The sequence below is a fragment of the Gluconacetobacter sacchari genome (genome assembly GCF_014174255.1).
GTDB lineage: Bacteria > Pseudomonadota > Alphaproteobacteria > Acetobacterales > Acetobacteraceae > Gluconacetobacter > Gluconacetobacter sacchari.
This window is the reverse complement of the sequence record NZ_JABEQJ010000025.1, coordinates 1-57671: the sequence shown is the minus strand read 5'-3', so window position 1 is coordinate 57671 and position 57671 is coordinate 1. Positions and strand designations below refer to the sequence as shown.

48 protein-coding genes and 2 pseudogenes are annotated in these 57671 nt (G+C 60.5%); 34 read left to right on the top strand and 16 right to left on the bottom strand.

Features of this window, described 5'->3' with window-relative positions:
* Positions 1–61: 61 nt before the first annotated feature.
* Together HLH48_RS16780 and nirB are read right to left on the bottom strand one after the other, a co-directional pair.
* Complete coding sequence (locus HLH48_RS16780) at positions 62–451, bottom strand: tautomerase family protein (RefSeq protein ID WP_182998630.1); 390 nt, start codon at positions 449–451, stop codon at positions 62–64.
* A gap of 147 nt (positions 452–598) precedes the next feature.
* Complete coding sequence (nirB, locus tag HLH48_RS16775) at positions 599–3505, bottom strand: nitrite reductase large subunit NirB (RefSeq protein WP_272502287.1); 2907 nt, start codon at positions 3503–3505, stop codon at positions 599–601.
* Positions 3506–3811: 306 nt separating this feature from the next.
* Between nirB and HLH48_RS16770 the strand changes: the two genes are divergently transcribed.
* The gene (locus HLH48_RS16770; RefSeq protein ID WP_182998629.1) at positions 3812–4888 is read left to right on the top strand and encodes an NAD(P)H-dependent flavin oxidoreductase; all 1077 of its coding nucleotides are present in this window, start codon (positions 3812–3814) and stop codon (positions 4886–4888) included.
* 64 nt (positions 4889–4952) lie between these two features.
* Here the strand turns inward: HLH48_RS16770 and HLH48_RS16765 are convergent, their stop codons facing one another.
* Positions 4953–5858, bottom strand: a complete 906-nt coding sequence (locus HLH48_RS16765; RefSeq protein ID WP_264812258.1) for a LysR family transcriptional regulator — start codon at positions 5856–5858, stop codon at positions 4953–4955.
* 208 nt (positions 5859–6066) lie between these two features.
* On the opposite strand from HLH48_RS16765, the gene HLH48_RS16760 reads away from it, so the two are divergent.
* From HLH48_RS16760 to acuI, 6 genes are all read left to right on the top strand, one after another.
* Complete coding sequence (locus tag HLH48_RS16760; protein WP_182998628.1) at positions 6067–6342, top strand: DUF485 domain-containing protein; 276 nt, start codon at positions 6067–6069, stop codon at positions 6340–6342.
* Between the two features lie 94 nt (positions 6343–6436).
* Positions 6437–7954, top strand: coding sequence for a sodium:solute symporter family transporter (locus tag HLH48_RS16755; protein ID WP_182998627.1), 1518 nt, complete (start codon positions 6437–6439; stop codon positions 7952–7954).
* A gap of 62 nt (positions 7955–8016) precedes the next feature.
* Positions 8017–9615, top strand: coding sequence for a carbohydrate porin (locus tag HLH48_RS16750; RefSeq protein ID WP_182998626.1), 1599 nt, complete (start codon positions 8017–8019; stop codon positions 9613–9615).
* A 67-nt stretch (positions 9616–9682) separates the two neighbouring features.
* Positions 9683–11116: a CoA transferase gene (locus HLH48_RS16745; RefSeq protein WP_220795172.1), complete on the top strand. Its 1434-nt coding sequence runs from the start codon at positions 9683–9685 to the stop codon at positions 11114–11116.
* Positions 11117–11208: 92 nt separating this feature from the next.
* Complete coding sequence (acuR, locus tag HLH48_RS16740) at positions 11209–11826, top strand: acrylate utilization transcriptional regulator AcuR (protein WP_182998625.1); 618 nt, start codon at positions 11209–11211, stop codon at positions 11824–11826.
* Between the two features lie 81 nt (positions 11827–11907).
* Positions 11908–12891: an acrylyl-CoA reductase (NADPH) gene (gene acuI, locus HLH48_RS16735; RefSeq protein WP_182998624.1), complete on the top strand. Its 984-nt coding sequence runs from the start codon at positions 11908–11910 to the stop codon at positions 12889–12891.
* 56 nt (positions 12892–12947) lie between these two features.
* Here the strand turns inward: acuI and HLH48_RS16730 are convergent, their stop codons facing one another.
* The 3 genes from HLH48_RS16730 to hmpA are packed head-to-tail and all read right to left on the bottom strand — an operon-like array spanning position 12948 to position 15231.
* Complete coding sequence (locus HLH48_RS16730; protein WP_220795171.1) at positions 12948–13640, bottom strand: HPP family protein; 693 nt, start codon at positions 13638–13640, stop codon at positions 12948–12950.
* Positions 13641–13660: 20 nt separating this feature from the next.
* Positions 13661–14029 carry a DUF488 domain-containing protein gene (locus HLH48_RS16725; RefSeq protein ID WP_182998623.1) on the bottom strand — a complete coding sequence of 123 codons (369 nt, stop codon included), beginning with the start codon at positions 14027–14029 and terminating at the stop codon, positions 13661–13663.
* Positions 14026–15231: an NO-inducible flavohemoprotein gene (hmpA, locus tag HLH48_RS16720; RefSeq protein ID WP_182998622.1), complete on the bottom strand. Its 1206-nt coding sequence runs from the start codon at positions 15229–15231 to the stop codon at positions 14026–14028. Before hmpA ends, HLH48_RS16725 begins: the two co-directional genes overlap by 4 nt.
* 80 nt (positions 15232–15311) lie before the next feature.
* Between hmpA and HLH48_RS16715 the strand changes: the two genes are divergently transcribed.
* Positions 15312–15761 carry an Rrf2 family transcriptional regulator gene (locus HLH48_RS16715; protein WP_182998621.1) on the top strand — a complete coding sequence of 150 codons (450 nt, stop codon included), beginning with the start codon at positions 15312–15314 and terminating at the stop codon, positions 15759–15761.
* Between the two features lie 247 nt (positions 15762–16008).
* Here HLH48_RS16715 and HLH48_RS16710 read toward each other — a convergent pair whose 3' ends face one another.
* The 5 genes from HLH48_RS16710 to HLH48_RS16690 form a co-directional block, all read right to left on the bottom strand.
* Complete coding sequence (locus tag HLH48_RS16710) at positions 16009–16815, bottom strand: IclR family transcriptional regulator domain-containing protein (protein ID WP_264812257.1); 807 nt, start codon at positions 16813–16815, stop codon at positions 16009–16011.
* A 132-nt stretch (positions 16816–16947) separates the two neighbouring features.
* Positions 16948–17823 (bottom strand): NAD(P)-dependent oxidoreductase, encoded by an 876-nt coding sequence (locus HLH48_RS16705; RefSeq protein WP_182998619.1) that lies wholly within the window; start codon positions 17821–17823, stop codon positions 16948–16950.
* Between the two features lie 105 nt (positions 17824–17928).
* Complete coding sequence (locus HLH48_RS16700) at positions 17929–20289, bottom strand: TonB-dependent receptor plug domain-containing protein (protein WP_246387421.1); 2361 nt, start codon at positions 20287–20289, stop codon at positions 17929–17931.
* Positions 20290–20673: 384 nt separating this feature from the next.
* Positions 20674–22104 carry a glutamine synthetase family protein gene (locus HLH48_RS16695; RefSeq protein WP_182998617.1) on the bottom strand — a complete coding sequence of 477 codons (1431 nt, stop codon included), beginning with the start codon at positions 22102–22104 and terminating at the stop codon, positions 20674–20676.
* A gap of 12 nt (positions 22105–22116) precedes the next feature.
* A complete protein-coding gene (locus HLH48_RS16690; RefSeq protein ID WP_182998653.1) occupies positions 22117–23439 on the bottom strand; it encodes an aromatic ring-hydroxylating dioxygenase subunit alpha in 1323 nt (440 codons plus the stop codon).
* A gap of 192 nt (positions 23440–23631) precedes the next feature.
* On the opposite strand from HLH48_RS16690, the gene HLH48_RS16685 reads away from it, so the two are divergent.
* Complete coding sequence (locus tag HLH48_RS16685) at positions 23632–23955, top strand: 2Fe-2S iron-sulfur cluster-binding protein (protein ID WP_182998616.1); 324 nt, start codon at positions 23632–23634, stop codon at positions 23953–23955.
* Entirely contained in the window at positions 23955–25190 is a 1236-nt protein-coding gene (locus HLH48_RS16680; protein ID WP_182998615.1) for an NAD(P)/FAD-dependent oxidoreductase, read from the top strand. Before HLH48_RS16685 ends, HLH48_RS16680 begins: the two co-directional genes overlap by 1 nt.
* A gap of 37 nt (positions 25191–25227) precedes the next feature.
* Here the strand turns inward: HLH48_RS16680 and HLH48_RS16675 are convergent, their stop codons facing one another.
* A complete protein-coding gene (locus HLH48_RS16675) occupies positions 25228–26838 on the bottom strand; it encodes a hydantoinase B/oxoprolinase family protein (protein WP_220795170.1) in 1611 nt (536 codons plus the stop codon).
* Positions 26831–28846 carry a hydantoinase/oxoprolinase family protein gene (locus HLH48_RS16670; RefSeq protein WP_182998614.1) on the bottom strand — a complete coding sequence of 672 codons (2016 nt, stop codon included), beginning with the start codon at positions 28844–28846 and terminating at the stop codon, positions 26831–26833. The genes HLH48_RS16675 and HLH48_RS16670 overlap by 8 nt, the downstream gene beginning before the upstream one ends.
* A 79-nt stretch (positions 28847–28925) precedes the next feature.
* Here HLH48_RS16670 and HLH48_RS16665 point away from each other — a divergent pair, with 79 nt between their 5' ends.
* The 6 genes from HLH48_RS16665 to HLH48_RS16640 all read left to right on the top strand — a co-directional run bounded on the left by HLH48_RS16665 (position 28926) and on the right by HLH48_RS16640 (position 34848).
* Entirely contained in the window at positions 28926–29888 is a 963-nt protein-coding gene (locus HLH48_RS16665) for a LysR family transcriptional regulator (RefSeq protein ID WP_182998613.1), read from the top strand.
* Positions 29889–30097: 209 nt separating this feature from the next.
* Entirely contained in the window at positions 30098–31360 is a 1263-nt protein-coding gene (locus HLH48_RS16660) for an NAD(P)/FAD-dependent oxidoreductase (RefSeq protein WP_182998612.1), read from the top strand.
* Between the two features lie 79 nt (positions 31361–31439).
* A complete protein-coding gene (locus HLH48_RS16655) occupies positions 31440–32438 on the top strand; it encodes a Bug family tripartite tricarboxylate transporter substrate binding protein (protein WP_220795169.1) in 999 nt (332 codons plus the stop codon).
* Entirely contained in the window at positions 32396–32839 is a 444-nt protein-coding gene (locus HLH48_RS16650) for a RidA family protein (protein WP_182998611.1), read from the top strand. Before HLH48_RS16655 ends, HLH48_RS16650 begins: the two co-directional genes overlap by 43 nt.
* The gene (locus HLH48_RS16645; RefSeq protein ID WP_220795168.1) at positions 32836–33321 is read left to right on the top strand and encodes a tripartite tricarboxylate transporter TctB family protein; all 486 of its coding nucleotides are present in this window, start codon (positions 32836–32838) and stop codon (positions 33319–33321) included. Before HLH48_RS16650 ends, HLH48_RS16645 begins: the two co-directional genes overlap by 4 nt.
* An 18-nt stretch (positions 33322–33339) precedes the next feature.
* Positions 33340–34848: a tripartite tricarboxylate transporter permease gene (locus HLH48_RS16640; RefSeq protein WP_182998610.1), complete on the top strand. Its 1509-nt coding sequence runs from the start codon at positions 33340–33342 to the stop codon at positions 34846–34848.
* Positions 34849–34979: 131 nt separating this feature from the next.
* Here the strand turns inward: HLH48_RS16640 and HLH48_RS16635 are convergent.
* Positions 34980–35796, bottom strand: a pseudogene (locus HLH48_RS16635) (IS5 family transposase).
* Between the two features lie 131 nt (positions 35797–35927).
* Here HLH48_RS16635 and HLH48_RS16630 point away from each other — a divergent pair.
* Positions 35928–36680: pseudogene (locus tag HLH48_RS16630) on the top strand (IS5 family transposase).
* A gap of 84 nt (positions 36681–36764) precedes the next feature.
* Here HLH48_RS16630 and HLH48_RS16625 read toward each other — a convergent pair.
* Together HLH48_RS16625 and HLH48_RS16620 are read right to left on the bottom strand one after the other, a co-directional pair.
* A complete protein-coding gene (locus tag HLH48_RS16625) occupies positions 36765–38873 on the bottom strand; it encodes a TonB-dependent receptor (RefSeq protein ID WP_182998649.1) in 2109 nt (702 codons plus the stop codon).
* Between the two features lie 448 nt (positions 38874–39321).
* On the bottom strand, positions 39322–39975 hold the full coding sequence (locus HLH48_RS16620) for a GntR family transcriptional regulator (protein ID WP_182998608.1): 654 nt from the start codon (positions 39973–39975) through the stop codon (positions 39322–39324).
* Positions 39976–40146: 171 nt separating this feature from the next.
* On the opposite strand from HLH48_RS16620, the gene HLH48_RS16615 reads away from it, so the two are divergent.
* The 17 genes from HLH48_RS16615 to HLH48_RS16535 all read left to right on the top strand — a co-directional run bounded on the left by HLH48_RS16615 (position 40147) and on the right by HLH48_RS16535 (position 57525).
* A complete protein-coding gene (locus HLH48_RS16615) occupies positions 40147–40545 on the top strand; it encodes a VOC family protein (RefSeq protein ID WP_182998607.1) in 399 nt (132 codons plus the stop codon).
* On the top strand, positions 40542–41510 hold the full coding sequence (locus tag HLH48_RS16610) for a thiamine pyrophosphate-dependent dehydrogenase E1 component subunit alpha (RefSeq protein ID WP_182998606.1): 969 nt from the start codon (positions 40542–40544) through the stop codon (positions 41508–41510). Before HLH48_RS16615 ends, HLH48_RS16610 begins: the two co-directional genes overlap by 4 nt.
* A 3-nt stretch (positions 41511–41513) precedes the next feature.
* A complete protein-coding gene (locus HLH48_RS16605) occupies positions 41514–42551 on the top strand; it encodes an alpha-ketoacid dehydrogenase subunit beta (RefSeq protein ID WP_182998605.1) in 1038 nt (345 codons plus the stop codon).
* Position 42552: 1 nt separating this feature from the next.
* The gene (locus HLH48_RS16600) at positions 42553–43296 is read left to right on the top strand and encodes an SDR family NAD(P)-dependent oxidoreductase (RefSeq protein ID WP_182998604.1); all 744 of its coding nucleotides are present in this window, start codon (positions 42553–42555) and stop codon (positions 43294–43296) included.
* A gap of 11 nt (positions 43297–43307) precedes the next feature.
* Positions 43308–45086 (top strand): gamma-glutamyltransferase family protein, encoded by a 1779-nt coding sequence (locus HLH48_RS16595; protein WP_182998603.1) that lies wholly within the window; start codon positions 43308–43310, stop codon positions 45084–45086.
* A 1-nt stretch (position 45087) separates the two neighbouring features.
* Positions 45088–45270 carry a hypothetical protein gene (locus tag HLH48_RS16590; RefSeq protein WP_182998602.1) on the top strand — a complete coding sequence of 61 codons (183 nt, stop codon included), beginning with the start codon at positions 45088–45090 and terminating at the stop codon, positions 45268–45270.
* Positions 45267–46568 (top strand): amidase family protein, encoded by a 1302-nt coding sequence (locus HLH48_RS16585; RefSeq protein ID WP_182998601.1) that lies wholly within the window; start codon positions 45267–45269, stop codon positions 46566–46568. Before HLH48_RS16590 ends, HLH48_RS16585 begins: the two co-directional genes overlap by 4 nt.
* 4 nt (positions 46569–46572) lie before the next feature.
* Positions 46573–46965 (top strand): oxalurate catabolism protein HpxZ, encoded by a 393-nt coding sequence (hpxZ, locus tag HLH48_RS16580; protein ID WP_182998600.1) that lies wholly within the window; start codon positions 46573–46575, stop codon positions 46963–46965.
* A gap of 30 nt (positions 46966–46995) precedes the next feature.
* Positions 46996–48603: an ABC transporter substrate-binding protein gene (locus HLH48_RS16575; protein ID WP_182998599.1), complete on the top strand. Its 1608-nt coding sequence runs from the start codon at positions 46996–46998 to the stop codon at positions 48601–48603.
* On the top strand, positions 48596–49405 hold the full coding sequence (locus HLH48_RS16570) for an ABC transporter permease (protein WP_182998598.1): 810 nt from the start codon (positions 48596–48598) through the stop codon (positions 49403–49405). The genes HLH48_RS16575 and HLH48_RS16570 overlap by 8 nt, the downstream gene beginning before the upstream one ends.
* Positions 49402–50415, top strand: a complete 1014-nt coding sequence (locus HLH48_RS16565) for an ABC transporter permease (protein ID WP_182998597.1) — start codon at positions 49402–49404, stop codon at positions 50413–50415. Before HLH48_RS16570 ends, HLH48_RS16565 begins: the two co-directional genes overlap by 4 nt.
* The gene (locus HLH48_RS16560; protein ID WP_182998596.1) at positions 50412–51398 is read left to right on the top strand and encodes an ABC transporter ATP-binding protein; all 987 of its coding nucleotides are present in this window, start codon (positions 50412–50414) and stop codon (positions 51396–51398) included. The genes HLH48_RS16565 and HLH48_RS16560 overlap by 4 nt, the downstream gene beginning before the upstream one ends.
* Entirely contained in the window at positions 51391–52362 is a 972-nt protein-coding gene (locus HLH48_RS16555; RefSeq protein WP_182998595.1) for an oligopeptide/dipeptide ABC transporter ATP-binding protein, read from the top strand. Before HLH48_RS16560 ends, HLH48_RS16555 begins: the two co-directional genes overlap by 8 nt.
* A 12-nt stretch (positions 52363–52374) precedes the next feature.
* Positions 52375–53109 (top strand): amidohydrolase family protein, encoded by a 735-nt coding sequence (locus HLH48_RS16550; protein ID WP_182998594.1) that lies wholly within the window; start codon positions 52375–52377, stop codon positions 53107–53109.
* Positions 53110–53258: 149 nt separating this feature from the next.
* On the top strand, positions 53259–54542 hold the full coding sequence (locus HLH48_RS16545) for an amidohydrolase family protein (RefSeq protein WP_182998593.1): 1284 nt from the start codon (positions 53259–53261) through the stop codon (positions 54540–54542).
* Positions 54539–55261, top strand: a complete 723-nt coding sequence (locus HLH48_RS16540; protein ID WP_182998592.1) for an MBL fold metallo-hydrolase — start codon at positions 54539–54541, stop codon at positions 55259–55261. Before HLH48_RS16545 ends, HLH48_RS16540 begins: the two co-directional genes overlap by 4 nt.
* 803 nt (positions 55262–56064) lie before the next feature.
* Positions 56065–57525 (top strand): NACHT domain-containing protein, encoded by a 1461-nt coding sequence (locus tag HLH48_RS16535; RefSeq protein ID WP_182998591.1) that lies wholly within the window; start codon positions 56065–56067, stop codon positions 57523–57525.
* The last annotated feature ends 146 nt before the right edge of the window (positions 57526–57671 follow it).

The window sequence follows — 57671 nt, the reverse complement described above, 5'->3', positions numbered from 1 at the left end:
TTATGTAGAATATTTATTTTTTTGTTGGGCTTCTTCAAAAGAAGCGCTTCCGTAATTCTTTTTATAAATCACCGACGAGAAATTGTGCTCGTCCTAATCCGAAGCTCCAGTCGGAATCGTTATTTTCGATGCAGGATACCATGATGTCTTCTGGCTTGATCCCGCAGTGTCGTCCAAGACCTTCGACCAGAAGCACATAGAAGCGTTCTTTCATCTCTTGGGGCCGTGGGCGAGTGGTCACATGAATGAGCACCCGCTTATCCGAACGAACGAATCCCAAACCGGTGTCTTCCATGATTAGAAGCCGCGATTCGTGCTCATTCAAGATTTGATAACGATCTCGCACGGGTACCTTGAAAGCATCGACCATTGCATCATGGATCGTCTGGAGAAGAATCGTCGTCTGTTCTTCGCTCCGGCCTTTGACGACGTGGATGTTGAGAAACGGCATAATCTAGGAATCCATGGATGTTTTAGAGGAAAAAGACGAGAAGGTCGCTCATGTCGATTAACGTCCATGATCGGCACTCTGTCGGTACGACGTTTGGCGGGGCGCCGGGACAAGCGTTGATCGTGCGGCTCTCGTGCGGCGCCATGCTCAGGCCGGGATCAGGTTCTGGGATGCCTGACATGCGCGGGTTCGAATTTCTACCTTGCCGTCCTTCAGCCGCGCGTCCCATACGCGCAGCACCTTGCTTGGGTCCTCCAGGCACACGCCGTCTTCCAGCCGGAAATGCTGTTTGTACAGCGGTGAGGCGACGACGAGACGGCCCTTCAGGTCACCCATGATGCCGCGCCCGATGACATTGGCGTTCGAAAACGGATCATGGTTGTCGAGGGCGAAAACCCGTGCCCCCGCGTCGCCTTCGGCCGGCAGGTAGAACAGTGCCACCTGCGCGCCGTCATGCCAGGCGACGACGCCCGAGCGCGCGACCAGGTCGCCCTGGTCGCACAGCGCCTGCCAGTCCGCCGGACCTGCCGCCGGCGTCGGTGTCGGCCGGTTGTCGGCCGGGCGGGTCTGCTCGCGTTCCGGCACCGTGGCGATGCCGGGATCGGGGCGGGCATCGTTGACGAAGGTGCGGAAGCGCTTCAGCTTCTCCTGGTCGGTCAGCGCGTCGCGCCATTCGCAGTGATAGCTGTCGACCACCGTCTGCATCTGCGCCTCCAGTTCAGCGCCGATGCCTAAGCTGTCATTGATGATGACATCGCGCAGGTATTCCAGGCCGCCTTCCAGGTTCTCGCGCCAGACCGAGGTGCGCTGCAAACGGTCGGCGGTGCGGATGTAGAACATCAGGAACCGGTCGATATATTTCAGAAGGGTTTCGGAATCGATGTCGGTGGCGAACAGTTCGGCGTGGCGCGGGCGCATGCCACCATTGCCGCAGACATACAGGTTCCAGCCATTCTCGGTGGCGATGACGCCGACATCCTTGCTCTGCGCCTCGGCGCATTCGCGGGTGCAGCCCGACACGGCGAATTTCAGCTTGTGCGGTGCGCGCAGGCCCTTGTAGCGGTTCTCTAGGTCCAGCGCCTGCGCCACGCTGTCCTGCACGCCGTAGCGACACCATGTGGAGCCGACGCAGGATTTCACGGTGCGGGTCGATTTGCCGTAGGCCTGTCCGGTTTCGAACCCTGCCGCGATCAATTCGGACCAGATATCGGGCAACTGGTGCAACTGCGCGCCGAACAGGTCGATCCGTTGGCCACCGGTGATCTTGGTATACAGCGCATATTTCTTCGCGACCTGGCCCAGCGCGATCAGCTTGTCGGGCACGATCTCGCCGCCCGCCACGCGGGGCACCACCGAATAGGTGCCGTTCTTCTGCATGTTGGCCATGAACATGTCGTTCGTGTCCTGCAGCGGGATATAGCGCGGGTCGGTGATCGGCTTGTTCCAGGCCGAGGCCAGGACTGACGCGACCGTCGGCTTGCAGATGTCGCAGCCCAGGCCGCCATTGCCATGGCGGGCCATCAGGTCCTCGAAGGTGCGGATGTCCTGCACGCGCACCAGCGCATACAATTCCTGCCGTGTGTGCGAAAAATGCTCGCACAGGCTTTTGTCAACCGCGATGCCGCGCGCGGCCAGTTCGGTTTCGAACACGCTTTTCAGCAGCGCGGTACAGCCGCCGCAGCCGGTGCTGGCCCTGGTTTCGGCCTTCAGCGCGCCCAGGTCGGTGCAGCCGCCCTCGATCGCGGCGCAGACCGCGCCCTTGGTAACGTTGTGGCAGGAGCAGATCGTGGCGGTGTCGGGCAGGGCGTCCGCGCCCAGCAGGTCCGCCTCCTCGCCACGCGGCAGGATCAGCGCCGCCGGGTCGGCGGGCGGCTTGATCGCGTTCTGCACATACTGAAGGATGGTGTCGTAATAGGCATTGTCGCCGACCAGCACCGCGCCGGTGACGCGGCTGCCGTCGGCCGACAGCACCAGGCGGCGGTAGGACCCCTCGGCCTCGCCGATGAAACGGTAGCTGGTACTGCCCGGCTCGGCGCCGTGCGCGTCGCCGATCGAGCCGACATCGACGCCCAGCAGCTTCAGCTTGGTGGACATGTCGGCCCCGGTGAAGGCCGCGTCCTCGCCCGCGATGACGGCGGCGGCCGTCCGCGCCATGGTGTAGCCCGGGGCGACCAGGCCAAAGATCGCATCGTTCCATGCGGCGCACTCGCCGATCGCGAAAATGTCGCGGTCCGACGTGCGGCAATGATCGTCGACCGCGATGCCGCCGCGCGTGCCCACCGCCAGCCCGGCAGCGCGGCCGATCCGGTCATTGGGGCGGATGCCGGCGGAGAACACCACCAGGTCGGTTTCCAGATGGGTGCCGTCGGCGAAGTTCAGGCGATGGCGACGGGTTTCGCCCGGCAGGATCTCGCGTGTCGCATGGCCGGTCAGCACGCTGATGCCCAGGGATTCGATGCGTCGGCGCAGGGCGGCTCCGCCGTCCTGGTCCAGTTGCACCGGCATCAGGCGAGGGGCGAATTCCACCACGGCGGTCTGCAGGCCCAGCGATCGCAGCGCGTTCGCCGCCTCCAGCCCCAGCAGGCCGCCGCCGATGACCACGCCGTGCGCAGCGCCATCCGATGCCGCGCGGATGGCGTCCAGATCGTCCAGCGTGCGATAAACCAAGCCTGCCGTGCCGTCATTGCCTGGGATCGGCGGCACGAACGGATAGGACCCAGTGGCCAGGATCAGCGTTTGGTACGCGAAAATGCCCTTCGACGTCTCGATGGTGCGCGCCGTGCGGTCGATCGCCAGCACGGATGTGTCCAGATGCAACTCCAGGCCGTGCGCGTCGTGGAAACCTTCCTTGTGCAGGCGCAGCGCCAGCGCGTCCTGTCCGGTCATGTATTCCGACAGATGCACGCGGTCATAGGCGGGATGCCGTTCCGCGCCGAAGATGTGGATCTGGTGGCTGTCATGCAGTCCGTGGCTGACAAGCTGCTCGGCGCAGTAATGGCCGACCATGCCGTTGCCAATGATGACGATGGAGTTCTTGTTCATAGTCACGGACATGGCGATACAGCCTCATTTTTGGCGGGACATATGCGGCATGACCGCTCGGCTTCATACGTGTGCTGCAGTGCCCGAGACCCCCCCGAGGGATCGAAACACGCCTTCACGTATCCGAAGGCTGCGGGAACATCGGCAGGGGGTAATATCTTCCACCCATTCAGCATGTTTTGACAGTATATGCGATTGCAGCTCCGGATCTGAAGTCTGATCTACAGATGTTCAACATCTCAAAAAATGATGGGGTTGTCCGCTGATAATAGCTTATTCTGATTGCAAAGGTGAATTTCGACGATCCGGGAGTATGTCATGGCGGAAACACAGGGGAGGGCGTTCCTGACGGCGGTCGGCATTCGGTTGCCCATTTTCCAGGCGCCGATGGCTGGTGTTTCCTCGCCGGCACTGGCGGCTGCCGTGTCGGAGGCCGGGGGATTGGGGGCCCTGGGATTGGGGGCATCGAATGTTGACGCGGCAGCACGCATGATCGCCGAGTTGAAGGAGCGAACGAAATATCCTTTTAATCTGAACGTCTTCTGTCACAAGTCATCGGCGCTCTCTCCAGAGATTGAAGTAAAGTGGATCGAACGCTTCCGGGAGCATTTTACAGCGGAGGGCGGTGTGCCGCCCTCCGCACTGCGAGAGATTTATCGAAGCTTCGTCGTCGATGAGGAGATCTCAGGGCTTTTGCTTGCTGCCCGGCCCAGGGTCGTCAGCTTTCATTTCGGCTTGCCCGGTGCGGATACCATTCAGGCTCTGCGTACTGCCGGGGTCCTATTGCTGTGCTCGGTGACGAATCTCTCGGAGGCGCAAACTGCCGTGGCGGCTGGTGTGCACGCTGTGATCGCGCAGGGATACGAAGCCGGCGGTCATCGAGGGATATTTGATCCGTCAGAACCTGATGACCTGCTGAGTACGGCCGCGCTGACACAGATGCTCGTCAGGCACGTCAAGGTTCCGGTCATCGCGGCGGGAGGAATCATGGATGGGGCTGGAATCGTGGCGGCCATGAAACTGGGCGCCGCAGCCGCTCAATTGGGGACGGCCTTTGTCGCCTGTGATGAATCCCTTGCCGACGACGCCTACCGCGCCGCGCTCACCGGCAGTGCAGGATATCACACGGTGATGACATCGATCATTTCCGGTCGCCCCGCGCGCTGTCTGGCGAACCGATATACCGAGTTGAGTCGCGACATTCTCGTTGATGAGGTGCCGGCGTATCCTGTTGCGTACGATCTTGCGAAGGCCCTGAATGCTGCGGCAAAAGTGAACGGTCGGGCAGATTATGGCGCCCAATGGGCAGGGCAGGGGGCACCATTGGCCCGCCGCATGCCGGCGGGTGATTTAGTACGTGTTCTCGCCAAGGAACTTGAACTGGCAGCCGGTTGAGAACGCCGCCGTCACCACGGCGTGGTGACGCAGAGGCACCGACCGTCACAGGATGACGATAGAATCAGGCGACCTGGCAAAAATCCCGGCCGTTCGACAGCATCTGGCTTGCTTCCTGAACGTGATCGATAAACTTGGAGAGGGCATTCGGCACGTAAGCGCTGGCGCGTCGAATGAAAACTGTTTCCACCGACGCCTCGCTGGGAGGAAGAGTGTGCGTTGAGAGTGTCCATCGTGCGGCGATCATGGACAGCATCGATCGGGGCACGACCGTTACACCCAATCCGGCGGCCACACAGCTAAAGATCGCTTCGAATGTTCCGAACTCGCTGATTCTTGCGATAGAAACGCCTTTGTTCGTCAAAATCTCCTCCAGTTTTCGACGATAAGAGCACCCCAGGCGCAGCACGAAGATGGACACTTCTCCCAAGGCGACGATTTGCGCTAGGTCGTCGAGATCTGGGTCGGCCAGAAGTACGAGTTCTTCATCATAGACCCGTTCGGTGCGTAGGCGGGGATGGGCGATCGGGCCGCAGACGAATGCACCGTCAAGTTCCTGTTCAAGAACTTGTCGTGTTAATTCCATCGTCGTGCCTGTGCGGAGTGCCAGATCCACTTGAGGGAAGGCTTTTGCATACCCGCTGAGCAGGCTTGGAAGATGGATCGCGGTGGTGGTCTCCATCGCGCCGATGGTCAGCTTGCCTTGAGGGGTGCTGTCGTCGCGTACGATCGTTGGTAAGCTCCCCAGGAGATTGTTAATCTGCTCGACGACAGGAACCAGCTTGCTCCCTGCCGATGTAAGCTCCACCCCTCGCGTGTGCCGCTTGAATAGTTGGACGCCCAGTTGGGCTTCCAGGCGCTGAATGCGCGATGTGACGTTTGATTGCACGGTATTGAGGCGTTCGGCGGCCTTCCCAATTCCGCCCGCCTCAAAAACAGCCATAAAGAACTGCAAATCGCCGCTATTCACGCCATCTCTCCTGAAGATGTCTAACATCTGAACATTAGGCTGTTTGCGTGTCAAGCGATCTCATATGGTGACGCTAAAGAGGAAGCAGTTAGAGCCTCCCTTGGATCAAACATTCCGAATAAGGATCGTTCCGATAAGCGAATGGAAGAGGTGCCTCATTCGAATCATTGCATCGGCTTTGTCATACGGAAAGGAGAAGGGAGTTCAGATGAAGAGAAGCGATATCTCACCACGCGGTTCAACGATGATTTGGAATGTGCAGAATATCAGTGCAGTATTCTCGATTGTTTTTTTGTATATTTATTCATTTTATGTCGGAGCGTTTTCTTTTTGTCCCGAAATTCTGACTGCTTCGTTCATGAAAGGGTCTCTTTTCAATGGAGCGCTCCTGATGGGGGTGATCATTCCCGTCATCGGCATTGTTCTGACCGGAAGTTACGTTGTGTTGGCCGACAGAATGGATTGCGAGGATCATTCACGCTGAACAGGCCGTTTCAACGCGTAGCTATGTAAATATTGCAGCTCAACGGCATCGAGGCGGGAAGTGCGTCGATGTTCCTTGTGAGAAGGGGCCGGTAATGAACGCTATGAGTTTATCTTTTGTGGCTATATTCGTTTGTATTACGGGTGTTATTACGTTTCTGGCTGCCCAGAAGACAAAAGATAGTCATTCGTTTTATACGGGGGCGAAGCGGATTACGTCTTTCCAAAATGGAATGGCCATTGCCGGCGATGCCTTGTCAGCGGGGGCTTTTCTGGGATTGACGAGCCTTGTCTATAACAAGGGATATGACGGTTTCGTATACGCAATTGGCTATACAACCGGAATGCCTTTGGTTCTCTTTTTGTTTGCCGAAAAAATAAGGCGTCTGGGTAAATACACATTTACGGATGTCGTGCATGCGAGGCTCGGTGGATCAGCGGTTCGCATATTTGGAGGCATCGCCACGCTTGTCATCGTTCTGTTCTACTTGACGGCCCAACTGGTCGGTGCCGGACAACTCGTGGGTTTGCTTTTTGGGATGAAGTATTGCGATGGCGTAATACTTGTTGCGCTCCTGATGGTTGCCTATGTCAATTTTGGCGGAATGCAGGCGACGACATGGGTCCAGATCATCAAGGCGGCCGTCATGCTGTTTGGCGGATCGGTCATGACCTTTCTTGTCCTCGATGCATTCGATTTCAACATGTCGGCTCTCCTACATGCCGCAGTTGCGCAAAGAAGCGCGGGGACCGCCCTTCTTGCGCCGGTGACATTGCCGCATGCTGCTGCCTCCTCCGTCTCGCTGGGTCTAACCCTCATGCTGGGAACGGCGGGGTTACCGCACGTGCTGATGAAGTTTTTCACCGTGTCCGACGTCAGAAAGGCGAGGTGGTCGGTCTTTTGGGCAACGGGGTTGATGAACTATTTTTACGTCATTACCGGCGTACTCGGTTTCGGAGCCATGGCGCTTCTGTCGCACGACACGCGATATCTTGATGAGCATGGTGCAGTAAAGGGAGGAGGGAACATGGTTGCGCTCCACCTGGCCCACGCGTTGGGCGGCGATCTTCTGTTGGGTTTCATGTCGGCTATCGCCTTCGCGACAATTCTTGCCGTGGTTTCCGGTCTGACATTATCGGGTGCAGCCGCCGTCAGCCATGATCTGTATGGAGCTGTTCGAAGCGAACGCAATGACGGACCTTCCGAATTTCTGGTCTCGCGTATTGCGACGGTCCTTATCGGCCTGATCGCGATGTGTCTGGCATTCATGTTCAGAACCCAGAACGTCGCGTACATGATCAGTCTTGCATTTTCGATTGCGTGCTCTTCCACGTTTCCGATCCTCTTTCTTTCCATCTACTGGAAGCGCCTGAGCATCGCAGGTGCGGTGTGGGGCGGCACGGCCGGGCTGGCGTCGGCTGTTGCAATGACCATTATGGGACCATCGATCTGGGTCGCGGTTCTTGGACATAAAGAACCTCTTATCGCATTGGATCCTCCCACGTTGCTCTCCATGACTCTGGCCTTCTTGGTGTCCGTTGTTTGTTCCCTGTCCTCGACATCTCGAACAACCGGGAAAGAAACGATCAAGATAATTTCCCAAGTCCCATAGATATCTAATAATATTCATAAGTATTGGTATTTTTTCTCATGCAATAAAGGCGGAAAGTGGAAATGCTGAGCAGCCTTTGGAAGCGCCAGCACGCTCTGCGTGCGGGAACGGCCTTGATGTGCCTTTTATTGACTCCGGTTCAATACGGCTGGGCGAATGACGGAGACACGGCAGGCGGTTATAGAAGACTTCTTCCCCACGTCACAGATATCGTCGTCCATGGTAAGGTCGAGGAAAAGCAGAGAGTGGCGCACGATGCCAGACATGTTCCAACGGAGCCGTCTGTTCCAATGCTGGTGCCTTCGATCAATGGTGTCGGCGGTGCTCCATCCACTCCATCATCGTCTCAATCCCTGGGGCAGCAACCATACCTGTTTTCACTTCATAGCCGGGCTGTGGCCACCGCCGGTCGATGGATGGAGCAGTATGGGGTCTATCTGACCGGCTGGAATGTGTCCCAGGTCGATGTCGCTCCCTCGGGGGGGACTAATGCCGGCTCCTTTTTTAACAACAACGCCGGTATCGGCACCGATCTCGATTTGCAGAAAATTCTGGGAATTCAGGGCGCACAGTTCCACTTCTTCGCGGTTGATACAGCCGGCGAAGCCCATGCGGGAGAATTTACTGGCTCGACGTGGGCCTATCTGTCGTGGTTGGGGGCGCATGATGGCTTTCAGGTCCGAGAATTTTCGTGGGACCAAGCGCTTCTTCATAATAAGGTCTATATTCTGGCTGGTCGCGGGAATCCGAAGGGCGGGGAATTCGAAGGGTCGGAACTCTATTGCCTGTTTTCCGCGGTTCTCTGTTCGGCACCTGCGGCTTTGACGGTCAATGGCGCGCTGCCGAGTACCACGATTTCAACCTGGGAATTCCGGATTCTGGTGAAACCTACGGCGCATACATACATCAAGGGAGGGATTTGGGAAATCGAGCCGTCGCTCAAGGCGACAAATCATAATTCATGGCCCGGACCGGATTGGGGATTCGACAGGGCAAAAGGTGAATATTTTCCGGTTGAGGTAGGATACAGAACGAATTTTTCAAATGATCTGTATCCACGGGCCTACGATATCGGTTTCACGTACGATACGTCCGTTTATAATGACCCACTTTACAATACGCGGGGTCTTCCCCGTGCGGTTTATGGGGGCACGGCTCAACCCAGGCGTGGACGGACGCAGCTCTATATTCAGGCTCAACAGATGCTGTGGAAACCTGAGAAAAAAGGCACGCGTGGTACCATTCTCTTTGGCGCGGCTAATTTTCAACTGTCGGGAGATCCGCCGGTAAAGCGGGGGTTTGTTGGAGGTGTGGTCGACTGGGGGCCTTTCTCGCCCCGTCCTCGCGATTATCTGGGCGTTGCCGTGCAGGCGTTCCAGTGGAACGATCGGTTGACTCAGGCCATGAATGACACCTATCGCAAGCAGGGCAGTCACCAGAAATGGACGAATTACGAGACAATGCTGGAAGTGGACTATGGTTTCAACGTTGCTCCCGGCATCATGGTCGCACCGTATTTTGAATATATCTGGCATCCAGATCTTCTTGGATACACAACCCTTCCGTCTCACGTAGGGTTCGCATTACAGACCGGGCTGTCGCTTTTCATGCAACTCGCGCCAGCTTTCGATCTTCCTGCTTTGCACCGGATCCGAAACTGAATTGGATAAAAAGCGCGTATGAATGAAAATTTCTCGACATATTCCAAAGGGTAAGCAGGAAATAACGATGCAGACGACAGTTTATGAGGCACTCACCGAATTGATGGCCATTCGTGGTGGGGTGGCCCCCGCACCAGGTGAGGTGGCAATTCATGGACAGGATCCGATTTTCGAGACGCCTTATCGGGTCGGAGAGACAATGGCGCAGATTTTCGCCGCCTGCGGTGTAGCGGCAAACGATCTGTGGAAGATGAAGACTGGTCGTCGTCAATCGATCGACATTTCAGTGAGTGCTGCGGCTTCGACGGTGAAAAGCGGCGGGTGTACTTCTCGCCGTGAAGACGACGGGGCTTATACCGTCATCCCGGGTTCCGACGCCATGAAGCATATGGTCTCGCTGACGCAACCATGGCCGACGGCTGACGGAAAATGGTTCCTGCCGCACACGAACCTGCCGCATCTCGAACGCCGCATACTTGATCTTCTGAAATGTGAAAGTACGCCGGAATCAATCAGTTCGGCAATCAGGAAGTGGAATGCTTTGGAACTGGAGGATGCGATCGCGGAGGCGAAGGCTTGCGGGGGTATGGTGCGTACCGCCGAAGAGTGGCTTGCCCATCCTCAGGGCGCCTATCTCGCCGAACGACCGGTCGTCGAACTCACGAAGGTTGGCGAAAACGTGCCACAAGCACTCAGGCCGGGCGATATGCCCTTGTCGGGCGTTCGGGTTCTCGATCTGACCCGTATTCTTGCAGGCCCGACATGCGGTCTGAGCCTGACTGAATTCGGGGCTGACGATTTGATGGTGACGGCCCCACATCTTCCGCAAGTTCCGGAATTTGTCAGAGATACCAGCCACGGCAAAAGAAGTTGTTTTCTGGATTTCACCAATCATAACGACGCGGCGCGTCTCGTTGAACTGGTCAGGGAGGCAGATATCCTTATTGATGGCTACAGGCCTGCACGCCTTGCCGCCCACGGGTTTGGCTGGGAAGATCTCAAGCGGATGCGGCCGGGTCTCATCCATGTTTCGGTCAATTGTTTCGGATCGGGCGGTCCGTTTGGGGGCCGTGCCGGCTGGGATCAGGTCGCGCAGGCGGTCACGGGGATGTGTCATACGCAAGGTTTGGCGACCGGGGCGGGACAACCGCAATTGACGCCGGTCTATATGTGCGATTACGCGGCGGGTCGCCTTGGAAGTTTTGGCGCCATGCTGGCGTTGGCCCGACGGGCTCGTGAGGGTGGAAGTTATCGCGTTCAGGTATCCTTGTGTCAGTCCGCCATGCTCTTTCAGAGGCAGGGTTTCGTCACATCATACGATAAAGCGCCGGGCGGGATGTCCGACGCGGAAGTCCGTGAATATCAAGTCGACGAGAACGGGACATGCTATGGCGATCTGCGCTGCCTTGGACCCGTGCTGCAAATGTCCGAAACCCCATGTCGATGGTCTCGTGTGACTCCGCAATTGGGATCGGACACGGCGACCTGGCTGCCGCGCTGAAAAGGCGTGGCCCCTCAAGCATGTGTCACGAGACGGTGAGATCGGTTCATGACGGCTTGACCTTTTTATAGACGGTCGGTCTATTGACTGCGATGAACAACTCGATCTTATCGCCCCGCCGGGGGCGGCCCCCAGGCAATCCGGATGGCATGGCACAGGTCCGCGACATGCTTATCCGGACCGGGGTCCAATTCCTGACCGAGAGAGGCTTTGTCGCCACTGGCCTGGACAGCTTGTTGAAGGCTGCTTGCGTTCCAAAAGGGTCCTTTTACTATTATTTCGACAGTAAGGAAGATTTCGGACTGAAAATAATCGAGGCATACGCCCGATATTTTAACGCAAAGCTGGATCGTTGCCTGAATGATCGGAATCTTTCGTCGAGGGACCGAATAAGGAACTTCATGGAGGATGCCAAATCGGGGATGATCCGGTACGATTTCCGGCGCGGCTGTCTGATCGGCAATCTTGGGCAGGAGTTGAACGCGCTACCGGGGCCTTTCCGGGGGGCACTCAATGAGGTCATGCGACAATGGGAGGCTCGCATGGCATCGTGCTTGACGGACGATTACGACGCGGACACGGCGCAAAAGCTTGCCGTCTTTTTCTGGATCGGATGGGAGGGCGCTGTCCTGCGGGCACGTCTGGAAGGTAGCGCCCAGCCTCTGGACATCTTCGGGGACGGTTTTCTGGCACTGCTGGAAAGAGCGTAAACGCTGGCATGCCGGAGGACGGTCCATGAGTGCCTTCGTTATTTTGTAGACAATCGGTCTATATTGTGGGGAGAAAATGCCATGTTCAAGGCGGTCATGATTGAAAAAACGACAGACGGTGCCCAGTCTGTTTCCGTCGGGGATGTTGCTGATAATCAGCTTCCCGAAGGCGATGTAACGGTTCGGGTGGAATGGTCGACTTTGAATTACAAGGATGCGCTGGCCATTACTGGACGCGGTCCGATCGTACGCTCCTTCCCGATGGTCCCCGGGATAGATTTCGCGGGTGTCGTGGAATCATCGCAACGGGAAGACATCAAGCCGGGCACTCGGGTCATTCTCAACGGGTGGGGTGTTGGCGAAAAGCATTGGGGCGGTCTGGCCGAAAAGGCGAGGGTGTCCGGCGACTGGCTGGTCCCGCTTCCCGATCGGTTGACGACCAGGCAGGCCATGGAGATCGGCACGGCGGGCTACACGGCGATGTTGTGCGTGCAGGCCCTGCAACGTCAGGAAGTGATGCCCGATAAGGGGCCCATTTTGGTCACCGGGGCTGCCGGTGGGGTAGGCAGTGTCGCGATCATGCTGTTGGGTAGGCTCGGTTACCATGTCGTGGCTGTTACCGGTCGTCCCGAGGAGGATGCCTATCTGATCGGTCTCGGTGCGAAGGAAGTGCTTCCACGGCAGGCATTTTCCGCTCCTGGGAAGCCTCTGGACAAGGCAAGATGGGCCGGGGCGGTTGACGTGGCCGGAGGCGTGGTTTTAGCCAATGTCTGTGCGTCCATGGCGTATGGTGGTGTCGTGACGGCCTGCGGTCTTGCCGCGGATATGTCGTTTCCTTCGACCGTCGCGCCGTTCATTTTGCGAGGTGTGACGCTGGTCGGGATCGATAGCGTCATGTGTCCGAAGGACAAGCGGCTTGCCGCGTGGACCCGCCTGGCGGAGCTGATCGACCCGTCGAAATTGGAGGCAATGACGTCCGAGATTGCGTTGGACGATGCCGTGAACGCGGCGACTTCGCTTCTGGATGGAAAGATACGTGGTCGTGTCGTGGTGCGGGTTTCTTAATGGCCACGCGTCGCAATGCATGTTAACGGCTGCATGATACTCGATCCGGGGGCTTATCAGTAGTTCGTCGATCTGCTCATGGCATTTTGTTCAGCAAGGGTCAGCAACCGTTGAAGATCATCCGGGGCGATGTCGAAGGCGTCGCCCACGGTTGCCAGCGCGGCATCGATATCGTCCATCTCTACGCCGCCCGGCGGCGACGCGGCCGGCCGGGCGGGTGCCATGTGCGGATAGGCCCGTCCGGTCATCCTGTGGAACAGCAGCCCGGTCGCGACCAGGATCACGGAATTCAGCGCGACGGGCAGGAAGGGAAACAGCAGCGCGGCCGACAGGCCGGCGGATGAGGGATGGGCCAGAACGGCCGTCAGGGCCACGGCCCCGCCGGGCGGGTGCAGCGAACGGGTGGTGATCATGACGACGATGGCCAGCGCGACGGACACGGCGGCCGCGATCGCCACGTCCGGCACCAGGACCGACACCGCCACGCCGACCAGGGCGGAGAGCGTGTTGCCGCCCACGATCGACCAGGGTTGGGCCAAGGGACTGGCGGGCACGGCGAACAGCAGCACCGCCGACGCCCCGACGGGGGCGACGATCAGCGGAAAGGTGGATCGCGCCACCAGGCCGCTCAGCAGCGCGGCCAGGACGATGCCGACGAACGCTCCGGCGGCGGCCAGCAGTTCCATCCGGGTCGCGCGCCCGGCCGGTATGGACAGGCGTCCGGTCAGGGTGCCGAATTGCCTGATCATGGCGTGTCCTCGCGGGGCGTTCAGCGTCGGTGGTGATCGTCCAGCCAGGCCGCCAGCACCACGGCCTCGTTATGCCGCGTGTCCCGCGCGCCGTAGAGCAGGGTGACCGGCCCCTGTTCGACCAGCGCCACGATCCGGACGACGGCGGCCTGGTTGGCGGACAGTTCCGCCTGATAGCGTTCCTGGAACCCGGCCCATTTTTCCGGGTCGTGGCCGAACCATTCGCGCAGCGCGGCGGACGGTGCGATTTCCTTCAGCCACAGCGTCAGGTGCGCGCGTTCCTTGCTGACGCCGCGCGGCCACAGGCGATCGACCAGCACCCGCGCGCCGTCGTCGGGTTCAGGCGGGTCATAGACCCGCCTGAACTGGATGGGGGCCGCCCGCGTCACGTCACCAAGTCCGCATCGCTGGCCGAACCGAAGAATTCGTAGCGGATCTGCGCCTTCGGCAGGCCGGATTCCTTCAGCACACCCACCATGTCGCGCATGAAGCCGTCGGGACCGCAGATGTAATAGGTGGCGCCCGCATCGACCCGATCCTTCAGCCAGTCCGGCGTGATCCGCCCCGCATGCCGCGTCAGGGACCCGTCGGCGTCGGCCGGCGCCTGCCGGCTGTAGAACACTTCGCCCTGGATCCGTCCGGCCTGCGCCAGGCCGCAGACATAATCGCCGAAGGCTTCGGTCGCGGCCGAATGGGTGGCATGGATATAGCGGACATCGGTCGACGCCTGCGCGTCCGTCAGCGCGCCCAGCAGCGAGATCATGGGCGTCAGTCCGACCCCCGCGCTCAGCAGCACCACCGATTCCGGCGCCGGATCGGCCAGCGTGAAATCGCCCGTGGGCGCGGAAACCTGCAGCACCGTGCCGGGCTGCACGCTGTCATGCAGCCATTCCGACACAGCCCCGCCGGGCATGCGCCGGACGCTGATGCGATAGCCGTCGCCACCGGGGGCCGAGGAAATGCTGTAGTTGCGGCGTTGCGTGCCGTGGCCCGGAATGTCCAGCCGGAAGCTGAGATACTGGCCGGGCTGGTGGCGCATGACCGGCTTGCCGTCGACGGGCACCAGCTCGAACGAGGTCACAGTTTCGCTCTCGCGCACGCATTCGCGCACGGCAAAGGCGCGCCAGCCGGTCCAGCCGCCGGGGGCGGCCTCGTGCGCCTGGTAGATCTGCCCCTCGCGCCCGATCAGGATATCGGCCAGGAACCAGTACGCCTTGCCCCAGGCGTCGAGGATCTCGGGGGTGGCGGCGTCGCCGAGGACATGCGCGATGGCACCCAGGAGGGCGTCCGCGACGAAGGGATAATGCTCCGGCAAGATATTCAGCCCGACATGCTTTTCGGCAATCCGCTCGACCATGCCGCCTAGGGCGCCCAGATTGTCGATATTGCGGGCATAGGCCAGTACGGCCAACGCCAGGGCCTTCGGCTGCTCGCCGTCCTTCTGGTGCGACATGTTGAACAGGTCGCGAATCTCGGGCGTTGCCAGAAGACGCTTGTACATCTCCTGCGTGATGGTGAGTCCGTGCGCTTCCAGCGCCGGAACGCAGGCTTTGACGATTGCGCGGGTCGCGTCGTCCAGGGGAGCAGCCATGACAATGCCTCATAAGGTGTATATTGTAGATACCTTTTATCGCGCTGGAAAAAGATGTCAATCATATATATCTATTTGCAATGCGTCTGACCCTGCACACCGACTATGCCCTGAGGACCCTGATCTATCTGGGTATCCGCACCGATCGCCTCGTCTCGATCCGCGAGATTGCGCAGGCGTACGGGATTTCGGAGAACCACCTGGTCAAGATCATCCATCGCCTGGGCCTCGGCGGCTTCATCAGCACGCAGCGGGGACGAAACGGCGGATTGCGGCTGGCGCGCCCGGCGGCCGAGATCCGGATCGGCGACGTCGTCCGCTACACGGAAGAGGATATGGGGCTGGTGGCCTGCATGCAGTCGGACCAGCCGGGTGGCCAGGACTGCATCCTGGCCAGGGCTTGCCGGCTGCGCGGCGTCCTGGGCGAGGCGCTGGGGTCTTTCATGGGGGTGCTGGACCGCTACACGCTGGCGGACATGATCGGCGACAATGAACGCTCGGGCCTTGGTGAGTTGCGGAACTTCGACTAGCACTTGGATTTGCATTGCTATATCGCGACATTTAACGAATGTGGAAATCGGCGCTTGCGTGTCCCCGCAACCAGCCGACATAAAGAAAACCCTACGAAACCAATAGGTTCGTGGGGTTTTTCTTTGGGCAAATGGGGGGTGAAAATAAACTCAAACGAAATCAACGGCGTAATTTCGCAGGTTCAAAGCGGGTCGGTCTAACCCGCAACCAATTGCGATACGCACCGAGTGGATTCCGTATGATCCACTATAGCAATTGCTCTTGCAGGTCCGCGACTTCTGCCAGTAAACGTGGCAGGGAGGTGTCCCTCATTTCCTGGCAGCTCGCATGCTCGACACGTAATCCGACATTGAGGGCGGCGATCAACCTATCATCTCGTCTTCGGACGGGCACCGCGATCGACCGGAAGCCGATTTCGGCTTCCTGGTCGACCAGGGCGTAGCCGTCGGATTCGGCCTGACCCCAGAGTTGCCGCAGCTTGTCCTTATCCGTAACCGTGTACGGTGTGATTGCCCGGGCATCCAAAGCGGCCAGGAAGGCTTCGCGCTCTGCTGAACTCCGGCCTGCGAGCAGGATCCGGCCAACGGCGGTGCAGAAGGCAGGAAGCCGCAAGCCGATCCCTTCCATCGTACCGTGCGCGTGAACGCGCCGTGGCGAGGCATAGGCAATCATGACCGCTTCCTCGGCGTCCAATACAGCGACCGAGCACGTCACCCCGAGTTCGCGGGCCAGCCGTTCACAAACCGGCTGAAAGATCGTCGATACCGGATCTGCCCCCAGATAGGAGGACGCCAGTCGTAGGATGGTCGGTCGTAAGGAAAAAAGTCGCCCCTCTTCCTCCATGTAGCCCAGATGAACCAAAGTCAGAAGTGTACGGCGCACGGTGGCCTTGGGCAGATCGACCTCCCGGGCGATGGCGCTGAGCGTCATCGCCCGGGAGTCCGGGCCGAAAATGGTCATGATGGCCAATCCTCGGGCCAAGGCCTCGGAAAAATCACGCCCTACCGGATTGTCGCTCCGCAGTCCGGCATCACGCTCGCGTATTTTTGGCATGTCCCTTTACCCCGCGTTGCTTACGGAACGCGCTGTGATCACACATTCCCATTGTTCCGTCATCTGCACGACAGGTACGGTTTCCGTCAAAGGGGGGAGACACGTCCGGGTCCCGGCGAGCGGCTGCGCCGTTTACAGGTGCGTCTGCGCCAGGTTTTCAGCAACCTTCAGACTGGCGGAATAGTCGTCGTCTGCGTGATCTCGCCGCGTCAAGGACAGGAGTTGTGCGGCCGCTGCCATAAGGGGAACTGACAACGCGTGCCCAGCGGCAGCAGTCAGGAGCAGCCCGATATCCTTATGCATCAACCGCGTTGGAAACTGGGAGGAAATATCGCCGGCAAAGACGTTCTTCAACTTGCGCTTATGATGGGGTGAAACCACCGGGACCGCTGACAGGGCTTCGAGCAGCGTCGCGTGATCAAGTCCCGATGCCAGACCGTAGGTCACAGACTCGGCCAGGGCGACCATGCCGGCCGCCATGATGCCATTGATAACCAATTTCAGCTTCGATCCTGATCCCGACGGTCCGGCATGGATCGTCAAGCGCCCGATGATATCGAAAATCGGCTGCGCCCTGCGGACACCTTCCTCCGGGCCGCCCACGAGGATGACGAGTTCGCCTGCATCGGCTTCCGGTGTGCTGCCCGATATTGGCGCGTCCAGCGCGGTCAGATCTAGAGCCGACGCCGCCTGGTCCAACGCCACGGAGGCTTCCGGCGAATTGGAACTGGCGTTGATAAGCAACCCGCCGGACCTCATGCCCCCTAGAAGTCCATCCTGCCCGTACAGCGCGGCGTTTAGCGCGCGGTCGTCCGGAACACAGACAATAACGATATCCGCTTGTTCGCCGACCTGACGCGCGGAACCGACAATGCAGTCACCATCCGAGCCGCCCCGACCGGAAGGCGTATACACCACGGCGCCATATCCCGCCACACGCAAATTGCGCGCCATACGGCTGGCCATCGCGCCAAAACCTACGAAACCAATTGTCTTTTCACGTTCCATCGTCTGTCCTTCATTATGCGTGTAACAAGTTCCTGGACATGAACAAGGGCGCGTCCCGATATGTCGGGGCCGCCGCTCGTCCACCACGCCGTCCTGGCTGCATCGTCAGAGGGTCAGGTTTACCTGGAAATAGTAATAACCGCCGTTGAATCCGATCTGCTGAACATCATAATCGTAACGCTCTGCCCCAAGATAGCGGAAGCCAGGCGGCAGAAGGCTCTGCTTGGCGTTGCCGATATTGTTGCCGCCCAGCGCGACACGCCACCGGGGATCGATCTGATAGGCGATGAGAAGATTGGTGGCGAAGCGAGGTTTGTTGACGAAGCGCTGAAAATTGGTAACCGAATTTGCATAGGGCCCGGTGTAATAGGTCAGCTCCGATGTCGCGTGGCCGTAGCGGATCTCATGCACGATGAAATCCCATTTCCCAAAATGCCAGTCCCCGCCGAAAATGACCTTGTTGCGTGGTGTGTAGGTGGAAATGTAGCCGATCTGCTGCGCGTTCAGCAGCGGACGACCGAGGGCGTCCAGGTCGTTCCGGCGCACCTGTGTGTTGTTGAAGTTCGCCTCCACGTCCCAAAGGATATGGCCGTATCTTCCGAGATTGGTCCGATACGATGCGGTAATGTCCATTCCCCGCGTGCGGGTGCTAGCCGCGTTGGAAAAATAGCTGGCGCTGACAGCCTTCGGATTGGCGTCGGCCTGAATCCCTACGCCCTGCATCATGAGCGCATCGATCGCCGTCTGACCGTTGAAGGAGCCGCCCAGCATTATCCGGTCACGCAGATCGATCTGGTACGCATCCAGAGTGATGTGTAGGTTCCGAATCGGATTCAGCACGAAGCCGGCGCTGAAACTGGTGGAGCGCTCGGGCTTGAGCGGGCGCGAGCCGAGGGCTTTTGCCGCGACCGAGTTGACCGGCAGGATGCCGCTGGCCCCCGTTGGGGAAGCCGACACGCTGGACCAGTTCTCTTCTGCCAAGGTCGGGGCACGGAAGCCGTTGCTGATTGTTCCGCGTAGGCCGAAATACTGATTGAAATCGTAACGAGAGGAAACCTTCCCGGTTTCCGTGTCGCCGGCGTCGGTATAATGTTCGAAACGACCGGCCAAGTCGATCTGCCATTTTGGAAGAAGCTGTGTCGACAGATCGATATAGCCCGCTGTAACGTCACGGCCGCTATCGGATGCGTTCAGGCTATTGAGGCCGTGCATACCCGCCGGACCGGAACCGTACCACGACCCGAACTGCCCTGCGCCGATATGATAGGTGTCATAGCGGTATTGCGCACCCAAGGCGAAATTCAGGGGCGCGGCCAGGACAGGAACATGGAAGGCTCGGCGCACGCCCGCATCTGTCGTCCATTCGGTATCGCTGATCGTCTCCATATTGTCGAAGTGGGTCGGCGATGAACCGAAATCCGATACAAGCGACGGGTTGCCAGTATGATTTGTGCCGCTGCGATCGTAATCGGCACCATAGGTCGTGCTGATATCCCAGTCCCAGTCCGCGATGCTGCCCCGGAACCCCGCGGTCACGCCGAAATCATCTTCATCGAGCGTGATGCGCGGCTCGAATCCGTTCGGATACATTGAAGGTATGACTGCGCGGGTGCGGAAGTTCTGCATGCTGGAACCGTTGCGGTGTCCATACGTTCCGAACGAATAGAGCTCGATATCCTTGGTGATATGATAAGCCATGTTATAGGCGAGCGTTTCACGAATCTGCTCGGGCATGCCGAGGATGGCGTTGTCGTATTTCCCGGTCTGCGTATCGACACCGCTGCGGTTCGTGTAGTCGTTATATTTGATTTCGCCACTGAGATTGAAATAGCCTCTCTCACCGAGCTTCGTTCCCCAATTGGCCGATTCTCCGGTGGTGAAACCGTCGCCCGCGTAATAGCCGCCATTGATGGCCTGAACGCTCACACCATGATCGACCTTCTTCAGAATGATATTCACGACGCCGGCTATGGCGTCCGAGCCGTACTGCGCCGCCGCGCCGTCTTGTAGGATTTCGACGTGATCGACGGCCGATACGGGAATCATGTCTATATCGACAGGTGTCGTGCCTTGCTGCGGGCCATGGAATGTCGACAGATCCGCCGTGGTATGACGCCGCTTGCCGTTCACCAGGACCAGGGTCTGGTTTGGTGTCAGGCCGCGCAGGCTGATCGCGTCGGTCATGTTCGCATTGCCGAAATTCATGTCCGAGCGGGTCATCGACGGTGCCAACTGGATAAGGGCATCACGGATATCGGCTTGGCCGGTCGCCGCCAACTGGGCTCCCGTCACGACCTGGATCGGACTGACGCTCTGGCGGGCGGTCTGATGCGGATCGCGCGTCCCGGTCACAATGACCTGTTCGTCGGGATCTTCCGCCCGCGCCGTCCCGCTGACCGCGATCGCGACCAGACATGATGTAATGAGCAATGTCGTCCTGTAAGAGGAATCCTTCAGTCGCGTCATGGCACCACCATCGTCTCTTGAGGGCATCTGGAAGTCAAACGAACGGGATATTTTAGAAATTCTATATAATTGTTGTAATGATACTGATTTGACAGAAATATTCTGTCAACAATAAATAATTACGATATCGGATCATATCCGAGAGTTTTTTTTATGATTCCTGAAGAAAAGCTTATGCCTTGGCGTCTATTTTTATTCGCAGAGGATGGAGGGGGGAAATGAAGATAATCCCTCCTGCTCTTTCTGGAAGCGCAAGAAAAATCCTGTCGGAAGGTTTACAAATGAACCGAAATATCATTCCAGTTCAGAAGAGTTTTTTTGATTCCCTTTAAAAGCCAGACGAGTCGTCTCCATTCGACGCTCGTCCGATTTGGTTCGCTGATTTCAGAACAGGTCGAAATATTCCCGCTGCTCCCACTCCGAGACTTCAAGGTTATAGCGGTCGATTTCCGCTCTTTTGATCCGAACCAGATAATCCACGAAGGAGTCGCCGAGTCCCTCCCGAAACACCTTGCTTGCCTCCAGAGCCGACACAGCCTCGTCCAGTGTACGGGGAAGATGCGGGGCGGGCGTGGCATAGGGTGCGTCGGCCGACGCACCTGGATCGGCGCGGCGCGCCAGGCCGTCGAGGCCGGAGACAATCTGGGATGCGAGATAGAGATACGGATTGGCGGCGGGTTCGCCCACGCGATTTTCAATCCGTGAGGCCGGATCGCTGGGGCCGCCCATTACACGCAGCATGACGCCGCGATTGTCGCACCCCCAGATCGCGCGATCCGGTGCCAGGGAAAATGGCCGGTAACGCTTGTAGCCATTGATGGTCGGTGTCGTGAACACCGTGGCGGCGGCGGCGTTGTCCAGCAGGCCGCCCAGCCAATGCATGCCGATCGGCGACAGGGGGGCGCCGCCCGGCGCGGCCATGAAAAGATTATCCCCGCCTTCCTTCGCGCAAAGGGACTGATGCAGGTGCCAGCCGCTGGACATCACGTTGGGCAGTCGCGGGCGGCACATGAAACTGGCATGGTAGCCATGGCGCCGGCAGATCTGCTTGGTGGCGCTGCGGAACAGAACCATGTCGTCGGCGGGCTGCAGGCCGCGATCCGCGCGGAAAACCAGTTCCGCCTGACTGGGACCGAATTCGATTTCCAGCGAACTCAGGCCGAGCCCAAGTGCCTGCAGGTTACGCCGTAGGATGTCGAATATCGGGTCGAGCTGATCGTAGTTCAGCTCGGTCAGATAGTTATAGCCCTTGTGCAGTAGGCCGACCTGCGGCGGTGTTCCGGGCTGGCCGGCATCCTCCGGCGCCAGTTTCGCATCGATCAGTCGCGTAACGTGGAATTCGACCTCCAGGCCGGTCATGAAATCATATCCCGCGTCACCCAGCTGCGTCAGTACGTTGCGGCACAGATGGCGGGTCGCAAGCGGTACCTTGCGCCCGTCGCGGAAATAGAGATCGCACAGCATCCAGCCGGTACCTGGCGTCCAGGGCAGGATCTTGAACGTGGACGGATCGGGAACCATGATGATGTCGGCGGCACCCTCCATTCCGGGAATCGCATTGCTGCCATTGAAGATCGGGATCACCGTCCGATGGGACGTGTCCTTCATCAGCAGGGAGGATGCGAGGGAAATACCCGATGAAAAGGCACTTGCCAGTTCCGAGGCAACCAGGGTTTTGCCCCGCAGGATGCCATGCTGGTCCGGAAACGAAAAGCGGATCACCTCGACCCGGTCCGCCTCGACCCTCCGGCCGATTTCGGCGGCCTGACGGGTCAGGGCATCGTTCCACAGATCATGTTTCTGAATGAAGCCCATTGCCGTTACCCCTTACGCCGTCTTGCGTTTTGGCGCCCATGGCGCGGATGTGCGGCGTTCTTGATCGACCGCACGCCAGTACGGCTCCCACTCGCCGGACGGACCGACGCCGTCCATCGTGGAGGGGCCCTGGATCTGTGCCGCCTGTGCCGGGTCCAGAACCATCTTGGGGGTCAGGCCGTTCGTAGCCTGCTCGATGGCCGCGACCAGCAGACGACGATAGGCGACGATGCCTTTGTCGGTCTGGCCCAGATGTTCGCGCGTGCGATCCTGGATCGGTCCCTGCGATTCGATTGCCCACTGGTCATGGACATTGATGTCCTCACCCATGCCGGTATAGGTCCGGTTATGTTGTTCATAGGGATCGAACCCGTAATCATTGAACCGTCCGACACGCGGACGATAGTCGGGGAGCGTGTAGAGTTCCAGCCGCTGCGCGCGCATCTGCTCCTTGTTCATGGGGCCCGTAAAGCTGGTGAAGATCGCGTACCAGTAGCAACTGGTATCGTCGATCGGCACATGCCATTGCGTAATCGTCATTTCACCTGACAGGGGAATTACGAATGCTTGGGGAAACAGTACGTTGGTGACCCTTACATGCGTGCTTGCATCGTCGATCTGTCGCAACGCGATCAGCTGCAGGCCGTAATCGGTAGTTTCCACCCGAATTTCGGGGCACGGAAATTCGCGCAGCACGCGCGTCATCGGCATATCGCTATCGGCCGACGTGGCGCGAAACTGCCGCCCATAGGCTTCGTCCTGTTCGCCGTCTTCAAAAAAACGATGTAGAAAGCTGGCATGTGCCGGGTCAATCCCGACCTCCAGCGCCTGAAGCCAGTTGCAGTCGATCAGCCCCTTGAAGGCGAAGACATGCGAGTCCGGGGCGATGAAGCAATCCAGCTCCGGAAATGCCGGCGGTTCGCCTTTTCCCAGATAGGCAAAGATGATCCCGCTGCGTTCGACAACCGGATATGAAGCTTGGCGTATCCGCTCGCACAGGCGGCTGCCCGCAGGTTCCGCCGGCGTTTCCAGGCAGGTGCCGGCGACATCGAACAGCCAGCCATGAAACGGGCAGCGCAGCCCGCCATCTTCGAGCCGGCCGAAGGCCAGGTCGGCCCCACGATGCGGGCAATCACGATCCAGCATGCCGAGCTTGCCGTTTTCGTCACGGAACAGGACGAAATCCTGTCCCAGCAACTTTACTGGACGGATGGGACGATCGCCTTCCAGTTCCACCGCCAATGCCGCCGGCTGCCAATAGTGGCGCAGCAGCGTGCCGGCGGGGGCACCCGGGCCAATCCTGGTGATCAGATCGTTTTGAGCGGCGCTCATCATGGCGACCAAGCCCTCCATTTCAGATATAGATCGGCATTTGTTCGATTAGCGAACATATTTTACCGTTTCGAACATCATGCTTGCAAGAAACCGGAAAGTGACGCAACATCGTTTTAGTAACGAGACAGAAAAAATTCGTCCCTCTCCGGAGGGTCCCTGTCACAGACCCTTTCCAATTCATGGAATTTCATAATGACACGATTGATTTTTCGTCTACCGGATGGCAGCACCCGTGCCGTCGAGGCCACGAATGGCACCAGCGTCATGCAGGCGGCGATCCAGGGGAATATCCGCGGGATCGAAGCCGAATGTGGGGGCGCCTGTGCTTGCGCCACCTGCCATGTCTATGTCGATGAGGCGTTCGCCGGACTGGTGCCTCCGCCAGAGCCGGACGAGCGTGACATGCTCGAGGGGGTTGCCGCGGAACGTCGTTCCAACAGCCGCCTTGCCTGCCAGATCACGATGAATGAGGAGATGGATGGCCTCACGGTCCAGATTCCGGACCGGCAATTCTGATGGGCGGACATGTCGTCGCGATCGGAGCTTCCCACGCCGGGGTGCAGTTCGTCGCGGCATTGCGGGAACTCGGGCATGACGGGCCGATCACGCTGATCGGTGAGGAAGTTGCTTGGCCCTATCAGCGTCCGCCGTTGTCGAAGGCGTTCATGGCCGGAAGTACCGCGCCTGACAACATGGCATTGCGCGGGCCGGATTTCTTCGACATGTCGGGCATCGTAACCCGGCTGGGCATCGCGGTACGCGCCATAGACCGTGCACGGCAGCAGGTTGTTCTGAGCGACGGTGAGACGGTGGATTATGATGCCCTGCTGTTGGCGACCGGCACGCGGCCGCGCCCGTGGCCGGGTGGTCCGATGCCCGAAGGTGTGTTTGCCTTGCGATCGTTGGGCGATGCCGCATGTCTGCGTACGGCGGCGGAACATGCGTCCGGGCCGGTGGTCATCGTGGGGGGCGGCTATATCGGGCTGGAACTGGCGGCGACCCTGCGCGGCAAGGGCGGCCATGACGTCACGGTCGTCGAGGCTGCACCGCGCCTGCTGGCCCGTGCGGCGTCGTCCGACCTGTCCGCGCTGGTCGCCCGGCGCCATGCCGAAGCGGGCGTTCGACTGCGGACGGACGTGGGTGTCACGGAAATCGACGCGCGGGACGGAAAGGTGGTAGCCGTTCGTCTGAATGACGGCAGCGTGCTGCCAGCCGCGCTGGTGGTCCTGGGGATCGGCGTCGTTCCTAATCAGGAACTGGCCATGGAGGCCGGGCTTCCATGCGAAAACGGCATCATCGTCGATCGGCAATGCCAGACCCTGGATCCGGCAATCTTCGCTGCCGGAGATTGCACATTGCATCCGAACCGCTTCGCTGGTGGCATGATCCGGCTGGAATGCGTACAGAACGCCCACGACCAGGCACGCACGGCAGCCGCCGTGTTGATGGGACAAGAGGCGTCGTACGACACCGTGCCCTGGTTCTGGTCCGATCAGTTCGGGATGAAACTGCAAACTGCCGGGCTGGTCGAAGGGAGTGTTCGCAGTGTGCCGCGTGGTGCGCCGGAGGGCGGCCGTGGCGCATTCTATCATTTTGGTCCGGACGGATGTCTGAAAGCGGTGGAAACGGTCAACATGCCCGCCGAGCATATGCTGGCCCGGAAGCTTCTGGCCGCGGGCGTGTCGCCGCCAGCGGACCAAATTGCCGATCCCGGTCACGATCTGCGCGGGCTTCTTTCAAAGCCCTTATAGGAACAGGAGGCCGAGCAGGGACCGATGATGGCCCTGCTCAGGCCGAAGGGGAGCCCCAGCCGCCACCGCCGGCCGTGCGGACCGTCAGCGTGTCGCCTGCCACAAGGTCCACGCGTGCGCGGGCCGGCAGATCCTGCCGCGTACCGTCACGCCGCACCACCCAAGCTGCGGAACACGCTCCGGGGCGGCCGCCATCCAGGCCTTGCGCGCGATGAAGATGGCGCTCGCCACGATAGGATACGGTCGCGGTCCCATCCAGCAACGTCCATGACCGCACCACGCCGTCGCCACCGCGATGCAGGCCGGCCCCGCCCGACCCGGCATTGACCGCGTAATCGCGGACACGCACGGGCGCGCGGGCTTCCAGGATCTCGACCGGCGTATTGCGGGCATTGCTGACATCGCTGGAAATACCCGCGACACCGCTGTCCATACTGTTGCCGCCCGTGCCGCTGGCAATGATTTCGGTAAAGAAATAACGCCGCCCATTTTCTCGCCGGCCGCCGACGGAAATGACGGTGGCGACCCCGGCATTGGCGGCGGCGCTCGCCATCGGCGCATCGCCCCTCTGCCCCGCGACGGAGGCCAGGTAGCGGGACCATGCTCCCAGCACGGCATTGACCGCCAGTTTGACCGTTGCTGTCCGCGCATTCAGCGCCGCCGGGAAATCGGGATTGACCACGCTCCCCGGGGGCAGGACGAAGCGTAATGGCGCCAGGCAGCCGGCATTGTTCGGTGCATCCGGCACCAGGGTGCGCATGAAGAACAGCGCAGCCGACAGCATGGCAGCCGGCGATGCATTTACCGGTCCCGCCGTCTGGGCCTGCGAACCGGTAAAATCGATATCCAGCTCGTCGCCATGTTTTCGCACGGTGACGTGCAGCCGCACCGGATCCTGGCCAATACCGTCGCCATCCAGGGCGTCGTCCCACTGCGCCTGCCCGTCGGGCAGGCATTGCAGGGTCAGGCGCATCATCCTCTCGGCTTCCGCGAACAGGCGCGCGCTCCCTTCGAGAAAGGCATTGCGGCCATGGCGGCCGACCAGCCGGCCGATTTCACGGTCTCCCAGGCATGCGGCCGCCCATTGGGCGCCCAGATCGCCGTCCAGCAGGTCCGGCGTGCGTGAATTGGCCCGCAGGATCGTCCGTACCGCAGCGTCTGCGGTATCATCCCGCCACGCCTGAACGGGCGGGATCCGCATCCCCTCATGAAAGATCTCGCGCGCGTCGGGCGGCAGGGAACCGGGGGTCATGCCGCCGACATCCTGATGATGCAGGTTGGCCGCAGCCAGGGCCACCACTCTGCCGTCGACGACGATCGGGCGCACGACGACCAGATCCGGCAGGTGGGAGCCCCCGTGCCATGGATCGTTGAGAAGGAAGCCATCGCCTTGTCGCATCGTGTCGACGGGAAAGTGCTCGATCACGGCCGCGACCGCCGGGATCAGCGAGCCCAGCAGCAAGGGCAATGAACGCGCCTGGGCCAGCAGGCGGCCGTCGGGGAGGAAGAGCGCCGCTGCGCAATCGCCGCCTTCGCGCGCGACGGTCGAATGCGCACCGGAAATCAGGCAGTGCTGCATGCGATCGGCGATTCCCTGGAGGGTCAGGCGTAGCGGTTCCAGCCAGCGCGTATCGAACATGTCAGGCATCGCTCCGTCCCTTATCCGATGTGGGGTTCCTGGTTTCCGGGCGCGGGGCCGGCATCATGTGCCATGCGCCGTTCGTCCGTATCGCGCGCCATCCTTGCGGGACCCAGATTGTGGTGGTGGTCTCGGCCAGCCGGCAGGGTCCATGAGAGGGATGTCCCGATGCCGCGCGCTCCTGCTTCGGGATCGCGGTGCCGAGGGCGGGGCGGACCGGGACCGTCACCCGCCGCAGGCCCAGCACCCGTCGGTCATGTCCCGGCAGGAGATGCCCACGCAGGCGCGCATGTTGCATATCAAAGCGCGCGGCCAGCGCTTCCCGCGTATCGTGCGCGGGATCGAATGCCAGTTCGATCGGCGCATCCTGTCCCTGATAGCACAGGGCAATTGTCCAATGGACCGATGCGTCGGTGCCGGTCAGGGAATCGTCCGTCAGGCGGCCACATTCTTCGGCCACGATGAAATCGTCCAGACTCGTATCCAGCTTGCATTCGGCAAGGCTGGCGGTTCCGGCGTCCAGCAGCCCGAGTGCCGCCGCGATTCCCGCATGTGCCGGAATGCGGACAAGACGCACGCCGGCAAGGTCGGCGACTTCCGCCGCATGTTGCGCGCCTCCGCCGCCTGCCGCCACGAGGACGCAGTCCGACGGATCCAGGCCATGAGCGTAGGCATGGGTCTTGATCCCTTCCGCGATCGCGGCATTGCCGGCGGCCACAATGGCCTCGGCCATGTCGGTCAGGCTGCATCCCCGCACGGCCGCAAGAGGCGCCAGCGCGGCCTCGGCGAGATCACGACGCAGCACCAGTTCCCCTGCCAGCCGATCGGGCAACCGGTCCAGAACCGTCAACGCATCGGTCAGCGTCGCCTGCTTTCCGCCTTGCCCGTATGCGGCGGGGCCCGGGCGGGCGCCCTGGGATTCCGGTCCCAGGCGCACCGCGCCCGCCGCGTTCACCCTGGCGACGCTGCCGCCGCCCACCGGAACGGAGAAGACATCCGCGCTGCGCATCCGCAGCGTGAACGGCCCAAGAGTCAGCGTTGAAGAGATCAGCGGACGCCCGTCCTCGATCAGGCCGATATCCGTGGTGGTTCCGCCGATATCCATCACGATGAGGGGAACGTTGCCCCCCGGCTCGTTTTCGATCTGGGCCGCGATGCCGACCAGGGTTGCGGATGGCCCCGACATCGCCAGCGAAAGAGGGCATTGTGCGATCGTTTCGGCAGGGCTCAGGAACCCGTCGGAGCGCATGACCAGGATGTCAGGCAGGCCCAGGGCGCGGCACCCGCGCGCCAGTTCGCCTAGATAATGCTCGACCGCGATGCGGGCATAGGCATCCAGGGCGGTCGCCAGGAAGCGCTCGAACTCCCGGGGTTCGGGATCTACCTCGTGCGACAGCGACACGCGCAGATCCGGGGCACAATCGGCCAAGATCGCACGCACACGCTGTTCGTGTGCCGGATTGCGGCAGGCATGGAGGAACCCTACGGCCACGGCCTCGACACCGTGTTCGTGCCAGAAGCTTGCGGCGGCGCAAACCGCCGCCTCGTCCAGGGAAATGGCTTCGGAGCCATCCGCCAGAATGCGTCCCGCGACTTCCTTGCGCAGCGCGCGGGGAAACAGGGATTGCGGAACCGGGGGGGGAACCGCCATCGCGTACAGATCGCCGCGATTCTGCCGCCCTAGCGTCAGGACGTCCGCGAAACCCTCGGTGGTCAGGACGCCGACCGGCGGCGCCGTCCGTTCCAGCAGCAGGTTGGTGACGACGGTCGAGCCATGCGCCAGCCTGTCCACCTGGTCCGCCGCGATGCCGTGATGCTCCATCAACCAGGCCAGTGCCCGCAGAACAGACGCCGCCGGAGCGCCATCATAGGGGCGTTTGACGTCGAGCACCGTACCATCGGATGCGCGCGCGGCCAGATCGACATAGGTTCCGCCCATATCGAAGCCGATCGTCCAGCGACGCGAGGCCCGCGTCACGACCGGCCGGGCGGTCGCGGCCTTGTCTTCGTGCGTCATTTCATCCTCCTGCCTCGCGAGGCACCCCGGTGCCGTAACCCGGGACCGCGATCCGCCGACACACTGTTTCGACTTTGTTATGGACATCGCGGAGATATCAGGCAAACAAGTTGTTCTGATGCAGCAATCAGGAAGTCTGATGAATATCAGTCTAAGGCAGATCCGCGCCTTCATCGCCGTCGCCAACACCGGCAGCTTTACCGAGGCAGCGCGACGCATGCACCTGACGCAGTCGGCCGTCAGCATGGTCGTACGCCAGCTTGAGGAGGAGATGGCGTTGCCGTTGTTCGACCGGCACGGACGCGGCGTCACGCCAACGGCCGCGGCGATGGAATTTCTGCCGCTGGCGAGACGGATACAAGAGGATCTGGAACGGATTACCAGCGGTGCCAGGGACATCCGCACGCTGCAACGCGGCGCGCTTCGGCTGGGGGCGACGCAGATGCTGGCCTGCACCTACATTCCCGAAGTAATGCAAACTTTCGAGACCCGATATCCCCATATTTCCGGCCGGATCACCGACACGACGGTCGATGACCTGGTCGCGATGGTCAAGCGCGGAGAGGTCGATATCGGTATCGGTCCCGAACGCAGGACGGACGACGACGTGCGGCGCGATTTTCTGTTCGAGGTTCCGCTGCGCCTGATTTGCGCGCAGGGCCACCCGATGGCCGCACGCAAGCAGGTTGCATGGGATGAAATCACGAATATGCGCTGGATCACCTATTCGACTGAATTCACACACGATCTCATGAGCATGCTGCGGCGCGACACGTCGGCGGAAGACGGTTCGCGCACGCTGGATGTTCGTCACCTGACCACGGCGATCGCGCTCGCCGGACGCGGCGTGGGCATCACGGTGGCCCCCGATTACGTCATGCCCTTTGCCGCGCCGCTGGGTGCGACCACGGTCGAACTCATCAATCCTTCCATTTCTCGAAGATTTTTCGTCTACAGCCTGGCAGAGCGAAGCCTGATGCCGGCAGCTGAAACATTCTTGGCGCTCATGCGTGAGCAACTTCACCGCCCAGTGGAGGAATAAGAGCCTGTTTGGAAATGCACGTTGCCACGGCAGACGGTATGGCATCAAATTGCCTTATGTATTCATCAAAATAATTCGTTTGTCTGATGTTTGTATCGTAACGACAATCATTACAGAACGTGCCGTGCAGTGACCGTCCAACCGGTCGCGGCCGTCCAGCTAACGACAGACAGACGCGCCGCGCGGCCGGCGTGACAAGGCCACATTTCATGCATATTTGCGTCATCGGCACCGGTGTGCTGGGTACATGTACCGCCGCCTATCTTCAGAGGGACGGTCATCGCATCACATTTGTCGATCCGCGCGATGCTGGCGATGCCTGTTCATTCGGCAATGCGGGATCGCTATCGCCGAGCGCATGCCTGCCTGTCGGTATGCCGGGCATATGGCGCAAGGTTCCGCGCTGGCTGTTGGACCCGATGGGCCCGCTGACCGTGCGCTGGTCGTACCTGCCGTGCGTGGCCCCCTGGCTCGTTCGTTTCCTGCGTCACTCTACTCGTGCCGAGGTCGAACGCATTGCAACGGCGCTGCGCGCGCTGCTGACGCCGATCTTCGACGCCTATGACCCGTTGCTGGATCACGCGAACGCCCGCGACCTGGTTCGTCATGACGGGTGCCTGTATGTCTATTCGTCGCGCGAGACAGCCAGTCAATGGCAATGGGGCATGGACCTGCGCCGCAAGCTGGGCGTGGAGATGCGTGATGTCGGCCGGGAGGAACTGGAAGCGCTGGAGCCCGACCTTAAGGGACGCTTCCGCTTCGGCATCTTGGCGCCCCAGAACGGAGCGACGACCGATCCATCGCGCCTGGTCAAGGCCATTCATGCGCAATGCCTGCGCGACGGGGCCGTCCATCTGCACCGTCAGGTCACCGGTTTTGAGACAAGCGGGCGCAGGGTGCGGGGCGTACGCCTGGACGACGGCGAGTTGTTGGAGGTCGACGGCGTCGTGGTTGCCGCAGGCGCCTGGTCGGCACGGCTGGCCCGTGCTCTTGGTACGCGCATCCCGCTGGAGACGCAGCGCGGCTATCATGTGACGGTCAACAGTTCCAACCTCGCGCTGCGGCACACAGTGATGGCGGTCGAGCACAATCTGATGGTCAATCCGATGTCGATGGGCCTGCGTCTGGCGGGATCGGTCGAACTCGCGGGACTGAAGGCCGCGCCCAACTATACCCGTGCTCAGGCATTGCTGACGCGGGGGCTGGACATGTTCCCGCATCTGGACACCAGCCGCACGACGGAATGGATGGGTCACCGCCCCTGCCTGCCGGACAGCCTGCCGGTCATCGGTCGTGCCCCGGGCCAGGACAATGCCTGGCTGGCCTTCGGCCATGGACACGTCGGCATGTGCGGTGGTGCCCCCACAGGACGCGAGATCGCGAATCTGATCGCCGGACGCGCACCGACCATCGACCTGGCTCCGTTTTCGCCCGCACGCTGGCATATCATGAAACGCGGTGGCCAGCCATGAGCGGATTGACCCCGCCCATCGCGTCTGGTGACGTACGGCGCAACGCGGTGCGGCCGTGTAATGGGAAGGCTATCGGAACATGACCAGACACCCCATACTGATGCGGCGACGCTGCCTGTTCCTGGCCAGCGCGACCATGGCCACGGGGATGCTACGAGCGGCCGGCGTGCTGGCTGCCGATTTTCCGCAGCAGCCGATCACGATCATCGTACCCTTCCCCCCCGGCGGATCGACCGACCTGTTGGCGCGGCGTATCGGGGAAAAGCTTTCGTCTTCGCTGAGTGCGTCCGTCATCGTTCAGAATCGCGGCGGCGCAGGCGGAATCATCGGCAGCAACTACGTCGCCCATGCCCGACCCGACGGCTATACCTTGCTGTTCGGCGTCACCGGCACCAACGCCATCAGCGCCTCGCTCTATACGAGTTTGCCCTTCGATCCGCGGCACGATTTCATACCGATCAGCGTGATCGTCAGCGCGCCGTTGATCCTGGTCGTCAACGCGCATGAGCCGATCCAGAATCTGGAAGATTATATCGATTCCAGCAGGAAGAACCAAAACAGTATGACGTTCGGATCGCCTGGGAATGGTACGTCGATGCACCTGACCGGGGCCATGTTCGCGCAGGCTGCGGATTTGCGGTTGGTGCATGTTCCCTTTCATGGCAGCGCGCCGGCGATGCAGGCACTGCTGAGCGGACAGATCCAGTCGCTCTTCGGCGATATCGCGGTCATGGCGCCGCAAATCCGCGCCGGTACGTTGCGCGCCCTGGCCGTGACGTCGCAGAAGCGCCATCCGGCGTATCCCGATGTCCCGACGATCGCGGAATCGGGTTTCCCCGGCTTCGAGTCCCTGTCCTGGCAAGGGATTTTCGCGCCCGCCGCCACACCCGCACCCGTCGTCGACATGCTGAATCAACAGATCGTTGCGGCGGTGAAGGCCCCCGATCTATCACAGTTCTTCGCCTTGCGCGGTATGACCGTCGAGGGGCGTTCCGTTACCGACAGCACGGCGTTCGTGAATACCGAGATTACGAAATGGTCCGACGTCGTCAAGAAAACCGGGATCCATATCGGATGAAGATTACACATACTCCTGTTATACGGGCCGGCAAGCGACAGCCGATCAGTACTGTGGTCGAAACCTGCAGGAATCTGCTGTTCATATCCGGCCAGGTGCCCATGTCGGAGGGGAAGCCAGTCGGCGAGGATATTGCCACGCAGACGCATGCCGTCATCGACATGATCGCCGCGATCCTCCAGCAGCATGGCTGTGGGTTGGACGATATTGCGAAAACCATGGTCTGGCTGACCGATCCCGCAGATTATTCGGCCTTCAACACGGCATATGCCACGCGTTTCGTAGCGGATCCGCCCGCGCGCTCGACCGTCATCGCCCAATTGGTTGCTCCTGTCCGGATCGAGATGGAAGCGATCGCCGTCCTGTCCGCCGGGACACGGCCGGCCGGTTCCGTACCGTGACGATAACGCAGCGGGATTACTGGGCGGGCGGACTGGTCGCGATGACGGGCGCGACGGCGGCCTGGATCGGAAACGCCTACCGTGTCGGACATCTGGATGACATGGGGCCCGGCTTTTTTCCCGTCTGGATAGGGGGTCTGCTGGCCGCGACGGGGATCCTGATCATTCTGGGGGCCTGGCGGAATACCCGGCGCGTCGGGGCCGTCGAAACGCCCGGTGACTCGCACGGTAATGTCGGTGCCGCGGTCGCACCCGACGGGCGCGGAGCCGCCTGCGTCATTGCCAGCCTGATCGTCTTCCATCTCATGATTGAACAGGCGGGCCTGATCCCCGCGACGGTCGCGACGGTATCGATCGCGGCCCTGGGCGACCGTACCAATACCCCTGTCAGGATACTGGGCCTGGCGGCAATCATGTCCGTGGTGGCCTGGGTCGTCTTCTGGTGGGCACTGCGTGTCCAGGTTCCCTTGTTCTACGCATAATGCTGTTGGAGCCAATGCATGATCGCCCATTCCCTCCATGATCTTGGCTATGGCTTCACGATTGCCTTCCAGTGGCACAACCTGGCATGGTCCCTGTTCGGCGTTGTCATCGGGAACCTGATCGGGGTGCTACCTGGCATGGGGGTGCTATCCACCATGTCGATCCTGCTGCCGCTGACCTATACTATGCATCCGGTCGCCGCAGTCCTGATGCTGGCCGGGATATTCTACGGATCGCAGTATGGTGGGGCCATCAGTGCGATCCTGCTGAACCTTCCGTCGCATCCACCGCATGCGGTGACGTGCCTTGACGGTTATCCCATGACGCTGCGCGGCAAGGCGGGCACCGCACTGGGCATTGCCATGCTGTCGTCGTTCTTGGCAGCGTCCGTCGGCATTCTTGTCATGATCGTCGCGTCGCCAGTTCTGGTTCGCCTCGCCGATACATTTGGCGCGCCGGAGATGTTTTCGATCATGCTGCTGGGCCTGCTGATCGGTGCGACCATGTCGCGCGGGCCGGCATTGAAAGGTATTGCCGCGACCTTGCTGGGCCTGATGTTCAGTATGGTCGGCATGGATGCGGAAAGTGGCACCATGCGTTATACCTTCGGCACGTTCAACTTGGCCGATGGGCTGGAACTGGTGGCACTGGCGATGGGACTGTTCGGGATCGCCGATTTCATATTACATGCCAACAAGCCACGTCCACCGCTCGCACCGCTGTCGCTGGCGTTTCGTGACATGTGGCCGTCGCGCACGGAGATCAGGCAAGCCCTGCCGGCGGCCTTGCGCGGGACATTGATCGGGACGCTGTTTGGCGCCATGCCCGGTACCGGACCGACGATCACGACCTTCGTCGCTTATGCCCTGGAACGGCGCCTTTCCCGTCATCCCGAGCGTTTCGGAACCGGCATGGCCCAAGGCATTGCCGCCCCTGAGGCCGCGTCGCATGCCAAGACACAGGTGGATTTTATCCCGACCATGAGCCTGGGTATTCCAGGCGATGCGATGATGGCGCTGATCCTGGGCGCATTGCTGATTCAGGGTATCGAACCTGGTCCGCAACTGATCACCGACCACCCCGAAGTCTTCTGGGGGCTGATCGCGAGTTTCTGGATCGGTAATGTTCTGCTGATGGTTCTTAACATGCCGCTGATCGGGATCTGGATCAGGGTATTGCGCGTTCCGTACCGCTATCTTTTCCCCAGTGCCATCTTCTTCATCGCCATCGGGACTTACACGACGCAGAACAACCTGTTCCATGTCTGGGAAGTCCTGGCCTTCGGCATTATCGGTTCCGTGCTTCTGGTGCTGGATATCCCCGTCGCACCGGTTTTGCTTGGCTTTGTCTTGGGGCCGATGCTGGAGGAAAATTTCCGCCGGGCCATGCTCCTATCGCATGGTGATCTATCGATTCTGATACGTCATCCGGTCAGTGGGGTCTTTTTGGCATTGTCCGCGTTGCTGATAGGAAGCATTGCCACGGCCCGCTGGATACGATCGCTAGCCTTGATGAAGCGGGATTGAATCGCGCTTCCCTGCCTTGATCGGCTTAGCCGGCCGGTGAACCATTTTCAACACCGTTCCTCCGCAAGTTCATGTCGTGGTCAAGGGCCGCTCAAGCAGCTCTGTGAGTAGCCCCCCAGTTTTCTAGCGGGTTATGCACCGTGAGCGAGTGTAGCGGCGTTTCTGAGCATGAAGCATGCGAAAGCGATGACATGGAGACTTGCGAGCGTGGAAGCGTAGCGCTCGTAATCCTTGACGAGTCTGCGGCATCGTGTGCCCTCCACTGGCATTCCATCGGCTTTGCCGACGGAACCTTGGCCAGTTCCGCCCATGCGAAAGACCGTTCTACGACCCATCGGCGCGGCAGTAGGACAAAGCCGCGCTTGGCTTGGGGCAACTTGACGACTTCAAGCGCGATACGGTGCGTGCGGGCCGCCTCGTCTGGTTTTGGACCCGTACATCCCTGGTCGACATAGGCCAGTTCGACGCTTTCGTCTGTCACCTCCTGAATGGTGGCGGCGAGGCGTCCGACCTCGACGCGATCGTCCCGATTGGCTGGTGTGACGTGAAGGGCCAGCAGATGGCCGAACGTGTCCACGGCCCCATATGCAGTTTTGAGCCCTTTGTCGAACGCAAGGTTCGGCTGTTGTGGATGGCCGCCGTGGGATCGGCCTTGCGGCCGGAGGCCATGCGCAGCACAGCCCGCAGGTCAGATGCCAGTGCTTCGAAGCAGCCAGCCTCCAGCCAGCGGCGGGATTGCTGATAGACCGCCGACCAGGGCGTCAGATCGTTCGGCATGGCGCGTCAGGCAATCCCGTAGCGGATCACGTAGCGCAACTCGTTGAACAGTTCGCGCAAATCATGCCGCCGCCGTTCCGCGTTCTCTCGCATCAGAAGCAAATACGGAACAACCAACGACCATTCTTCGGCTGATACGTCAGAGGGATACGGCTTCCGAACTTGCGTCATCCAGCATTACTGAACCAATCACGCACAAAAATACATAACACCTTCTAGGACCGATCGACATTCAGGATTCCCCTCTTTTGGAAAGAGTGATTCATAGGGTACGGTGTTGGAACACTGAACGTGGGATGGGGATCAAGCGTTACGAGTTGAACAAGGGGCAATGGCAGCGGAGTGTAGCCTTTGCTCCCTGGCAAAGTTGGAGATGCGGGGTGCAGCGGAACGGATAACCGCATGTTCGTGAACGGCTGCCTTTGGGTTCTGCGCTCTGGTGGGCATTGGAAGGATCTGCCCGCGCGGTATGGCAAGTGGAAGACAGTGCATCGCCGCTTCAGCCGTTGGTGCGATGCCGGGGTGTGGGAAAAGATCTTCGCGGCGCTGACGGCCGATCGGAACAATCAGTATCTGATGCTCGATTCAACCATCGTTCGCACCCATCAGCAGGCCGCGAGCGGAAAAGGGGGGCCAAAGATCAGGCGCTGGGGCGTTCTCGAGGTGGTCTGACGACCAAGATCCATATGCTGGCCGATGCGCTGGGCCGCCCGCTGTGCTTCGTTGTCACGGCTGGTCAGGTTGGCGACGTCACCCAGGCGCCGGCCCTGCTCGCGGGTCAGGAAGGGGCGGCCGTCATTGCCGACAAAGCCTATGACAGCAATGCGTTACGTGCCCTCATCGCTCAGATGGGTGCAGAAGCCGTCATTCCTTGCAACCCGACCCGCAAGATTATCATCTCGCACGATGCCATCGCCTACAGGCTACGCAATCGTATCGAGCGGTGCTTCAACCGCCTCAAGCACTTCCGACGCTTCGCTACCCGATATGATCGACGCACCATCCATTTCCTCGGCTTCGTTCACCTCGCCTCAGCCAGGATCTGGATGGTGTGAATGTTGATCGGTGCTGGAACATGACCTCCCGTGCGCCGGAATTGGAAATATCCATGAAATTCGGTATATTTCAAGGTTAGCCTGTCAGAATGACGTGGAGATCGTGCCTGTCATACTGAATCGCGGCTCGACATAGAATTGGGCACCAGATCCGGTGGCGGAATAATTGCCGTTCACCAGGCGCACCGCATTCAGATTCGTTCCGACACCGACTACCCCCGTCCGTACAATGGAACCCGTCAGATTGGTGAAGTTCAGGCGGATCGTTGGAGCCTGGGCGCGCCAGAACGGCTTGAAATGATACCCCAGCGACAGCGTATCTGTCACATAGCCGGGAATACGCTGGTCGCCGGCAATGGTCACGGACTGCGGTCCCGTATAATGGACAGTGCCGTTTGCGAAAAAACCTTTATATGAATAGGTAAGGCCAAAATTCGCCATCGCATGTGGAGAAAGCGGGGCCTGCCTACCCTTGGTATGAAAAGCTGTGAGATTTCCAAGACTATCCTCGGCCGCGATATCCGTATCCATGCGAGCATTCAGATATTCGAACGACACGTACGGGCTGAAACCATGAATCGGCTGGGTCGCGAGCATGATATCGAAACCACGAGCCGTCTGATTGCCCGCATTGACAACGCCGGTTTGATTGTAGCCGATATAGGTGCTCAGAAGTCGATTGGTAATGTTGTAGTTGAACAGGTCGAGATCGGCTACGATATAATCATCGTGATACCGGTATCCGAGCTCTTCCTTTATGGAATACTGATTTTTAGGAAGCTGTCCCGTCAGAGCGCTGTTTGCAACGGCAGAAGGTGACGGCTGGCGGAAATCGCCTTCCGCATTGATGTAAAGCTGGTGGTGGCTATTGATCTGATAGCTAATGGAAAGGTGCGGCAGCGGTGCGGTCAGGTTCTGGCCGAGCCTGCTGCGACCGGGATAGGTGACGTACCACTGATTGTCCATGATATATTTGAATCCAGCATTCACCAGAAGACGATTTTCGAAATATTTCGCCGTATGCTGGACGAACAGGGATTGTATTTCATATCCTGTTCTGTCCCCGCTATAGATGCGCGAACCATTGGAATAGATCTGATATTCCTGATTTGCCGGATTCGGGCTCGCCCCGTTGGACAAGGTCGCACTTTCGGCCACATGTTCTGTATAGTCATGGTTTTCATACCAATACCCGAACTCGAAATGATTGTGTCGATCGATATCGTAACCGATCTTGGCAGTGGCGCCGACGCGCCGGTCGCCATTGCCGATATATTGGCCCGACAACGGGGTGCCAGCGGCAACTGGTGCGCCGGAACGGTAGGTATATCCATTGTCGAGACCCGCGAAGCCGTCTGACCAGCTGCTCCAGCCCAGTCCGTAATTGTAATAGGGGTGGAGATCGAACGCTATTTTTCGTGTCAGGGCAATGTGAATCGGCGCGTTGATGAAGATATTGTTCCAGTGATTGACATTATTTTTCCAGGAATCATTGCCGGCGGAGTCGATCCCAGGCATCCGGCCGTAGCCGTTCCCGGTATGCTTGTATTGTAGGAACTGGCCGACCGTCGGATAATTATCCACGACGAAATCTTCATTGTTCCAGGACATGAACAATTTGGCGAGCGATCCGTTCGTCCAATCCTTGCGTACGCCGAAATCGAGGTGATGGCGCTGGTTGATGCCGGCCCCCATCCAGGAACGTGCGTGCGTGTTGGAAAATGACAGATAACCCCGCACACCGGAATTTCCGATATCGCCGCTTTCGAGACGCAGAAACTCTCGCGAAAGATTATTCGTGCCGTAGGAAAAATCAGTCAGGACGGCGAATTTGTGCGATGGCGTATGCGTAGTTTCGTTCAGTACGCCAGCCGCGGCCGTCGTTGTCGGCAGATCGATCGCGGATGAGCCTGGCATCATGCTCACGCTGTCGAGATTCTCCGAATCGATATTTTCAGCCAGGTAGGCGGCGGTCGTGGCCGAGGCACCGTCGACCAGCAGGGCCATGTCGTCATCAGTGAGACTGCGACTCTGAATGCGCCCCCCCTGCATGCCGGACGTATCGGGCGTGGAGACACTGACGCTGGGTAGATTCTTGATCAGGTCGAGGGCGGTACTGGTCGGATTGCGAGTTTCGATATAGTCCCTGGTTACTGTCTGAATTGCATATGGCTCGGTTTCGACGCGCATCATGCCGCCGCCGCGGCCGCGTTTATTCTGGGAGTCCTCGACCGTTATGCTCTCGCCGGCAGGCGGTTTCGCAATGTTACCTGCCATATTTGCCTGTTTCGCGATACGTTGGGGCTTACGCGCATCGTAATACGGGACCGGTTTCCTCTCCTCGGCATGGATGGAGGGTACTAAGACGGCCAGATCTCCGAACAGGAATGTGCAGAGAAGAAGGTTATTCTTCGACAGCAGCCTGTTCATACAATGACGAAACAGCATTGCGCTTAACTCCTTCTGTCGTATTTTGTATTTCATGAAGAATAGAAGATGGGAAAACACATTCTCGATGTGTTGAACATCTGGATCCGGACGAAAGTATTATCTCAGCAGGCGTACATGGCCGCCTCTGGTTTCTGGAGTTTTGTTTTGATGTAGAAACATTATGGAGGTAAAAAGAACAATATTTTTACCATTAGGTGAATCCGTTCAGTATTTCCTGAAGATCCATACGCATGATATGCTGCCTTGTTGAAGTTTCAACTACAGATTGGCCGCCTTTTTTTACAACTTCGAGAAGATCGGCATGTTCTGCCACCGTGTTTTTTAGAGCAGTCGGCGATCTGCGTAGGTTTATTCTTAAATACGGTTCGAATACCGTATATTGTCGCTTGATTTCGTTTACCAATTGCGGGCGCCCGCAATTGGTCAGGAACACGTCATGAAACTGCTCATGCGCCCGCACAAACCAGTCTATGTCGCTGCCTGCGGCTGCCAGTCGTTGAAGGGCGAGTTCCGCTTCGGCAAATTCTCTCTGCTTCATTTGGGTCGAGGCATGCACCATGGCAAGCCCCTCCAGAACGGAACGGATCTCACATAATTCGACAATTTGTTCACGGCTCAGGCTCGTGACGATAGCCCCCCGGTTCGATCGGAGTTGCAGAAAGCCTTCGGTCGCCAGTTGCCGGATCGCTTCCCTTACGGGAATGCGACTGACCCCCAACTCGTCCGCAACGGTTGCAGAGACGATATGGGTTCCCCCCGGCAACTGACCGGAGCGGATCTTCTCCAGCAAATGGAGATAGACCAACGTCTGCGCACTGTGACCATCGGTTGCGGCCAAAACCATCCGTCCTTTCGCCCTTTTGCATCAACGTTTTGTAATAGCAGCACTCTTCGTTGCAGAAGACCACTGTTTGGGTCGGGCAAGTGGAGCATATGCGCGAAAATGAATTGTTGACAAGAGCATTTTGAATGCGATGAATGATTGTATCCAATCTGACCGGGGAGGGATTTGTGCGTGGCCCTGCTTCATGCATCCATTGCGGTTGATGATATCGAGGCGGCACAGACTTTTCTGTGCGCGATGTTCGGTCTCACGCCGCTTCTCGACCGCATTGACATTACCGACGCCTTCACGCGGATGACTGGACACGCGGTGGATCGCTGCCTGCTTTCCCAGCTTGCCGGGCCGGAAATTCCGGTTGCACTCGAACTGATCGAGGCAGGAAGGCTGCCGCGCGCTTCATTTCCGCACGCTCACTTTTCTTTCTCGGTTCCCCAGCTCGATGACGCCATGGCGCGCGCGTTCCGCCTGGGGGCCCGTGCGCGCGGCGTGATCACGCAATTCGATGAAGGGCGCTCGGTTTATCTTTCGATCCCCGGCGGGATGACGATCGAACTGGAGGAACTTGTATGACTGAGCAGGATCAGACGCTGCGGTTGGAGCGCTATCGTCGCCTCTGGCGGTTTCGCAGTTTCGACGACGCCTGCCTTGAGGCATTGAGGCGAAATGTCATTCATGGCGAACTTCATGTCGGCATCGGACAGGAAGCGATCGCTGTCGGTATGGCGGAGTCGCTGCGTCGAGATGACGCCGTGGTTTCCACACATCGCAACCATTTCCACGCGCTGGCAAAGGGCGTGGATCGTCGCGCCCTGTTGGCGGAAATCTGCGAGAAGGCGGAAGGTCTGTGTCGCGGCCGTGGCGGGCATATGCATCCTTTCGACGTGGAAAATAATTTTTCCGCCACTGGAATCGTCGGCGCGTCGCTGCCGGTCGCTCTGGGGTACGCCTATGCCTTCCATTTGCGTCAGTCGGATGCGATCGCCGTCGGCATAGCGGGCGACGGTTCCAGCCATACCGGCGCTTTTCATGAAACCATGGTCATCGCCGGTGCGCAGAAACTACCGCTTCTGGTCCTGGTCGAAAACAATTCGCTCGCGATATCGATTCGCTTCGATCAGATCTCGCCCACGCGTACGGTTGCGGAACGTGCCTCGGCATATGGCGTGCGTGGCATGCATGTGGATGGAACCGACGTCGATGCGATGACCGATGCGTTCGCCGAGGCCAGCCGCCATATCCGTGCGGGAGGGGGGCCGGTTATCCTGGAGGCGACATGCGCGCGCTTCCGTGGCCATTTCGAGGGCGATCCGGAAGGATATCGCAGCCGCGAGGAACGCCAGCACCTTCGCGCGCAATTCGATCCCCTGCGCCTCTATCGCGACCGCCTGGAGGCTTTTGGCCTGACGTCTTCCGAACTCGATGCCGTCGAGGCGGCGGAAAAGGCCGCGGCACGCGACCTGCTGGCCGAAATCATGGCACTGCCGCAGCCGGATCCCGAAGGTGCATTGCTTTATCGTTTTTCCGAGGAGGTCTGAAAGATGAATGCCAGCACGCTTGCCACCGAGGCCGTTACGGATCGTTCGGGGTGGCAGCTTTCGGCGCTTATCGCCGAGACGATCGCCTGGGAAATGCGGCGCGATCCGTCCGTTTTGTGCATCGGCGAGGATATCGGCCGGGCTGGCGGTGTATTCGGCGCGACGCGGGGGCTGCTCGACGAATTCGGCGCCGGACGGATCATGGATGCACCGATCGCCGAAATGGCGTTCGCCGGCATGGGCGTGGGGCTGGCACAGGCCGGCATGCGCCCGCTTGTCGAACTGATGTTCGTCGATTTCCTCGGCGTCTGCCTGGAACAGATCTTCAATGCGGCGGCCAAGATCCCGTATATGTCCGGTGGCAGGCAGAAGATGCCGATCGTGTTCAAGACCGCGGGCGGATGTATCGGCTCGGCGGCCCAGCATTCGCAATGCCTGTGGGGATTGTTTGCGCATCTGCCGGGGCTGAAGGTTGTCGCTCCGTCCAATCCGTTCGATTATCGCGGCCTTCTGACTTCTGCGATCCGCTCGGACGATCCTGTGATCTACATCGAGCACAAGGGACAGTTGCTGAAGAAGCTGTCCGATTTCCGCAATAACACCCCTATCCCCGACCGTGCCTATACCGTGCCGTTCGGGCGCGCGGTCGTGCTGACCAAGGGGCGGGACGTGACGCTCGCCACGCTGTCCTCCATGGTCGAACACGCACTGGAGGCCGCGCTCGTTCTGGAGCAGGAGGGGATTTCCGTGGAGGTTGTCGACCTTCGGACCGTCGTGCCACTCGACCATGATACGGTCGCGCGCTCGGCCGCCCGGACCGGCCGGCTGCTGGTGGTGGACGAGGATTATCTCAGCTTCGGCCTTAGCGCTGAACTCTGCATGCGGGTGATCGAGCAGATCGGACCCGGCGCGCTGCGTCAGGTCGAGCGCCTGGCGGTGCCCGATGTACCCGTGCCCGCCGCGCTGGCGCTTGAACGCAAGGTGGTGCCTGGAGTCGACATGATCATCGACCGCGTGCGCACAATGGCAAAGGGGGCCTGATATGCCCGATGCCCTTGTGATCGGCGCGGGCGGCGGGATTGGCCGCGCCTGCGTGGCTGCCCTCGCCGCCCGCGGCTTCTTGGTGACAGCGGCGGATCGGTCGCTCGCATCCGCCCAGTCGGCGATAGAGACCCTGGGCGCGGGACATACGGCTGCCGAATGCAATGTCTGCAATGCCGATATGGTCGACCATGTTGTGGCATCACGTCCTTTCGCCGCCATGGTCTATACGGCCGGCATCGTCGCGACGATGGCGATCATCCATACGGACTTTTCCTTGTGGCGTAGGATCATGGCCATCAATCTCGACGGCGCCGCCATCGTGGCCTCGGCGATGGCCCGCCAGATGGTCGAACGTCAGGAGGGTGGGGCAATGGTCTTCGTCTCCTCCGCTGCCGGGGTGCGTGGAGAGGCCCATGCCTCGGCCTACAGCGCGTCCAAGGCCGGGTTGATTGGAATGGTGCAGGCCGTCGCGGCGGAACTGACCCCGCATGGCATCCGCGTCAACGCGGTGGCACCCGGCAATGTGGATACTCCCATGCTGCGCGAGGTCGCGGCGGGAATTGCCCAGACCCGTGGCGTGGCGTTCGAGACCGTCTGGAACGCGCTTGCCCACGCAGGGGCGGCGCAGCGCCTGATCGATCCGGCAGAGGTCGGCGGCGTGTGCGCCGCTCTCTGCGCGTCGGAATTTTCTGCTGTAACCGGTGCGACCATCGGGGTCGATGCCGGTTACATGCTTGCCTGAAAGGATATTGCATGACCAAGCCGGCACAGTTGGATCGGGCCGCGCGGGACCAGGATGCAGGGCCAGAGCGCACGGGGGGCATGCGCAATGCGGGATCGCCGACGCCCGCCGTGTTTCCCTCGCCAGAATCCATGCGGCCGACGCTGGTAGGACGCGATTTCGTCGTTTCGGCCGGTCATCCGATTGTCGCACAGGTCATGTCTGAAATCCTGGCCAATGGCGGTACGGCGGTCGATGCTGGTGTGGCCGGCGGCCTGCTGTCCAACGTAGTCCAGGTGGATATGTGCAATCTCGGCGGCGTCGCGCCGACCCTGATCAGGCGTGCGGACGAGGATGCGATCTGGTGCATCGACGGTGTCGGCAGCTGGGGCGCGGACGTCACGCTCGACGCGTATCTGCGCCGTCATGACGGCGCGATGCCCATCGGCTCGTCGGTCGGCGTGGTTCCGGCCGCCTTCGCCGCGTGGTGTACCGCGCTGGAACGATTTGGAACCTGGCGACTGCGCGATGTCATTGCTCCTGCCATCGATTATGCCCGCCGGGGGTTCCCGCTCGATCTCCGCTCCGCCAAGGCGTTCGAACTGCTGGGCAGCGGCTTCAAGTTCTACGAGGGGTCGCGCGCCATCTACTGGCCGCACGGCCGGCCGCCGCATCCGGGTGAAATCCTGGTGCAGGAGGCGCTGGCCGACAGCCTGGAACGCCTGGCAGCCGCAGATACCGGCACGCGGGAGGAGGGGATCCGCGCTGCCCACGACCTGTTTTACAAAGGGGACATGGCGCGCGAGCTGATCGCCTTTCACCGCGAGACGGGAGGCTGGCTGACCGAGGCGGACATGGCGGCGTTCCAGTCCCGCGTATCGCGCGCACCTTCGGTCACGTTTCGAGGCTGGAACGTCTACACGCCTGGTATCGTCGGCCAGGGTCCCGTCATGCTTCAGGCGCTCGGCATTCTTGAACGCACGCCTCTAGAGGATTTCGGACGCGGGTCGCCCGATCATCTGCACATGATGGCCGAGGCAATGAAGCAGGGCTTCGCCGAACGCGAAAAATATTATGTCGATCCGGATTTCGCCTCCATCACGGTCGAGACGCTGCTGTCCTCCGACCATCTCGATGCGCTTCGCATGGAAATCGGCCTCGATAGTGTCCTGCCCGGCGCGGCGTTATCGTCGGCTGCCGGGCGTGGCCGCTGCGATACCACTTACATCGCCGTCACGGATGCCGCAGGGAACGTGTTTTCGTCGATGCCGTCGGATACGATCGACGGCGCCCCAATCTGCCCGGCGCTGGGCTATTTCGTCTCGCCGCGCGGAGTACAGAGCCGGATCGATCCCGCGCATCCTTGCGCGATCGCACCCAACAAGCGTCCGCGTCTCACCCCCGCGCCGGCGATCCTGCACAGGCCCGAGACAGGTGAGATCCTGGCGCTCGGCAGCCCTGGTGGCGACATGATCGTTCAGGCGATGGTGGAGAGCACGGTCGACATGATCGCGTTCGGCATCACGCCGCAACAGGCCGTCGAAAGTCCCCGCATCGCCACCTTTTCGCATCCTGGTTCGTTCTACCCGCATCCGGCATTCCCGCTTCGCCTGGCTGTCGAGGAGCGGGTCGATCCGCAGATACGCGAAGAACTGTCCCGTCGCGGCCACGACATCTATGTCTGGCCCGCGTTCGAATTCGACGCCGGCGGCATTTCCATCGCCGGGTATCGCAAGCTCGATCCGACGGGAGTGCCCGTTCTGGTGGCGGCGGCCGATCCCCGACGCATTACCTATGCGGCGGGACGCTGACGTGACGACCTATCTCCCCCCTGACCCGGATCTGGACCTGACGGCGCTCATGCACATGCGTGCACGAGAAACCGGCCTGAAATGGCACGACGACGAAACGGCCGACATCATTCTCAACCTGGAACGCGCAGCGGGTTTCCACGCACTTGTCCGGAGCGTCTTGCGGGAAAGCGAGCAGACATGAGTGACGTAGCGATGCCCGATGATACCGCCCGTGCGACCGCGCGGCAACGCGTCAGTGCCACCCTCACGCGGATCGAGGCATTGCGCCCGCTCAATGCGGTTACCGCCATACTGGCGGCGCGCGCGCTCGACCGGGCCGACCGCATCGACGCGTTGCATCACGCCGGCCAGCAAGCGGGGGTGCTTGCCGGCATGCCCTTTGCAGCGAAGAATATTTTCGACGTGGCCGGACTGACTACCCGGGCTGGAAGTCGGGCGACGGAGAACGATCCTCCGGCAACGGAGGACGCCGCCGTTATCCGCCGGCTGGAAGACGCCGGCGCGATTCTTGTCGCGCTGACGAACATGGACGAACTTGCCTACGGCTTCACGGGCGAGAACGTGCATGACGGCGATACCGTTAATCCGTACGGCGGGGGATTGAGCGCCGGCGGATCGTCTTCGGGCTCCGCCGCGCTGGTCGCAGCAGGTGCCGTGCCCTTTGCGCTCGGCACGGATACCAACGGGTCGTCACGCGTGCCGGCGGCATTGAGCGGTGTGGTGGGGTTCAAGCCCACGTTCGGCAAACTGTCACGCGCGGGGGTCTATCCGTTCGTCGACGCTCTTGACCACGTCGGCATCCTGGCCGCCGACTGCCCGACAGCCACCACGGTCTGGCAGGCCATGACGGGCGAACATGCTGCGGAGGGACACCTGTCCTGTGCGCGGCTGGACGGGTATTTCGAGACGCCCCTGCACCCCGACGTCGTCACGGCGGTGACGCGGGCCGGTGCCATCCTGAAGGCTGAACGCACGGCATCCTTCCCATTGGCCGAAGCCGCACGGGCGGCTGCGTTCCTCATGACCATGGGGCAAAGCGGCCGCCGGCATCTTGCCGGGCTGAACGCGGGCGCCCAGAACTTCGGAGCCCCCTGCCGCAATCGCCTGCGCGCGGGCGCGCTGCTGCCCGACGACTGGCTTGCCGCCGCCTATCGGATGCAAGCGCTTGCCCGCGACCAGATCGATGCCCTGCTGTCCGATGTGGACATCTTGCTGGCGCCCGCCGCACCGTGTCCCGCCTTTCCGCTGGGCTCGGCCGAATTGACGGTCGCGGGCGAGGTGCTGCCAATCCGGCTGGGCATCGGAAAATTCACGCAATGTCTGACCCTGACCCATGTTCCGGTCGCCGTGGCCGCCGTAACGGGGCCGGAAACGGGCCTGCCGGTCGGCGTGCAAATCGTTGCCGCGCGTGGTCGCGAGGACCGACTGCTTGCTGCGCTGGCCACGCTCGACACCGCCGGATTTCGCATTACGAGGTGACATCATGACTGATTATCCGATCAACTTGCCCGAGGTGGTGGCGGAAGTACGCGCCGTCTTCGACCGTTACGAAGCAGCGCTTCTGGCGAACGACGTGCCGGTGTTGGAAGAGCTTTTCTGGAACAGGGCCGAGACGACGCGTTATGGTGTGGGGGAGAACCTGTATGGGTGGCAGGATATCAGCCTATTCCGGCGCGCCCGTCGTACGGGAGCCTTTCAACGCGATCTTATGAAGACGATCATCACGACATACGGGCGCGATTTCGCCACCGCGAACACGGAGTACCAGCGCGCTGATCACGACCGGAGCGGGCGCGAGACGAAGACGCTGCTGCGTACGTCGGACGGATGGCGGGTCGTCTCGGCCCATGTGAGCCTTTTGGGCGAGACGGTATAGGGCGCGACAGGGTAGGGGCCGGGTAACGACATGGTCTGTTTCCGACATGCTGCACCACTGTCGCGTCGTGCGCTTGCGAAATTCCTGGCGATCGCGGGCGGCACGGCCATGGTCGGCCCGCCGCGGGGCAGTGCCGCGCGCGACCGGGACAAGACGATCGTCTTCGCGTTGCCCGATCTTGTCGGCAATTTCGAACCGCAGACATGGATCGGCTTCGGTGATAGTGTCCATGTGGTCGATATGGTCGCCCGGGGCCTGACCCACATGGATTTTTCCGATCCAGTACCGCAACCGGCCGTCGCGGAAAGCTGGAGCCTCTCGCCTGACGGTCTGACATACGATTTCAGCATTCGCCGGGGGCTGACATTCCACGACGGCACTCCGGTGGATGCCCAGGCCGTGCTGCGTACGTTTAACCGCATGATCGATTCCACGGACCCGACACGTCCGGATATGTCATTCGCCCTGGAAAATCTGGGCGGCGCCAATATCGCGGGCTTTTCCGTACCGTGGCCGAACACGTTTCGCATCATATTGAAAAAGCCCGATGCCGCGCTCCCCGGCCGTCTCTCCCGGCCCGACATGGTCATCATTTCCCCCCGGACGCTGTCGGAAAAAGGGCGGCATATCGGACCGGACCTCAGCGCCTGCGGGCCGTACAGGATCACCTCCGTCACTTCGAACGAACGGGTGGTACTGGAAGCGTTCGACGGTTTCTATGCCGGCCGCCCCGCGACCCGGCGCGTCGTCATGGAAGTGATTCCGGATCCGCTGGCCCAGATTTCCGCACTGGCGAGCGATCAGCTTAACATCACGAACTCCGTTCCCTATTCCAATATCGACCGCCTGGGGCGCATGGAGGGCCTTCGTTTCACCCGTCCGGCAGCCTTCATCACCACGGCGCTCGCCATGAACTGTTCGGCGAGGAAGCTGGCCGATCTGCGGGTGCGCCAGGCGATCAATCACGGAATCGACCGTGAGGCCATCATTGCCGACGCCTTCTTCGGCAAGGCGGAACTGCCCGGATACATCACGCCGAAATCCGAACCAGGCTATGATCCGAGCCATATGGATCTTTCGGCCTTCGACCCGGAAAAGGCCAGTGCTCTTCTGCGTGACGCGGGCATGATGGGCATGGAACTGACGATCCTGTCCGAAAATAACGGTTTCTGGATGCGGCTGGGACAGGTCGTGGAACGTTCGCTGCGGACGATCGGGATCCGTGCGACGGTGGACTATCTGGATACCGGGACCTTCAATGCCCGGGCCTTCAGCAGGACCGGGCACGATGCCTGCTTTCTTCAGCGTTCCGCCTTCTTCCCCGACCCGGATGGGCGGTTCTCGCCCCTGTTCGCGACCGGCTGTACGGTCGCCGAGCATATGACGGCACAGACGGGCTTGCCTGATCAGCCAGCGCTCGATCAGGCGATCGCGGCGGCCAATGCCGAGCACGATCCCACACGGCGTGCAGCACGCTACGTCGCCATGAACAGGTTCATGGCCGAACGGATGCTGCCGGTGGCCGCTATGGTCAATACGTTCATGCCCGTTGTCGCCTCCGCCGGGCTGCGCGGCATTCCCGTGAACGCGCTTGGAACCTTTCGTACATTTCTCGAGGATGTCGTGGTCGATGCATAGGCTGACCCCGTTCGCGATGCCGGTCGTTCTGCCATGGACGATCCTGGGCCTGTACCTAGCGGTCGCAATTCTGGCACCGTATATCGCGCCTGCCGATCCGCTGGCCGCGACGGGTGCGCCGCTGTCTCCTCTCTTCGGTTCCAGCGGCATTCTGGGCACGGACGGATTCGGGCGCGATGTTGCTTCCCGGCTGATATGGGGCCTCCGTCCCATGTTGGCCGTTTCGTTTGGCGCGGTCTTTCTCGCCACGCTTGCCGGGGGCGCCTACGGGCTGGTCGCCGGGGGGATTGGTGGCAGAACCGACTGGCTGATGATGAGCGTCGTGGACGTGATGATGTCCATCCCCCTCATTCTCGCCGCCATTCTGGTGATGGCTGCGCTCGGCGGCTCGGTCATCAATCTGATCATTTCCGTCGGTATCTCGCAGATTCCGGTCTTCGCGCGCCTGGCCCGCGCTCTTGCCTCGGTCGAAGCCAGGAAGGAATACGTCCTGGCAGCGCGTGCCGTCGGCCTCTCGCGGTTCCATGTTCTGGTGCGCGAAATCCTGCCTAATATCGTGCGTCCGCTGCTGGTGCAGGCCGGTTCGGTCGTCGCGACTGCCGGACTGACCGCGGCCGCGCTTTCCTATCTCGGCCTCGGCGTGCGACCGCCGGCGCCCGATATCGGCTACATGGTCAAGGAAGGGCAGGAACTGATCTTCATCGCTCCGGGACAGACCCTGTTGCCCGGACTCGTGCTGGGCGTCTTCGCATTGACCGCCGCGCTCTGCGGCGAGACGATCGGACAGGAGCGTCGCCGATGACCAGCGGTCTCCTGCGCCGGGTCGCGACTTTGCCTTTCATGCTGCTTGCCGTGGCAAGCCTGATTTTCGCGATCATGCACGCCTTGCCGGGCTCTATGATCGAGAGCTTGTCCGCGCAATTCGTATCGGACGCGCAGCGCGTCCGGCTGATGGCCGGCCTGGGCCTGGACCAGCCCTTGTGGCGGCAATATCTGGTCTATCTCAACAGTCTCGCGCATTTCGATTTCGGCATTTCCGCCCAGACCGGCAAATCCGTGGCAACGATGATCGGCGAGACATTGCCGGTCACGATGGAAATGGCTGGGGCGTCCTTCGTGGTCATGACGGTCTGTGGCCTCGGGGCGGCCCTGATCGCGGTGCATGCGGCCGACGGTCCGGCCGATGTGGCGATACGCCTTCTGTCGATCATCCTGTCTACATTGCCTTGGTTCTGGCTGGGACTAGTCCTGATCATGATCTTTTCGCTCTGGCTCGGCTGGCTTCCCTCCTTCGGGCGCCTTCCACCATCGATCGACTATCGGCCCGTGACCAATTTCGTGATGATCGACGCGGTGATTCTTGGACGGCCCGATCTGATCGGCCCGTGGATATCCCACCTTGTCCTGCCATCCCTGACGGTCGGGCTGACCTCCTCGGGCGTGGTGATGCGGCTGGTGCGGTCGGAAATCCTAGCGACGATGAAAAAGGAGTTCGTTCTGACCGCGCGGATGAAGGGCATTGGTGCGAACAGGATTTTCCTGCGGCATATCCTGCGCAATGCGGCGGTCGGGATCATGACGGTGCTGGGAGCGCAATTCGGCGCGATGCTGGGCGGATCGGTCGTGGCCGAAGTGGTGTTCGGCTACCCCGGTATCGGACGCATGCTCGTCCGGGCGATCGAAAGTCGCGATTACCTGACTGTACAAGGTGCGGGCATCGCCATCGCGGCGCTATATATCCTCGTCAATTTCATGACCGACCTGGCCTGCTTGTACGCCAATCCGCGCCTGCGCGACGGGGTATGGTCATGACCGCGCTGCTCGACGTCCGCGCGCTCAGCGTGTCGTTCGGGCCAGGCGGCGCGCGGCGGACCATCGTCGATCGCATCGATTTCTCGATCGGACGCGGTGAGATCGTCGCACTTGTCGGTGAAAGCGGATCGGGAAAATCGGCTACCGCGCTTGCGCTCTCACGCCTCAACGAAGGCCCGCGCTGCGGATATTCCGGCGAGATCCGCCTTTCCGGGCGGAATATTCTGGCCCTCGATCACCCCGATCTCCGGCGGCTTCGTGGACGGGCCATCGCGACGATCTTTCAGGACCCGCTGAGCGCGCTGAATCCGTCGGAAACCATCGCGCAGCAGATCGCCGAAGGGATGCGCGCCCACGGCATGGCCGGTCCAGACGCGGACGACCGCATCACGCGGCTGCTCGGCGAGGTCGGCATCCACGATCCCGACCGCGTCACGCGCGCATATCCGCACCAGATTTCCGGTGGCCAGCGCCAGCGGGTCATGATCGCTCTCGCCCTGGCGTGCGATCCGGAACTGCTGATCGCGGACGAACCGACGACGGCGCTGGACGTGACGGTGCAGACGCAGGTTCTGGCCACCCTGTACCGGGCGGTTCAGAAACGCGGCATGTCGGTTCTGATCATAACGCACGACATGGGCGTGGTCGCGGGCATGGCGGATCGCGTCATGGTCATGTATGGCGGCCGGATCGTGGAAAGCGCGCCGGTCGAGACGTTGTTTGCGCTTCCGCGCCATCCTTACACGCGGGCCCTGCTCGACTGCGCCAGACATGTACGTGACGCGTCGGGGCATTACGCGACTATTCCTGGCACGGCGGAAACGGCGTTCGCATTGCGTGCCACGCAGGGCTGCGCGTTTGCGCCGCGATGCCGCCGGGCCAGGCCGGCATGTTTCACGCATCAGCCCGAATTGGCCGAATGTAGTGATACCGGACGCGTCGCCTGCCACTTTCCTCTTGTCGGATCAAAGATCGATGGTTGAACCGATTTTAAAGGTCGAGGACCTGTCGGTGACATACCGGACGGCCGGAGGACAGCATCATCTTGCCCTGCATCCGCTTTCGCTGACGATCGCACCCGGCGAGACACTTGGTCTAGTCGGAGAGAGCGGATCTGGAAAATCAACGCTAGGACGAGCAATCATCGGATTGACTCCACCTTCTGGTGGCCGCGTGCTGTATCGTGGACGCGACGTGTCGCATGCTCTCCGCAACACGAGCGCCCGTCATGGCCACACCATCCAGATGGTGTTTCAGGACCCGTATTCCTCGCTGAATCCTGCGCGAAAAATTGCGTCGGCTATTGGCGATGTCCTGGGCGTGGCGAGGGTGCAGCGCGGGCAAAGAGCCCGCCGCGCCGCGGAACTGATGCGCAAGGTCGGACTGCCGGCCGAGGCACTGGGCCGATTTCCATCCGATTTTTCCGGCGGACAGCGACAGCGTATCGCTATTGCCCGTGCACTGGGGGCAACGCCCGACCTGATAATCGCCGATGAACCGATTTCCGCCCTGGATGTCTCGGTCCAGGCGCAGATCCTGAACCTCCTGATCGATCTCCGGCGGGAAAACGGCCTGAGCATGCTCTTCATCTCGCATGATCTGCGGATCGTCTCGGACATCTCGGACCGTGTGGCAGTGCTGTATCTGGGTCGGTTGGTGGAAATCGGGCGGGCCTCGCGGATTGCGCGCGCGCCGGCGCATCCCTATTCCGCAATGCTTTTCCGCAATATCGCAGTGCCCGACGTGGAGAAGACACGCCGGCTGTTCCGTGGCCAGTCGGCCGACGAGGACGTCGTGCCGTCCAGTCCTGCCTCTGATCGCCTGTGCGCTTTCGCTGCGCGTTGCCCTTATGCGCGCGATCCCTGCGCGACCGTCGCGCCGCCGAACCGGAACCTACCCGATGGTGACAACGTCCTGTGCCATTTCCCGTTATACGAACGTGCCTGACTGGAGCCCGACATGATTATCGATGCTTACAATAACATTTGGACTGCACAGCAGAAATCCGACTACCTGACGTCTGAGACCTATTCGGTCGAGATGATGCTGCGCGACATGGACGATGCCGGGGTGGACATGGCTGTTGGCTGCTCGCTCGGCCAGATGATCGACAATGACTATACGGCATTGGTCGGTTGGACATACAGCGACCGCATCATTCCTTTTGGGCAGGTGAACGCACGTGCCGCCGATGCCGCCGACCAGGTCCGCCGGGATCATGACCGGCACGGTTTCAGGGGGCTTAAGCTGCACCCCGTACTGCACGGCTACCATGTGGTTGATCATGGGCTGCTGGACCCAATTTTCGACGCATGTGCCGAACGCGGCATCATGGTATTGTTCAACGCACTGGACGACGCCTTTATCCATCCTCTGGGAATCGAGGAGATTGCGAAACATTATCCTTCCGTTCCCACGATCATCGCCCACATGGGCACGGTCTGGAACGTGAACGAGGCGATACTGGTCGCGAAGCGCACGCCGAACATCTATCTCGAAACTTCGTCGACCCAATTGATCGAAGTCCGCATGGCCTATCGCGATGTCGGCCCGGAAAAGATCATCATGGGCACTGATTGGCCCGGTAGCGATTTCGATCTCGAGCGCAGGAAGATCGCAAAGGCAGTACCCAACCCGGCGCACCGCGCCATGATCGAGGGAGAAAATCTGCAGCGACTGCTCGGCCTGGCCTGATGACGGGTGGCATGGAGCAGAGGCGCCACGGATTGCTCTGGGCGCACCCCGGACGGGACCTCCCGCGACCGGACGGATGCCTGACATTCGCGGACGGCAGGATCGTCGCGATAGACACGGCCCCGTATGCTGGGAAAGAACGGCTGATCATGCCGATATTGGTCAACGCGCATGATCATGGCAGGGGGAGCCGCCCGCTCGATTTCGGCGCGGCCGACAGCAGACTGGAAACATGGTTGTGGGATCTGTGGAAGACCCCCCGCACCGATGTCTACCTGACCCACCTGTTGGCCTTCGCGAACATGGCGGCCTCGGGTGTCGGCGCGGTGGTGCATAACCACCTCCCGCAGGGGCCCGACATGATCGCCGAGGCCCGGCAGGTTGCACGGGCTGCACGGGATATCGGCATCGATCTGGCGTTCGTATGCCCGGTGATCGATCGTAACCTGATCGGTTATGACGGTGGTCGCGCGGTGCTGGACGCGCTGGACGAGAGCAGCGCGCAAAGACTGCGCGCGCTGACCCGCCTGCCGCCGGTCGAAGAGCAGATCGCGATGGTCGAAGCGATCGCCGAACAGATCGAAGGAGAGGGAACGACCGTGCAATATGGTCCGCCCGGCCCGCAATGGCTGTCGCCGCACGGCGCCGCCCTGGTCGGTCGTGCGGCGGAGCGCACCGGCAGGCGCGTGCATGTTCATGTGCTCGAGACCTGGGCGCAGCGCCGTTGGATGGAAAACCATCATCCAGAGGGCATCCATGCCTATTTTGAAGATGCCGGCCTGCTGGGACCGCGCCTCGCCATCGCCCATGGGGTGTGGCTGAACGCATGCGAACGCGCTGCCTTGGCGGCCGCCGGCGTCGCCCTGGCGCTGAATGCCAGTTCGAATCTTCGCCTCGGCTCGGGAATCGCGGAGTTCGGCACGCTGGCGCGGGACGGGCTGAAGATGGGTTTGGGCATGGATGGCATGGCACTCGATGACGATAGCGACATGCTGCGGGAAGTCCGGCTGGCGGCAAGATTGTTCGCCGCCGCGGGCCAACTGGACGTAAAGGCGTGCGAAGAGGCTGCACTGCAATCCGCCTTTTCCGAGGGCGCACGACTGATATGTGGCGCGCCGGCACCCGGTCTGGAGCCCGGCGCGCCTGCCAGTTTCGTTGAGTTGTCCATGGAGGCGCTCAGTCCGCTTCCGCCCGGTTCGATGATGCATGTCGCCCGACTGGCCGTTGGCCGTTGGCGGCGCGAGGCCGTCACGAGTGTTACGGTTCGCGGTCGTGAGATCGTGCGTGACGGAAAAGTGGCCGGAATAGACATGGAGCGGGCGTGCCGGGAGCTTGCACAGCAGATGCAGAAGGGGGCGATGCGGGACATGGACTGGATTGCCATCGCGCAGCATGCCGCGGCCGCCGGGCTGGAACCATCAGGCGCCGCATGAACGGCTCCGTCCTGACGCTATGCGACGGCAGTTTTCAGATGCCGCTCGCGCTTTTCTCGCCACATCCGGCGATAGCCAGCCTCGCGGAAAAGATCGGTCGGGCGATCACGGTCCCTGTTCAATGCCATCTGGTGCGCGAAGAGGCCGGGTTCCTGCTTGTCGATGCCGGCGGTGGATCTCTTATGGGGGCGGGATTCGGGGCAATGGCGGAGCGACTTGCCCAGCGGCATATACGGCCCTGCGCGATCGAAAGCATCTATCTGACCCATCTGCACGGCGATCACATAGGTGGCCTGATCGGTCCCGATGACGCGGCGGCCTTTCCCCGAGCGCGCCTGCACTTGTCCCGCATGGAATACGAATTCTGGACCTCATATGCCGATGCGGGCAGCCACGCGGCCATCGCTCGCGATGCACGACGTATTCTTCGAGTATGGGCGGGCCGAATCACGCTGCTCGAACCGGGGGAAAGCGCGGGCCCGATGACATGTCTTCCTCTCCCCGGACACACGCCCGGCCATAGTGGTTGGCGATACGGAGACCGCACGATCTTCGCGGGGGACGTCGCCCACCATGCCCTGCAACTGACATATCCGAATATTGAAACACAGTGGGACATGTCGCCAGCAGATGCCAGGACGTCACGGCATGACGTCCTTTACTGTATGCGTGGTTATAATATGCGTGCCTTTTTTTCGCATGTGCATTCCCATCCTTGAGACGAATTGCAAAATATTTTTATTTCTTCGCATGAAGAAGAAAAAACTCTCTAAATTTTTATCTTATTTGTTTTATAATATATTGCAATTTATTATTTTTATTTTTGTTTATAAAATGAAATAAATCGTTTTTTTGTGATCAGTGTAGGTGGATCGGAGATATTAGAAAGAAATGTGATCTCAGATATAGCGGAATTCACTTAACTGATCACACTTATGAGACTGTATTGAAGGATATACGGACGCTGGTGCGGTGTCATGCAGTGAAGTGCGGTATTTCGCAGCCCATCAATCACAAGTATCGTTGGTTGTCTTCCCCCTCAACCATGAACCACAACAAAAACCCCACGAAATCAGCAGGTTCGTGGGGTTTTTCTTTGGGTGTGAGTCGGGCCGAAAATAAACTATAACAAAATCAACAATGTAGTTTCGCAGGTTCAAATCGGGACGGCCTGAACCGCAACCCGCTGCGATATGTACCGTGAGGCTGGCTTTGGTATAAAGCTGGTTCGGCTCTACACGGGCGAACACGCAGGCGGGGTAGGGGAGCCGTAAAAGGCGTTTGGTTGGTAGTTAGGGTCGGATTCCGTGGGCGCAAATGTCGCCTTGCCCTCATCTTGGGCATTCAGGCGGTTGGGACAGTCTCCAGAAATTCGCCATTCGCTAGGCACACGTCAATCGAACGAGTTTGGGATAAAACCGTCGTTTCTGATAAAGACCTTGAATGTCGGGTTTCGAATATACCTGCCGTTCGCGGGGCGTCAGAGATCGGGCCGTGTTAGCGCTATTTGAAAACAGACAAGATGCCATCACCTGCAATCGACTTTCGTGCCATCCGAACGCATCATGGGAGCCAGCATAGCGGGTTCGAGGAGCTGGTTTGCCAGCTGGCGGCGATCGATACGCCGCGTAGTTTGGCCTTCCACCGTAAGGGCGCGGGCGCCGATGCGGGACTGGAATGTTACCGGGTCGAAGCCGATGGCTCGGAGACCGGCTGGCAGGCAAAATATTTCTTCGAATTTGGCAGCGGCCAGGCCTCACAGCTGAAAGAATCCTTTGATCACGCTATCAACCATCACCCCGATCTCAAGCGATTCATCGTCAACGTTCCGTTCAACCTGTCAGACGGACGTGTGGCGAACCAGAAGTCGCAGAAGGCTCGCTGGGACGATTGGGTAGCGGCCCGCACCAAAGCGATCCTGCCAAGGATCGTTACGATCGAGTTGTGGGATGAGACCCAGCTGATCGAGCGCCTGACGCGTACCGATCCGCGCCACGCCGGCCGCCGCCGCTATTGGTTTGATATTCTGCATTTTACGCCGGACTGGTTTCGAACGCGCTTCGAAATCACCCGTGCGGCGCTTGGTAAGCGTTATACACCCGAACTCAATATCGAACTCCCCGTTCGTCGCGGGCTGCTTGCGATCGCACGCGATCCCATCTTCATTGAAAGTCTGCGTGAGTTGGCCGACGATATCGATGCGGCCAGACACCGTGCGACCAGCGACATTGCGCAATTGCTGGAAAGTAGTCCCGCCGCCGCACCCGCCGCCGTGCTCGATGTCTCGTTCCGCGCAATTAGCCTAGGCATCCGGACAAGCGTGCTGGGGCCAGCCGAGATTATGCCGTTTGACGCCTGGTTACAGACGGTCGATCAGGCAAGAACGATCTTGGATAGGTGCGCCGCCGAGGTCTGGAACTTGCGGAGCCAGAAGGCTGGTGATCGCGAATCCATTCAGCGTGGGCATCATAACGTGAGCCGCCTCTACGAGGCGCTTCATGCAGTCTCTGAATCGATAGATCGGCATGAGGTGCGGCTGGCGAATGAGCACCGCTTACTCGTGACCGGCGATGCTGGCGTAGGTAAATCGCACCTGCTCGCGGATGTGGCGCAGCGCCATATCGCTCGGAATTTCCCGGCGGTGCTGGTGCTGGGGGGGAGCTTCGTTGATGGCGAAATCTGGCGTCAGGTCGGTGATCAGCTCGGCCTCACCAATGTCACCCCTGACGATCTGCTTGGCGCTCTCGATGCCGCGGGCGAAGCTGCGGGCACCCGTGCATTGATCATGGTCGACGCGATCAATGAGCGTGGTGGGATCGCCATCTGGACCAGTCGCTTGGCTGCATTCCTAGCAACCGCAGACCGGTTCCAGCATGTGGCTGTCGTCCTGTCATGCCGTACGACTTTCCTACCCTATATCGTGTCTGACATTGACGAGAATAAGTTGCCGCGTCTCGCCCATCCAGGCTGTCAAACGAATTGAAGAACTGACCCCTTTGGCGAAACGAGGAACTGCCCCCCCCCTCATGATGTGGTTGTCTCGACTTCCCTGATGGACGCTCCGGCCTTCTGCAGAAGGCCGGAGCGTCGTTTCTCCCGCAGGCGGTAGCTGTCGCCGCGGATGGTGAT

Bases quoted from the DNA above. Each gene is read 5' to 3' on its own strand.
- HLH48_RS16675 (WP_220795170.1), bottom strand. From the start codon at position 26,838: ATGCCTGACATGTTCGATACGCGCTGGCTGGAACCGCTACGCCTGACC.
- HLH48_RS16560 (WP_182998596.1), top strand. From the start codon at position 50,412: ATGACCGCGCTGCTCGACGTCCGCGCGCTCAGCGTGTCGTTCGGGCCA.
- HLH48_RS16535 (WP_182998591.1), top strand. From the start codon at position 56,065: ATGCCATCACCTGCAATCGACTTTCGTGCCATCCGAACGCATCATGGG.
- HLH48_RS16540 (WP_182998592.1), top strand. From the start codon at position 54,539: ATGAACGGCTCCGTCCTGACGCTATGCGACGGCAGTTTTCAGATGCCG.
- HLH48_RS16555 (WP_182998595.1), top strand. From the start codon at position 51,391: ATGGTTGAACCGATTTTAAAGGTCGAGGACCTGTCGGTGACATACCGG.
- HLH48_RS16605 (WP_182998605.1), top strand. From the start codon at position 41,514: ATGAATGCCAGCACGCTTGCCACCGAGGCCGTTACGGATCGTTCGGGG.
- HLH48_RS16585 (WP_182998601.1), top strand. From the start codon at position 45,267: ATGAGTGACGTAGCGATGCCCGATGATACCGCCCGTGCGACCGCGCGG.
- HLH48_RS16565 (WP_182998597.1), top strand. From the start codon at position 49,402: ATGACCAGCGGTCTCCTGCGCCGGGTCGCGACTTTGCCTTTCATGCTG.
- HLH48_RS16655 (WP_220795169.1), top strand. From the start codon at position 31,440: ATGACCAGACACCCCATACTGATGCGGCGACGCTGCCTGTTCCTGGCC.
- HLH48_RS16695 (WP_182998617.1), bottom strand. From the start codon at position 22,104: ATGGGCTTCATTCAGAAACATGATCTGTGGAACGATGCCCTGACCCGT.
- HLH48_RS16665 (WP_182998613.1), top strand. From the start codon at position 28,926: ATGGACATCGCGGAGATATCAGGCAAACAAGTTGTTCTGATGCAGCAA.
- HLH48_RS16760 (WP_182998628.1), top strand. From the start codon at position 6,067: ATGAAGAGAAGCGATATCTCACCACGCGGTTCAACGATGATTTGGAAT.
- hmpA (WP_182998622.1), bottom strand. From the start codon at position 15,231: ATGGCTGCTCCCCTGGACGACGCGACCCGCGCAATCGTCAAAGCCTGC.
- HLH48_RS16710 (WP_264812257.1), bottom strand. From the start codon at position 16,815: ATGCCAAAAATACGCGAGCGTGATGCCGGACTGCGGAGCGACAATCCG.
- HLH48_RS16550 (WP_182998594.1), top strand. From the start codon at position 52,375: ATGATTATCGATGCTTACAATAACATTTGGACTGCACAGCAGAAATCC.
- HLH48_RS16680 (WP_182998615.1), top strand. From the start codon at position 23,955: ATGGGCGGACATGTCGTCGCGATCGGAGCTTCCCACGCCGGGGTGCAG.
- HLH48_RS16730 (WP_220795171.1), bottom strand. From the start codon at position 13,640: ATGATCAGGCAATTCGGCACCCTGACCGGACGCCTGTCCATACCGGCC.
- HLH48_RS16715 (WP_182998621.1), top strand. From the start codon at position 15,312: ATGCGTCTGACCCTGCACACCGACTATGCCCTGAGGACCCTGATCTAT.
- nirB (WP_272502287.1), bottom strand. From the start codon at position 3,505: ATGTCCGTGACTATGAACAAGAACTCCATCGTCATCATTGGCAACGGC.
- HLH48_RS16660 (WP_182998612.1), top strand. From the start codon at position 30,098: ATGCATATTTGCGTCATCGGCACCGGTGTGCTGGGTACATGTACCGCC.
- HLH48_RS16570 (WP_182998598.1), top strand. From the start codon at position 48,596: ATGCATAGGCTGACCCCGTTCGCGATGCCGGTCGTTCTGCCATGGACG.
- HLH48_RS16670 (WP_182998614.1), bottom strand. From the start codon at position 28,846: ATGACGCACGAAGACAAGGCCGCGACCGCCCGGCCGGTCGTGACGCGG.
- HLH48_RS16700 (WP_246387421.1), bottom strand. From the start codon at position 20,289: ATGACGCGACTGAAGGATTCCTCTTACAGGACGACATTGCTCATTACA.
- HLH48_RS16625 (WP_182998649.1), bottom strand. From the start codon at position 38,873: ATGATGCGCGTCGAAACCGAGCCATATGCAATTCAGACAGTAACCAGG.
- HLH48_RS16640 (WP_182998610.1), top strand. From the start codon at position 33,340: ATGATCGCCCATTCCCTCCATGATCTTGGCTATGGCTTCACGATTGCC.
- HLH48_RS16685 (WP_182998616.1), top strand. From the start codon at position 23,632: ATGACACGATTGATTTTTCGTCTACCGGATGGCAGCACCCGTGCCGTC.
- acuR (WP_182998625.1), top strand. From the start codon at position 11,209: ATGAACAACTCGATCTTATCGCCCCGCCGGGGGCGGCCCCCAGGCAAT.
- HLH48_RS16705 (WP_182998619.1), bottom strand. From the start codon at position 17,823: ATGGAACGTGAAAAGACAATTGGTTTCGTAGGTTTTGGCGCGATGGCC.
- HLH48_RS16690 (WP_182998653.1), bottom strand. From the start codon at position 23,439: ATGATGAGCGCCGCTCAAAACGATCTGATCACCAGGATTGGCCCGGGT.
- HLH48_RS16745 (WP_220795172.1), top strand. From the start codon at position 9,683: ATGCAGACGACAGTTTATGAGGCACTCACCGAATTGATGGCCATTCGT.
- HLH48_RS16620 (WP_182998608.1), bottom strand. From the start codon at position 39,975: ATGGTTTTGGCCGCAACCGATGGTCACAGTGCGCAGACGTTGGTCTAT.
- HLH48_RS16600 (WP_182998604.1), top strand. From the start codon at position 42,553: ATGCCCGATGCCCTTGTGATCGGCGCGGGCGGCGGGATTGGCCGCGCC.
- HLH48_RS16610 (WP_182998606.1), top strand. From the start codon at position 40,542: ATGACTGAGCAGGATCAGACGCTGCGGTTGGAGCGCTATCGTCGCCTC.
- HLH48_RS16650 (WP_182998611.1), top strand. From the start codon at position 32,396: ATGGTCCGACGTCGTCAAGAAAACCGGGATCCATATCGGATGAAGATT.
- hpxZ (WP_182998600.1), top strand. From the start codon at position 46,573: ATGACTGATTATCCGATCAACTTGCCCGAGGTGGTGGCGGAAGTACGC.
- HLH48_RS16575 (WP_182998599.1), top strand. From the start codon at position 46,996: ATGGTCTGTTTCCGACATGCTGCACCACTGTCGCGTCGTGCGCTTGCG.
- HLH48_RS16595 (WP_182998603.1), top strand. From the start codon at position 43,308: ATGACCAAGCCGGCACAGTTGGATCGGGCCGCGCGGGACCAGGATGCA.
- HLH48_RS16545 (WP_182998593.1), top strand. From the start codon at position 53,259: ATGCCGATATTGGTCAACGCGCATGATCATGGCAGGGGGAGCCGCCCG.
- HLH48_RS16770 (WP_182998629.1), top strand. From the start codon at position 3,812: ATGGCGGAAACACAGGGGAGGGCGTTCCTGACGGCGGTCGGCATTCGG.
- HLH48_RS16780 (WP_182998630.1), bottom strand. From the start codon at position 451: ATGCCGTTTCTCAACATCCACGTCGTCAAAGGCCGGAGCGAAGAACAG.
- HLH48_RS16755 (WP_182998627.1), top strand. From the start codon at position 6,437: ATGAACGCTATGAGTTTATCTTTTGTGGCTATATTCGTTTGTATTACG.
- HLH48_RS16750 (WP_182998626.1), top strand. From the start codon at position 8,017: ATGCTGAGCAGCCTTTGGAAGCGCCAGCACGCTCTGCGTGCGGGAACG.
- acuI (WP_182998624.1), top strand. From the start codon at position 11,908: ATGTTCAAGGCGGTCATGATTGAAAAAACGACAGACGGTGCCCAGTCT.